Source organism: Spirillospora sp. NPDC049024 (assembly GCF_040649235.1).
In the GTDB taxonomy this organism is placed as follows: domain Bacteria; phylum Actinomycetota; class Actinomycetes; order Streptosporangiales; family Streptosporangiaceae; genus Spirillospora.
In genome coordinates this window covers 403,696-457,375 of sequence record NZ_JBEZFD010000004.1, presented here as the reverse complement: position 1 = coordinate 457,375, position 53,680 = coordinate 403,696, and the positions used below count along the sequence as shown (strand labels likewise).

At 72.1% G+C, this 53,680-nt stretch carries 62 protein-coding genes, 2 tRNA genes, 1 other RNA gene and 1 pseudogene (1 of these 66 cut by a window edge); 35 read left to right on the top strand and 31 right to left on the bottom strand.

Annotated features, from left to right (window positions below; genetic code table 11):
• A protein-coding gene (locus tag AB0C21_RS10380; RefSeq protein ID WP_500203712.1) for an N-acetylmuramoyl-L-alanine amidase crosses the window boundary here: on the top strand, positions 1-419 show its 3' portion. It extends 346 nt beyond the left edge of the window; 419 of the gene's 765 nt are visible here — the last part of the coding sequence; the start codon falls outside the window, past its left edge; its stop codon occupies positions 417-419.
• An 82-nt stretch (positions 420-501) separates the two neighbouring features.
• A complete protein-coding gene (locus AB0C21_RS10375) occupies positions 502-633 on the top strand; it encodes a hypothetical protein (protein ID WP_268843290.1) in 132 nt (43 codons plus the stop codon).
• A gap of 24 nt (positions 634-657) precedes the next feature.
• On the opposite strand, the gene AB0C21_RS10370 is transcribed toward AB0C21_RS10375, so the two are convergent.
• Positions 658-1,521, bottom strand: a complete 864-nt coding sequence (locus AB0C21_RS10370; protein WP_500203711.1) for an alpha/beta fold hydrolase — start codon at positions 1,519-1,521, stop codon at positions 658-660.
• Positions 1,522-1,578: 57 nt separating this feature from the next.
• Between AB0C21_RS10370 and AB0C21_RS10365 the strand changes: the two genes are divergently transcribed.
• Positions 1,579-3,528: an AfsR/SARP family transcriptional regulator gene (locus tag AB0C21_RS10365; protein WP_500203710.1), complete on the top strand. Its 1,950-nt coding sequence runs from the start codon at positions 1,579-1,581 to the stop codon at positions 3,526-3,528.
• A gap of 100 nt (positions 3,529-3,628) precedes the next feature.
• The gene (locus AB0C21_RS10360; protein WP_500203709.1) at positions 3,629-5,287 is read left to right on the top strand and encodes a catalase; all 1,659 of its coding nucleotides are present in this window, start codon (positions 3,629-3,631) and stop codon (positions 5,285-5,287) included.
• Here AB0C21_RS10360 and AB0C21_RS10355 read toward each other — a convergent pair whose 3' ends face one another.
• Positions 5,288-6,250 carry a quinone oxidoreductase family protein gene (locus AB0C21_RS10355; RefSeq protein WP_500203708.1) on the bottom strand — a complete coding sequence of 321 codons (963 nt, stop codon included), beginning with the start codon at positions 6,248-6,250 and terminating at the stop codon, positions 5,288-5,290. It abuts the gene before it with no gap.
• Positions 6,247-7,194, bottom strand: coding sequence for a Gfo/Idh/MocA family protein (locus AB0C21_RS10350; protein WP_500203707.1), 948 nt, complete (start codon positions 7,192-7,194; stop codon positions 6,247-6,249). Before AB0C21_RS10350 ends, AB0C21_RS10355 begins: the two co-directional genes overlap by 4 nt.
• A 62-nt stretch (positions 7,195-7,256) precedes the next feature.
• Here AB0C21_RS10350 and AB0C21_RS10345 point away from each other — a divergent pair, with 62 nt between their 5' ends.
• On the top strand, positions 7,257-8,186 hold the full coding sequence (locus AB0C21_RS10345; protein ID WP_500203706.1) for a LysR family transcriptional regulator: 930 nt from the start codon (positions 7,257-7,259) through the stop codon (positions 8,184-8,186).
• Between the two features lie 81 nt (positions 8,187-8,267).
• On the opposite strand, the gene AB0C21_RS10340 is transcribed toward AB0C21_RS10345, so the two are convergent.
• Complete coding sequence (locus AB0C21_RS10340; protein WP_500203705.1) at positions 8,268-8,720, bottom strand: RsbRD N-terminal domain-containing protein; 453 nt, start codon at positions 8,718-8,720, stop codon at positions 8,268-8,270.
• Positions 8,721-8,856: 136 nt separating this feature from the next.
• Entirely contained in the window at positions 8,857-9,975 is a 1,119-nt protein-coding gene (locus AB0C21_RS10335) for a pyridoxal-phosphate dependent enzyme (protein ID WP_500203704.1), read from the bottom strand.
• An 88-nt stretch (positions 9,976-10,063) separates the two neighbouring features.
• On the opposite strand from AB0C21_RS10335, the gene AB0C21_RS10330 reads away from it, so the two are divergent.
• The 3 genes from AB0C21_RS10330 to AB0C21_RS10320 all read left to right on the top strand — a co-directional run bounded on the left by AB0C21_RS10330 (position 10,064) and on the right by AB0C21_RS10320 (position 11,541).
• The gene (locus AB0C21_RS10330; protein ID WP_500203703.1) at positions 10,064-10,954 is read left to right on the top strand and encodes a LysR family transcriptional regulator; all 891 of its coding nucleotides are present in this window, start codon (positions 10,064-10,066) and stop codon (positions 10,952-10,954) included.
• 159 nt (positions 10,955-11,113) lie between these two features.
• Positions 11,114-11,386 (top strand): hypothetical protein, encoded by a 273-nt coding sequence (locus AB0C21_RS10325; RefSeq protein ID WP_500203702.1) that lies wholly within the window; start codon positions 11,114-11,116, stop codon positions 11,384-11,386.
• A 14-nt stretch (positions 11,387-11,400) separates the two neighbouring features.
• Positions 11,401-11,541 (top strand): hypothetical protein, encoded by a 141-nt coding sequence (locus tag AB0C21_RS10320; protein WP_500203701.1) that lies wholly within the window; start codon positions 11,401-11,403, stop codon positions 11,539-11,541.
• Between the two features lie 15 nt (positions 11,542-11,556).
• On the opposite strand, the gene AB0C21_RS10315 is transcribed toward AB0C21_RS10320, so the two are convergent.
• Entirely contained in the window at positions 11,557-11,799 is a 243-nt protein-coding gene (locus AB0C21_RS10315) for a hypothetical protein (RefSeq protein WP_500203700.1), read from the bottom strand.
• A gap of 125 nt (positions 11,800-11,924) precedes the next feature.
• On the opposite strand from AB0C21_RS10315, the gene AB0C21_RS10310 reads away from it, so the two are divergent.
• Both AB0C21_RS10310 and AB0C21_RS10305 read left to right on the top strand, forming a co-directional pair.
• Positions 11,925-12,698 carry a MerR family transcriptional regulator gene (locus AB0C21_RS10310; protein ID WP_500203699.1) on the top strand — a complete coding sequence of 258 codons (774 nt, stop codon included), beginning with the start codon at positions 11,925-11,927 and terminating at the stop codon, positions 12,696-12,698.
• A gap of 68 nt (positions 12,699-12,766) precedes the next feature.
• Positions 12,767-13,648, top strand: a complete 882-nt coding sequence (locus tag AB0C21_RS10305) for a serine hydrolase (protein WP_500203698.1) — start codon at positions 12,767-12,769, stop codon at positions 13,646-13,648.
• A 7-nt stretch (positions 13,649-13,655) separates the two neighbouring features.
• On the opposite strand, the gene AB0C21_RS10300 is transcribed toward AB0C21_RS10305, so the two are convergent.
• The gene (locus AB0C21_RS10300) at positions 13,656-14,132 is read right to left on the bottom strand and encodes a MarR family winged helix-turn-helix transcriptional regulator (RefSeq protein WP_500203697.1); all 477 of its coding nucleotides are present in this window, start codon (positions 14,130-14,132) and stop codon (positions 13,656-13,658) included.
• Between the two features lie 63 nt (positions 14,133-14,195).
• Between AB0C21_RS10300 and AB0C21_RS10295 the strand changes: the two genes are divergently transcribed.
• The 3 genes from AB0C21_RS10295 to AB0C21_RS10285 all read left to right on the top strand — a co-directional run bounded on the left by AB0C21_RS10295 (position 14,196) and on the right by AB0C21_RS10285 (position 17,279).
• Positions 14,196-14,576 (top strand): hypothetical protein, encoded by a 381-nt coding sequence (locus AB0C21_RS10295; RefSeq protein ID WP_500203696.1) that lies wholly within the window; start codon positions 14,196-14,198, stop codon positions 14,574-14,576.
• A gap of 72 nt (positions 14,577-14,648) precedes the next feature.
• Positions 14,649-16,412 carry a S9 family peptidase gene (locus AB0C21_RS10290; protein WP_500203695.1) on the top strand — a complete coding sequence of 588 codons (1,764 nt, stop codon included), beginning with the start codon at positions 14,649-14,651 and terminating at the stop codon, positions 16,410-16,412.
• Between the two features lie 156 nt (positions 16,413-16,568).
• The gene (locus tag AB0C21_RS10285; protein WP_500203694.1) at positions 16,569-17,279 is read left to right on the top strand and encodes a hypothetical protein; all 711 of its coding nucleotides are present in this window, start codon (positions 16,569-16,571) and stop codon (positions 17,277-17,279) included.
• Here AB0C21_RS10285 and AB0C21_RS10280 read toward each other — a convergent pair.
• Entirely contained in the window at positions 17,257-17,925 is a 669-nt protein-coding gene (locus AB0C21_RS10280) for a TetR/AcrR family transcriptional regulator (RefSeq protein ID WP_500203693.1), read from the bottom strand. The genes AB0C21_RS10285 and AB0C21_RS10280 overlap by 23 nt on opposite strands.
• 93 nt (positions 17,926-18,018) lie before the next feature.
• Here AB0C21_RS10280 and AB0C21_RS10275 point away from each other — a divergent pair, with 93 nt between their 5' ends.
• Entirely contained in the window at positions 18,019-18,438 is a 420-nt protein-coding gene (locus tag AB0C21_RS10275; protein WP_500203691.1) for a nuclear transport factor 2 family protein, read from the top strand.
• On the opposite strand, the gene AB0C21_RS10270 is transcribed toward AB0C21_RS10275, so the two are convergent.
• Positions 18,428-19,516 (bottom strand): aspartate-semialdehyde dehydrogenase, encoded by a 1,089-nt coding sequence (locus tag AB0C21_RS10270; RefSeq protein WP_500203690.1) that lies wholly within the window; start codon positions 19,514-19,516, stop codon positions 18,428-18,430. The two genes, AB0C21_RS10275 and AB0C21_RS10270, sit on opposite strands and share 11 nt — an antisense overlap.
• A gap of 185 nt (positions 19,517-19,701) precedes the next feature.
• Positions 19,702-20,976 carry an aspartate kinase gene (locus AB0C21_RS10265; RefSeq protein WP_149262887.1) on the bottom strand — a complete coding sequence of 425 codons (1,275 nt, stop codon included), beginning with the start codon at positions 20,974-20,976 and terminating at the stop codon, positions 19,702-19,704.
• 159 nt (positions 20,977-21,135) lie between these two features.
• Here AB0C21_RS10265 and AB0C21_RS10260 point away from each other — a divergent pair, with 159 nt between their 5' ends.
• From AB0C21_RS10260 to AB0C21_RS10245, 4 genes are all read left to right on the top strand, one after another.
• Positions 21,136-21,975: a hypothetical protein gene (locus AB0C21_RS10260; RefSeq protein WP_500203689.1), complete on the top strand. Its 840-nt coding sequence runs from the start codon at positions 21,136-21,138 to the stop codon at positions 21,973-21,975.
• A 317-nt stretch (positions 21,976-22,292) separates the two neighbouring features.
• Positions 22,293-23,420: a hypothetical protein gene (locus AB0C21_RS10255; RefSeq protein ID WP_500203688.1), complete on the top strand. Its 1,128-nt coding sequence runs from the start codon at positions 22,293-22,295 to the stop codon at positions 23,418-23,420.
• A gap of 85 nt (positions 23,421-23,505) precedes the next feature.
• A complete protein-coding gene (locus tag AB0C21_RS10250) occupies positions 23,506-23,766 on the top strand; it encodes a peptidoglycan-binding domain-containing protein (protein WP_500203687.1) in 261 nt (86 codons plus the stop codon).
• 331 nt (positions 23,767-24,097) lie between these two features.
• Entirely contained in the window at positions 24,098-24,592 is a 495-nt protein-coding gene (locus AB0C21_RS10245) for a winged helix-turn-helix transcriptional regulator (protein ID WP_500203686.1), read from the top strand.
• 26 nt (positions 24,593-24,618) lie between these two features.
• Here AB0C21_RS10245 and AB0C21_RS10240 read toward each other — a convergent pair whose 3' ends face one another.
• A complete protein-coding gene (locus tag AB0C21_RS10240; protein ID WP_500203685.1) occupies positions 24,619-25,467 on the bottom strand; it encodes an LLM class flavin-dependent oxidoreductase in 849 nt (282 codons plus the stop codon).
• A 104-nt stretch (positions 25,468-25,571) separates the two neighbouring features.
• Entirely contained in the window at positions 25,572-26,741 is a 1,170-nt protein-coding gene (locus AB0C21_RS10235) for an FAD-dependent oxidoreductase (RefSeq protein WP_500203684.1), read from the bottom strand.
• A gap of 111 nt (positions 26,742-26,852) precedes the next feature.
• Here AB0C21_RS10235 and AB0C21_RS10230 point away from each other — a divergent pair, with 111 nt between their 5' ends.
• The 4 genes from AB0C21_RS10230 to AB0C21_RS10215 all read left to right on the top strand — a co-directional run bounded on the left by AB0C21_RS10230 (position 26,853) and on the right by AB0C21_RS10215 (position 29,683).
• Positions 26,853-27,419: a TetR/AcrR family transcriptional regulator gene (locus AB0C21_RS10230; RefSeq protein WP_500203683.1), complete on the top strand. Its 567-nt coding sequence runs from the start codon at positions 26,853-26,855 to the stop codon at positions 27,417-27,419.
• 173 nt (positions 27,420-27,592) lie between these two features.
• A complete protein-coding gene (locus AB0C21_RS10225; protein ID WP_500203682.1) occupies positions 27,593-28,144 on the top strand; it encodes an RNA polymerase sigma factor in 552 nt (183 codons plus the stop codon).
• Positions 28,141-29,100 (top strand): CU044_5270 family protein, encoded by a 960-nt coding sequence (locus AB0C21_RS10220; RefSeq protein WP_500203681.1) that lies wholly within the window; start codon positions 28,141-28,143, stop codon positions 29,098-29,100. Before AB0C21_RS10225 ends, AB0C21_RS10220 begins: the two co-directional genes overlap by 4 nt.
• A gap of 271 nt (positions 29,101-29,371) precedes the next feature.
• Positions 29,372-29,683, top strand: a complete 312-nt coding sequence (locus AB0C21_RS10215; RefSeq protein ID WP_500203680.1) for a hypothetical protein — start codon at positions 29,372-29,374, stop codon at positions 29,681-29,683.
• An 82-nt stretch (positions 29,684-29,765) separates the two neighbouring features.
• Here AB0C21_RS10215 and AB0C21_RS10210 read toward each other — a convergent pair whose 3' ends face one another.
• The 5 genes from AB0C21_RS10210 to ffs form a co-directional block, all read right to left on the bottom strand.
• Positions 29,766-30,323: a DUF5063 domain-containing protein gene (locus tag AB0C21_RS10210; RefSeq protein WP_500203679.1), complete on the bottom strand. Its 558-nt coding sequence runs from the start codon at positions 30,321-30,323 to the stop codon at positions 29,766-29,768.
• A complete protein-coding gene (gene recR, locus AB0C21_RS10205; RefSeq protein ID WP_141579784.1) occupies positions 30,316-30,915 on the bottom strand; it encodes a recombination mediator RecR in 600 nt (199 codons plus the stop codon). Before recR ends, AB0C21_RS10210 begins: the two co-directional genes overlap by 8 nt.
• Before the next feature lie 41 nt (positions 30,916-30,956).
• Positions 30,957-31,325 (bottom strand): YbaB/EbfC family nucleoid-associated protein, encoded by a 369-nt coding sequence (locus AB0C21_RS10200; protein WP_149262876.1) that lies wholly within the window; start codon positions 31,323-31,325, stop codon positions 30,957-30,959.
• A 162-nt stretch (positions 31,326-31,487) separates the two neighbouring features.
• Positions 31,488-33,731, bottom strand: a complete 2,244-nt coding sequence (locus tag AB0C21_RS10195) for a DNA polymerase III subunit gamma and tau (RefSeq protein WP_500203678.1) — start codon at positions 33,729-33,731, stop codon at positions 31,488-31,490.
• Between the two features lie 86 nt (positions 33,732-33,817).
• Positions 33,818-33,913, bottom strand: an RNA gene (ffs, locus tag AB0C21_RS10190) — signal recognition particle sRNA small type.
• Between the two features lie 60 nt (positions 33,914-33,973).
• On the opposite strand from ffs, the gene AB0C21_RS10185 reads away from it, so the two are divergent.
• Complete coding sequence (locus AB0C21_RS10185) at positions 33,974-34,318, top strand: DUF952 domain-containing protein (RefSeq protein ID WP_500203677.1); 345 nt, start codon at positions 33,974-33,976, stop codon at positions 34,316-34,318.
• 10 nt (positions 34,319-34,328) lie between these two features.
• Positions 34,329-34,416: transfer RNA gene (locus tag AB0C21_RS10180), tRNA-Ser, on the top strand.
• A 53-nt stretch (positions 34,417-34,469) separates the two neighbouring features.
• Here AB0C21_RS10180 and AB0C21_RS10175 read toward each other — a convergent pair.
• Positions 34,470-34,922, bottom strand: a complete 453-nt coding sequence (locus AB0C21_RS10175) for an Lrp/AsnC family transcriptional regulator (protein ID WP_500203676.1) — start codon at positions 34,920-34,922, stop codon at positions 34,470-34,472.
• Positions 34,923-34,998: 76 nt separating this feature from the next.
• On the opposite strand from AB0C21_RS10175, the gene AB0C21_RS10170 reads away from it, so the two are divergent.
• The 3 genes from AB0C21_RS10170 to AB0C21_RS10160 all read left to right on the top strand — a co-directional run bounded on the left by AB0C21_RS10170 (position 34,999) and on the right by AB0C21_RS10160 (position 36,870).
• Complete coding sequence (locus tag AB0C21_RS10170; protein WP_500203675.1) at positions 34,999-35,937, top strand: SMP-30/gluconolactonase/LRE family protein; 939 nt, start codon at positions 34,999-35,001, stop codon at positions 35,935-35,937.
• A gap of 93 nt (positions 35,938-36,030) precedes the next feature.
• Complete coding sequence (locus tag AB0C21_RS10165; protein WP_500203674.1) at positions 36,031-36,420, top strand: cytidine deaminase family protein; 390 nt, start codon at positions 36,031-36,033, stop codon at positions 36,418-36,420.
• 141 nt (positions 36,421-36,561) lie between these two features.
• Positions 36,562-36,870: a type II toxin-antitoxin system VapB family antitoxin gene (locus AB0C21_RS10160; RefSeq protein WP_149262870.1), complete on the top strand. Its 309-nt coding sequence runs from the start codon at positions 36,562-36,564 to the stop codon at positions 36,868-36,870.
• Here AB0C21_RS10160 and AB0C21_RS10155 read toward each other — a convergent pair whose 3' ends face one another.
• The 7 genes and pseudogenes from AB0C21_RS10155 to upp all read right to left on the bottom strand — a co-directional run bounded on the left by AB0C21_RS10155 (position 36,871) and on the right by upp (position 43,004).
• Entirely contained in the window at positions 36,871-38,124 is a 1,254-nt protein-coding gene (locus AB0C21_RS10155) for a CynX/NimT family MFS transporter (protein WP_500203673.1), read from the bottom strand.
• Positions 38,125-38,275: 151 nt separating this feature from the next.
• Positions 38,276-38,974 carry a FadR/GntR family transcriptional regulator gene (locus AB0C21_RS10150; protein ID WP_149262868.1) on the bottom strand — a complete coding sequence of 233 codons (699 nt, stop codon included), beginning with the start codon at positions 38,972-38,974 and terminating at the stop codon, positions 38,276-38,278.
• Positions 38,975-39,102: 128 nt separating this feature from the next.
• Complete coding sequence (locus AB0C21_RS10145; RefSeq protein WP_500203672.1) at positions 39,103-40,545, bottom strand: helix-turn-helix domain-containing protein; 1,443 nt, start codon at positions 40,543-40,545, stop codon at positions 39,103-39,105.
• Positions 40,546-41,154: 609 nt separating this feature from the next.
• Positions 41,155-41,664: pseudogene (locus AB0C21_RS10140) on the bottom strand (PH domain-containing protein); the annotation flags it as partial.
• 7 nt (positions 41,665-41,671) lie between these two features.
• Entirely contained in the window at positions 41,672-41,830 is a 159-nt protein-coding gene (locus tag AB0C21_RS10135; RefSeq protein ID WP_500203671.1) for a hypothetical protein, read from the bottom strand.
• 98 nt (positions 41,831-41,928) lie between these two features.
• On the bottom strand, positions 41,929-42,189 hold the full coding sequence (locus AB0C21_RS10130; protein ID WP_149262865.1) for a hypothetical protein: 261 nt from the start codon (positions 42,187-42,189) through the stop codon (positions 41,929-41,931).
• Positions 42,190-42,365: 176 nt separating this feature from the next.
• A complete protein-coding gene (upp, locus tag AB0C21_RS10125; protein WP_149262864.1) occupies positions 42,366-43,004 on the bottom strand; it encodes a uracil phosphoribosyltransferase in 639 nt (212 codons plus the stop codon).
• 77 nt (positions 43,005-43,081) lie between these two features.
• On the opposite strand from upp, the gene AB0C21_RS10120 reads away from it, so the two are divergent.
• Positions 43,082-43,411, top strand: coding sequence for a hypothetical protein (locus AB0C21_RS10120; RefSeq protein WP_500203670.1), 330 nt, complete (start codon positions 43,082-43,084; stop codon positions 43,409-43,411).
• A 155-nt stretch (positions 43,412-43,566) separates the two neighbouring features.
• A complete protein-coding gene (locus AB0C21_RS10115; RefSeq protein ID WP_149262862.1) occupies positions 43,567-44,052 on the top strand; it encodes a tRNA adenosine deaminase-associated protein in 486 nt (161 codons plus the stop codon).
• A 134-nt stretch (positions 44,053-44,186) separates the two neighbouring features.
• Here AB0C21_RS10115 and AB0C21_RS10110 read toward each other — a convergent pair whose 3' ends face one another.
• Complete coding sequence (locus AB0C21_RS10110) at positions 44,187-45,506, bottom strand: alkaline phosphatase family protein (RefSeq protein WP_500203669.1); 1,320 nt, start codon at positions 45,504-45,506, stop codon at positions 44,187-44,189.
• Between the two features lie 186 nt (positions 45,507-45,692).
• Here AB0C21_RS10110 and AB0C21_RS10105 point away from each other — a divergent pair, with 186 nt between their 5' ends.
• The 3 genes from AB0C21_RS10105 to AB0C21_RS10095 all read left to right on the top strand — a co-directional run bounded on the left by AB0C21_RS10105 (position 45,693) and on the right by AB0C21_RS10095 (position 46,703).
• The gene (locus tag AB0C21_RS10105; protein WP_500203668.1) at positions 45,693-46,130 is read left to right on the top strand and encodes a tRNA adenosine deaminase-associated protein; all 438 of its coding nucleotides are present in this window, start codon (positions 45,693-45,695) and stop codon (positions 46,128-46,130) included.
• Positions 46,131-46,167: 37 nt separating this feature from the next.
• Positions 46,168-46,605 (top strand): tRNA adenosine(34) deaminase TadA, encoded by a 438-nt coding sequence (gene tadA, locus AB0C21_RS10100; RefSeq protein WP_500203749.1) that lies wholly within the window; start codon positions 46,168-46,170, stop codon positions 46,603-46,605.
• A gap of 10 nt (positions 46,606-46,615) precedes the next feature.
• Positions 46,616-46,703: transfer RNA gene (locus AB0C21_RS10095), tRNA-Ser, on the top strand.
• 105 nt (positions 46,704-46,808) lie between these two features.
• Here AB0C21_RS10095 and AB0C21_RS10090 read toward each other — a convergent pair.
• The 4 genes from AB0C21_RS10090 to AB0C21_RS10075 all read right to left on the bottom strand — a co-directional run bounded on the left by AB0C21_RS10090 (position 46,809) and on the right by AB0C21_RS10075 (position 49,391).
• Positions 46,809-47,219, bottom strand: coding sequence for a VOC family protein (locus AB0C21_RS10090; RefSeq protein WP_500203667.1), 411 nt, complete (start codon positions 47,217-47,219; stop codon positions 46,809-46,811).
• A gap of 67 nt (positions 47,220-47,286) precedes the next feature.
• Positions 47,287-48,165, bottom strand: coding sequence for an EamA family transporter (locus tag AB0C21_RS10085; RefSeq protein WP_500203666.1), 879 nt, complete (start codon positions 48,163-48,165; stop codon positions 47,287-47,289).
• Positions 48,165-48,830: a B3/B4 domain-containing protein gene (locus AB0C21_RS10080; RefSeq protein ID WP_500203665.1), complete on the bottom strand. Its 666-nt coding sequence runs from the start codon at positions 48,828-48,830 to the stop codon at positions 48,165-48,167. Before AB0C21_RS10080 ends, AB0C21_RS10085 begins: the two co-directional genes overlap by 1 nt.
• A gap of 123 nt (positions 48,831-48,953) precedes the next feature.
• Positions 48,954-49,391: a MarR family winged helix-turn-helix transcriptional regulator gene (locus tag AB0C21_RS10075; RefSeq protein ID WP_500203664.1), complete on the bottom strand. Its 438-nt coding sequence runs from the start codon at positions 49,389-49,391 to the stop codon at positions 48,954-48,956.
• An 87-nt stretch (positions 49,392-49,478) separates the two neighbouring features.
• Here AB0C21_RS10075 and AB0C21_RS10070 point away from each other — a divergent pair, with 87 nt between their 5' ends.
• Positions 49,479-50,681 (top strand): alpha/beta hydrolase, encoded by a 1,203-nt coding sequence (locus AB0C21_RS10070; RefSeq protein ID WP_500203663.1) that lies wholly within the window; start codon positions 49,479-49,481, stop codon positions 50,679-50,681.
• Positions 50,682-50,826: 145 nt separating this feature from the next.
• Positions 50,827-51,411 carry a helix-turn-helix domain-containing protein gene (locus tag AB0C21_RS10065; RefSeq protein WP_149262853.1) on the top strand — a complete coding sequence of 195 codons (585 nt, stop codon included), beginning with the start codon at positions 50,827-50,829 and terminating at the stop codon, positions 51,409-51,411.
• Positions 51,412-51,692: 281 nt separating this feature from the next.
• Here the strand turns inward: AB0C21_RS10065 and AB0C21_RS10060 are convergent, their stop codons facing one another.
• The gene (locus tag AB0C21_RS10060) at positions 51,693-52,151 is read right to left on the bottom strand and encodes a winged helix-turn-helix transcriptional regulator (protein WP_500203662.1); all 459 of its coding nucleotides are present in this window, start codon (positions 52,149-52,151) and stop codon (positions 51,693-51,695) included.
• Positions 52,152-52,233: 82 nt separating this feature from the next.
• On the opposite strand from AB0C21_RS10060, the gene AB0C21_RS10055 reads away from it, so the two are divergent.
• Positions 52,234-53,511 (top strand): MFS transporter, encoded by a 1,278-nt coding sequence (locus AB0C21_RS10055; RefSeq protein ID WP_500203661.1) that lies wholly within the window; start codon positions 52,234-52,236, stop codon positions 53,509-53,511.
• The last annotated feature ends 169 nt before the right edge of the window (positions 53,512-53,680 follow it).

The following is a 53,680-nucleotide window of genomic DNA, read 5'->3' as shown; positions in this document are numbered from 1 at the left end:
ACACCGGGGTCGGGCCCTGCGTCACCGAGCGGGCGGCGATCGGGAACCGCGCGCACGCCGACGCGGCGCTGTCGATCCACGGCGACGGGGTCCCGGCGGGCAAGCACGGGTTCCACGTCATCCTGCCGCTGCCCGTGGGCGGGAACAAAGGGATCGTGGCCCCGTCCGCCCGGCTGGGGAAGGCGGTCCGCGACGCCTACCGGTCCGGGACGGACGTGCCCTACGCCAACTATGTCGGGAAGAACGGACTCGACCGGCGGGACGACCTCGGCGGGCTGAACATGTCCACCGTCCCGGTCGTGTTCATCGAATGCGGGAACATGCAAGACCCGGGTGACGCCGGGAAGATGTCGAATGCCGCGTTCAGGCAGCGGATGGCCGAGTCGCTGGCGAAGGGCTTCGAGCACTATCTGCGGTGAGTTTGCCTTTTACGGGGATTCACCGGGACGCATCCGGCTAGGTCCGTCTCATAGAGCACACCGGACGAACGGACGGATCGCCATGAGCCGTAGGCGTGGACGGAGCGAGTCGCCGCCCAACTGGGAACTCCTGCTGGGGCTTGTCGCGACCGGCTTCATCATCTACGTGTGGGTGTGGGCGGCGACGCAGGGCGGCCCGCCCTGGTCCTGGTAGGCACACCGCCCCGCATGTCCCGCCCTATCGGGCCAGGAGCGCCCTGAGGTGCTTCGCCACCTCCGCGGGCGCCTCCTCCGCCATGAAGTGGCCGCAGGTGACGGTCTCGTGCCGGAGGTCGGCCGCCCAGGCGCCCCACAGCGCGACGGCGTCGTACCCGAGGGCCGCGCCCCAGTCCTGCTGCAGGACGGTGACCGGCATCCGCAGACGGTTGCCGGCGTCGCGGTCGGCCTGGTCGTGGTCGACGTCGACGCCCGCGGACGCGCGGTAGTCCGCGACGATCGAGGGGATCGCGGCGCGGCAGGCGTCCAGGTACGCGGCGCGGACGTCGGGCGGTATCGCGGCCGGGTCGTTCGTCCACACGTCGAGGAAGTGGCCGAAGAACGCGTCCGAGGCCCCCGCGATCAGCTGCTCGGGCAGGCCGGGCGGCTGCGCCATCAGGTACAGGTGGAAGCCCACGGCGGCCGAGGCGCCGTGCATGACGTCCCACATGTCCAGGGTCGGCAGGACGTCCAGGCAGGCCAGGTGGGTGATCGTGTCGGGATGGTCGAGGCCGGCGCGGAAGGCGACGAGCGCGCCGCGGTCATGGCCGGCGAGGGCGAAGCGGTCGTGGCCGAGGGCGCGGGCGAGGGCGACGATGTCGGCGGCCATGGTCCGCTTGGAGTAGCCGTCGGACGGTTTGTCGCTCTCGCCGTACCCGCGCAGGTCGGGGACGATGACCGTGTGGTCGGCGGCGAGGTCGCGGGCGACGTGCCGCCACATCAGGTGGGTCTGCGGGAAGCCGTGCAGCAGCACGATCGGGGAGCCCGATCCGCCGACCGCCGCGTTGAGGGACACGCCCTCGGCGACGGGGACGCGCTGGTAGTCGAAATCGCTGATCGTTGGCATGCCGTCCAGGCTGCCGGGCGCGGATGAGCATCCGATGAGCGCTATACCGTGGTGGGCGTGGAGGTCCTGTTCGGGGTGCTCGGGCCGGTGACCGCCTGGGACGGGGCCGGGAACGCGATCGCCCTCAAGGGGCCGCGGCACCGCGCCGTCCTGGCCCGGCTGCTCATCGCGCGCGGGCGCGTGGTCCCGGTGTCCCGGATCGTGGACGATCTGTGGATCGACCCGCCGTCGGACGCGGTGGGGGCCGTCCGCACCTTCGTGGCGGCCCTGCGGCGCGTCCTCGAACCCGGCCGCCCGCCGCGCACGCCGCCCCGGCTGCTGGTCACCGAGGGTCCGGGATACGCGCTGCGCGCCGCCCCGGACGCCGTGGACGCCTGGCGGTTCGAGCGGGTCGTGGCCTCCGACCGTCCACCCGCGGAGCTGGCGGAGGCGCTGGACGAGGCGCTGGGCTGGTGGCGCGGCCCCGCCTACGCCGAGTTCGCCGACGAACCGTGGGCCCGGGCGGAGCACTCCCGGCTGGCCGAGCTGCGGCTGCGCGCCGTCGAGCGGAGGGCAGAGGCGCGGCTCGCGCAGGGCCTGGCCGCCGAGGCCGTACCGGACCTGGACGCGCACGTCGCCGAGCACCCCTGGCGCGAGGACGCCTGGCGCCTACTGGCGCTCGCCCTGTACCGCACGGGCCGCCAGGGTGATGCGCTGGCCGTGCTCCATAGGGCCCGCACGCTTCTGGTCGAGCAGCTGGGGCTGGACCCCAGCCCGGCCTTGCGCCGCCTAGAGGAGGACATCCTCCGCCAGGCCGACCACTTGCAACCCTCCCGGGACGCGGCGTCGCGCGTGTGGGCGCAGGCGGCCGAGGCGTACGACCGCACGGTCGCGTCCGGATCGCGCGCCCGGCTGGAGTCGACGGTCGGGCTCCTGCGGAACCTCGCGGTGACCGGCGCCGGGGGCCTGGAGGCGGCCCGCGAGCAGCGCCTCGCGGCGATCACGGCGGCCGAGGAACTGGGCGACGCGGAGCTGACCGCCCGGGTGATCGGCGCCTTCGACGTCCCGGCGATCTGGACGAGGTCGGACGATCCGCGCCAGGCGGCCGGGGTGGTCGCGGCGGCGGAGCGCGCCCTCGCCAGGCTGCCGCGCGGGCACGACGCCGCGCGGGCCCGGCTCCTGGCCACGATCGCGCTGGAGTCGCGCGGCGACCGCGGCGACCGGGGGCGCGAGGCGGCGCGGGAGGCGGAGCGGATCGCCCGCGACCTGGACGATCCGGCCCTCCTGGCGTTCGCGCTGAACGGCGCGTTCATGCAGGCGTTCGACCGGGCGGGGCTGGCGCCGCGCCGGGACGGGATCGGCGCCGAGCTGGTGGACCTGGCGGAGCGGGGCGGCCTGTCGAGTTACGAGGTGCTCGGGCATCTCGTCCGGCTCCAGGCCCGCGGCGCGCTCGGGGACTTCGGCGGGGCGGACCGGCACGCGGCCGCCGCCGACCGCCTGGCCGAGCGGCACGAGCGCCCGCTGGTCGGCGTGTTCACGACCTGGTACCGGGCTCTGCGGCTCGCCGCGTCCGGTGAGGCCTCGTTCGAGGAGGCGGAGGACGCCTACCGGGGCGCCGCCGAGAACATGCGGGGCTGCGGGATGCCCGGGCTTGAGGGCGGTCTGCTGCCGCTCGCCCTCCTCTGCCTGCGCGTCCAGCACCGGCGGCCCGCGCAGACCGAGCCGGCCGACTGGGGACCGTACCTGCCCTGGGCGCGCCCTTTGGTGCTGCTGGCGCGCGGCCGTCCCGGCGAGGCCGCCGCGGCGCTGCGGGACGTCCCCGACCCGCCCCGGGACCTGATGTTCGAAGCCCTGTGGTGCCTCACCGCACAGGCCGCCATCGCCGTCGACGACCGTGTGGCGATGCGGCGTGCACACGACGAACTCGCCCCGGCCGCGGGCGAGCTGGCGGGCGCGCAGAGCGGGCTGCTCACCCTCGGCCCGGTCTCCCGCCACCTGGACGACCTCGCCGCCGCCCTCGGCGAATGACCCGGCGCCCGGCCTCTTCGCAGGGTTTACCTGGCGCAGGCCTTCGCCATTCCCCCGCCGGGTAGGGCGCCAGCGAGAACTGCGAGAGGAGACAGGCGTCGTGACGGACGTTGCGAGCATGGGGCCACAGCCGGGGGACGACCGTCCGGTGCTGACCAACCGGCAGGGCCACCCGGTCTACGACAACCAGAACCAGCGCACGGTCGGCGCCCGGGGCCCGGCCACCCTGGAGAACTACCAGTTCCTTGAGAAGATCAGCCATTTCGACCGCGAGCGCATCCCGGAGCGGGTCGTCCACGCGCGCGGCGTGACGGCGTACGGGTACTTCGAGTCGTACGGGAAGTGGGGCGACGAGCCGGTCTCGGCCTACACCCGCGCCGCCCTGTTCCAGGGGGAGGGCAAGCGCACGCCGATCGCGCTGCGGTTCTCGACCGTCATCGGCGGGCGCGACTCGGCGGAGACGGCCCGCGACCCGCGCGGGTTCGCCATCAAGTTCTACACCGAGGACGGCAACTGGGACCTCGTGGGCAACAACCTGGCGGTCTTCTTCATCCGGGACGCCATCAAGTTCCCCGACGTCATCCACGCGCTCAAGCCCGACCCGGTGACGTTCCGCCAGGAGCCCGGGCGCATCTTCGACTTCATGTCGCAGACGCCTGAGTCGATGCACATGCTCGTCAACCTGTTCAGCCCGCGCGGCATCCCAGCCGACTACCGGCACATGCAGGGGTTCGGCGTGAACACCTACAAGTGGGTGAACCAGGCGGGCGAGACCAAGCTCGTGAAGTACCACTGGATGCCGAAGCAGGGCGTGCGCAGCATGACGGCCGAGGACGCGGCCGCGGTGCAGGCCGACGACCTCGGGCACGCGACGAGGGATCTGAAGGACGCCATCGAACGCGGGGATTTTCCGGAGTGGGAGCTGGTCGTCCAGATGATGGACGACCACGAGCACCCGGAGCTGGACTTCGATCCCCTCGACGACACGAAGGTGTGGCCGGAGAACGACTTCCCGCCGAAGCCGGTCGGGCGGATCGTCCTCGACCGCAACGTGGAGGACACCTTCGCCGAGAACGAGCAGATCTCGTTCGGCACGGGCGTCCTGGTCGACGGGCTCGACTTCTCCGACGACAAGATGCTCGTCGGGCGGACGTTCTCCTACAGCGACACCCAGCGCCACCGGGTCGGCCCGAACTACCTGCAACTGCCCGTCAACCGCGCCAAGGGCGCCCATGTGCGGACGAACCAGCGCGACGGGCAGATGACCTACCACGTGGACGCCGGCGGCTCGAACCCCCACGTGAACTACGAGCCGTCCATGACCGGCGGCCTGCGCGAGGGCGAATACCCGACGCACGACGAGCAGGGCCCGGAGATCACGGGGCGGCTCACCCGCAAGCGCATCGCCCGCGCGAACGACTACAAGCAGGCGGGCCAGCGCTACCTGCTGATGGAGGAGTGGGAGCGCGACGACCTGGTGCGCAACCTCGTGGAGCAGATCTCGCAGTGCGCGCGTCCCGTCCAGGAGCGGATGGTGTGGCACTTCCTTCTCGTCGAGGACGACCTGGGGCTGCGCGTCGGCGAGGGGCTCGGCATCTCTGCCGACGACGTCAGGCACCTCGGCCCGTTGCCGGGTCAGGACCTCACCGACGAGGACCAGCAGCGCTTGAAGAACCTCGGCCAGAACGGCTCGCGGGACGTCAACGGCCTGAAGATGACGCACTGCGTCCCGGACGAGAGAGCCGTCCGGCGGCGCTAGTCAGAGGGCGAGCAGGAGCTTGCCGATGGTGGCGCGGTCGGCGAGGTCGCGGTGGGCCCGGGCGGCCTCGGCCAGCGGGTAGGAGGCGTGGAGGCGCGGGCGGAGACGGCCGGCGGCGACCTGGCGGAGGAGGTGGGCGAACCGGTCCTCCAGTTCCGCCCGGCTGACGACGAAGTCGGCGAGCGTGGGACGGGCCAGCAGGACCGAACCCGCCCGGGCCAGCCGCTGCGGGTCCACCGGCGGCACCTGGCCGCTGGAGGCACCGAAGAGCACCAGCGTCCCGCGCCGCCGCAGCGCCTCCAGTGAATCGTCGAAAGTGCTCGCGCCGACTCCGTCGTAGACCGCGTGGGCTCCGGCACCGTCCGTGAGCCGCCGTACTTCTGCGGCGAATCCGTCGTAGCCGAGCACGTGGTCGGCGCCCGCGTCGCGGGAGGCCGCCGCCTTGGCGGCGGAGGAGACGGTGGTCAGGACGGTGGCCCCGAGGGCTTTGGCGAGCTGGGTGAGCAGCAGCCCCACCCCGCCGGCGCCGGCGTGGACCAGCACGGTGTCCCCGGGGGCGATGCGGTAGGAGGCGGTCGCCAGGTATTGCGCGGTCATTCCCTGCAAGGGGAGGGCGGAGGCCACCTCGTCGGTGACGGTGTCCGGTATCGGGAGCGCCTTGGCCGCGGGTACGGCGACGTACTCGGCGTATGACCCGGGGACGCCCTCCCAGGCCACCCGGTCCCCGGGCCGTATTCCCGCCACGTCGGCGCCCACGGCCACCACCTGCCCCGCTCCCTCACCTCCGGGCACGAAGGGCACCGGACGGGGATACACGCCCGAGCGCTGGTAGACGTCGATGTAGTTGACCCCGGCATAGGCGACTCGGACCAGCACCTGGTCGCGGGTCAGCCCGGGTTCCTCCACTTCGCTGAACCTCAGGGCCGATGGACCGCCCGGCGAAGAGACGACGATCGCCTTCACCGGTGGAAGCCCTCGATGAGCCGCTGTACCCGCAGGCCGGCGGAGAAGTCGGCCAACGTGGTCGGCTCGCCCCGGACCGTTCTGGCGAACTCGGTCAACCGGGTCCGTTCATCACCCCGTGGACCGTCCAGCGTGACCTCCCGCCAGCCGGACCCGTCGCCCTTGAGAAGCCGCGACCATTCGGTGATCCGGTAGGAGGCCTTGGATCCGTACAGCGTCCACTCGTAAGTCTCCGGCCCGGCGGCCACCTGCCCGGACACCCGCACCGGCACCCCGTCGGCCGCGGCCAGGAGCCCGCTCGCCGTGGTTTCGGCGGCGGGTCCGTAGTCGATCCGGGTGTGCGACCGGGTCAGCGGGCCCAGCAGGCGGTCGGTAAGGAACAGGTAGTGCGAGGCGACCTCGCGCAAGAAGCCGCCCTGCTCCCGACCGGCCACCCAGGCGGCTTCGCGCTGGAAGGCGCGCGGCCACTCCGGGAACAGCAACCGAACGTCCACGCCCAGCACCGTGCCGACTTCGCCGGCGCGCAGCGCCCGACCGACCTCGACCGAGGCGGCGCGGTCGGAGAGCACGAAGTTGAGCGCGTTCACCGCCTCGAGTTCTGCGGCGACCGAGACCATCTCGGCGCCCTCGTCGAGGTCGACGGCGAGCGGCTTCTCGCAGAAGACGGCCTTGCCCGCCTTCATCGCCTGGACGGCGTAGCCGGCATGGGTCGAGGGCGGCGAGGCGATGTAGACCGCGTCGATGTCCGGATGGTCGATCACACGTTGGGCGTCCCGTGTATGCGCGATGCCAGCGGGCGCCGACCGGGCCGGGTCGGCGGCCAGCACCACCTTGTACTCGGGATGGTCGACCGCGATACCGAGCATCTCAGAGCCCATGGCGCCCAAGCCGATGACGCCCAGGCCGATTACCTGCCGATTCATGCGCATCAGGCTGCCGCCCAAAGAAGCATCAGCACAAGCGATGATTTGTTAACCACGATGAAGTATCACTGTATTGTCGGCTCATGCTCGACGTTCACCGGCTGATGGTGCTCCGCTCCGTCGTGGAGACCGGCTCTGTCCAGGCCGCCGCCGCGCACCTGGGCTACTCGCCCTCGGCGATCAGCCAGCACCTGGCCGCTCTCCAGCGCGAGACCGGCACGGTGCTGATGGAGCGGATCGGCCGGGGCGTCCGGCCGACCGCGGCGGGACGGCTGCTGGCCACTCACGCCGAGCGGATCCAGAACCAGATCTCCGAGGCCGAGACCGCCCTCGCCGACCTTCGCGCAGGCAAGACCCGGCGCCTGGTGATCCGCTACTTCGCCACGGCGGGAGCGGCGCTCGTACCACCGGTCATGGTCGACTTCAGCCGCCGCTTCCCGGACGTGCGGGTGGATCTGCGGCTCGGCAAGGGCCTCGGCAACGAGGGCGCCGACGCCGAGATCCTGGTGCTGCCCGGCACGGCCGGGGTGCCGGCCGGGTTCCGCGCGATCCACCTGCTCGACGACCCCTACGTAGTGGTGCTCCCGCCCGGCCATCCGCTCGCCGGGGAGGAGAAGGTGGAGTTGGCCCGGCTCAGCTGTGAGCCGTGGATCGACAACGAGACGCCCAGCACGCTCTGCCGGGAGATCGTCCTCGACGCCTGCGGTGCGGCCGGGTTCAGCCCGCATTTCGCCGTGGAAGCCCACGACTACTCCTCGGCCGTCGCCTTCGTCGCCGCCGGGCTGGGCGTGACCGTCCTCCCCCGACTCGCCCTGAGCGCCACCGCCACCAGCGATCTGACCTGGCGCCCGGTCGTCCGTCCGATCCCGCAGCGCGAGATCTACGTCGTGGTCAAGGAACACGCCGCAGGCCATCCGGCCCTGGCCGCCTTCGTCGCCCTGCTCCAAGCCGAGGCCGCACAAAGGAGCGCCTCGATCATCGCCGCGGCGGGAAGCCCTGTCGAAGGACGATGAACGCTGACCATCGGTCCCGACCGAGAGAGCCGTCCGGCGACGCTGGTCCGCTGACGCACGCCGTTCGCCGGGCGTGCGGCGTCAGTTCTCGGAGACGAGGGTGTAGATGCGGCACACGCCGTCGCGGCGGCCGGCGCGGTGGTGGCCCTCGACGGCGGCCTGGACGATCCGGCCCTCGGCGCTGAACGCCTGCTCCATGACGTCGACGTACTCGGCCGTGGGCGGGTAGAGGCGGGCGGCGGCGCCGGCCGTGCGGCGGATGAGGACGCGGGCGCCGGTGCGCAGCGCGGACTCGAAATGGCGGACGTCGTGCCCGGCGCGGGCCTCGCTGGCGCCGAGGGCGCGGAAGGCGTCGAGCACGGCGCCGGTCTCGCGGGCGCCGGTGTAGGCGGCGAGGGCGTCCCGGACGAGGAAGAGGATCTCGCGCGGCCGCAGGTGCGTGTAGGCGGGGACGCGCTCGGCGATCTCCCCGGCGACCTCGGCGGTGATCTCGTCGAGGTGGTCGGTGAGGAACTGGTCCAGAGTGGGCTGCATGGCGCGTCCCCTCTCGTTGCTCGTCCCCGGTCGCGACCGGGAGCGTTGGCCGAGAGCACACCGATCCGGGCGGATGCGGTGAGGTTATGTTACCGACGCGTAGGTCGAATTCGCTGCCCTATTTGGCGAAATATCGCTAAGCGGGATTGGCGGCTCGTCCTTCGGTGACCAAGAGGACGATCGTCTCCCCGTGGCCGGACGCTAGAAGCGGGCGACGGTCCGGTGTCAGAGCAGCGCGGACGCCGGCGAGGGAGGCAGCGCCGCAGGGCCCTGCCGGAACCCCGAGAGCGGCCAGGTCGCGCGCCGCGCGGGCTGTGGACGCGTCGGTGACCGCTACCGCTGCGTCCAGGCCGGAGCGGAGAACTGGCCAGGCGAGGGTCGACGGAGTTGCGCAGTTCAGGCCCGCCATTGTGGTCGATCCCGTCTCGACGGTCAGCGGCCTGTCCTGGTGGAGGCTCGCCAATACGCAGGGCGCCGCATCGGGTTCGACGGAGAGCAACGTAGGGGCAGACCGTCCGGAGCGGTAGTGAGTCACAGCCGCCTGGGCCAGCGACCCCACTCCGACTGGAATGGCCACAAGACCTGCTGGGGCGGCGCCAGCGTCAGCGAGTTGTTCGTCTATCTCGGTGAAAAGCGTGGAGTAGCCCTCGACGATCCACTGCGGCACGCGTTCGTAGCCGGGCCAGGCCGTGTCCTGGACGAGCAGCGCCGACGGATCGGACGCCGCGGTGTCGGCGGCCGTCCGCACTGCCTCGTCGTAGGGGACCGGTACCTCGGTGACGGCCGCGCCCTCCGCCTTGATCGCGGCCACGGCTTCGGGGTGGACGCCGTACGGGACGAAGACGTCCGCCGGAAGCCCCAGCAGCCGGGCCATCGCCGCGACCGCGCGCCCGTGGTTGCCGTCCGTCGCCGTGACGAGCCGGACGTCCGGCCGCAGGGACCGTAGCCCCGCGAGGGAAGTATCCGCGGGCGCAAGGCCCAGGCGGTCGCAGAGCGCGCGGTGGACACCCCACGAGGCACCGAGGATCTTGAAGGCGGGCAGCCCGAGGCGCGCCGACTCGTCCTTGACGAAAAGCCGTCGCGTGCCGAGTCCGGCCGCCAGGGACGGCAGTTCCACGAGCGGCGTCGGGGCGTGGCCGGGGAGCGTCCGGTGGAAGGCGGCGACGTCGCGCGGCGCGGGCGGGCACGTCCAGTCGCGCGCCGCCGGGCGGGCGTACCAGGACGAACGGGCAAGCGAGGCGGGGGCCGTGGCCATGGCGACCACGGTGCCGTACGGGCATCCGATCGGTCCAGCGAATGTTTCCGAGCGATAATCGTCAGTCATACCGATGAATGGAGCTTCCATGCTGGACCTGCACCGGCTCCGGCTCCTGCGCGAGCTGAAGCACCGGGGGACGCTCGCCGCCGTCGCCGAGGCCCTGTCCTACAGCCCGTCCTCGATCTCGCAGCAGTTGTCCGTGCTGGAGAAGGAGGCGGGGGTGCCGCTGCTGGAGCCGGTGGGGCGCCGCGTCCGGCTGACCGCGCAGGCCGAGATCCTCGTCGCGCACACCGAGGCGGTGCTGGAGCGCCTCGAACGGGCGGAAGCGGACCTCGCCGCGTCCCTGCACGGCATCACCGGGGTGCTGCGGGTCGCCGCGTTCCAGACGGCCGCGCTGGCGCTCGTCCCGGACGCGCTCAGCGTGCTCCGCGACGCCCACCCGCGGCTCCGGATCGAGGTCACCCAGCGGGAGCCCGAAAGCGCCCTGCCCGCCCTGCTGGCCCGCGACTTCGATCTGGTGATCACCGAGGAGTACCCGGGCGACCCGAGCCCCCGCCCCGCCGGCGTCGACCACGAGGAGCTCGGCACGGACGAGATCCGCCTCGCCCTCCCGCCGCGGACGCCGGACGCCGCCCTGCGCGACCTGACGGAAAGCCCGTGGGTGATGGAGCCGGAGGGCACGGCGTCGCGGCGGTGGGCGACGCGGCTGTGCCGGGAGGCCGGGTTCGAGCCGGATGTGCGGTTCGAGTCGACGGACCTGCTGCTGCACCTGCGGCTGGTCGAGCGCGGCCACGCCGCCGCGCTGCTGCCGGGCCTGGTGTGGCAGGGCCGCCCGCCCGCGGTGCCGGTCGTCCGGCTGCCGGAGGAGCACCGGACGCGGCGCCTGTTCACCGCGTCCCGGCGCGGAGGCGGATCGCACCCGGCCGTGCGCGCCTTCCGCGAAGCGCTCGCGGCCGGATTCTCGACCCGACCCTGAGATCGGCCCAGGTCAGAGACGTCCCCCTAGGACCTCCTAAGGATCGGCCGGGGGAGAGAATCGGGGTTTTCCCCTATGGCGGTGAATCCGCGCGGCAGGCAGAGTCGTACTCAGAGAGAAGGGTGACGAGGAAGTCTCCTGCAGCAGGAAGGCAGTTCGATGTCGACCACGCCGAGCCCCACGCCGATGACCGCGTCCGACCTCGCCGAGATCCTGTTCACCTCCCCGCTGCAGGAGTCCGACCACCCGTCCGCCGAGCAGGTCCGCACGGCGATCGAAGACCGGTTCGGGGCCTGCGGCGGGGACAGCTCCGCGTGGGTCGCCGCCGTCGCTCAGGAGGCGGGCGACCACCCAGAGACCTTCACGGCCCGGATGCGCTGGGCGCTCACCACCGTGTGCGAGGCCTATCCCGACCTGACCACCGCCGCCTGACCCCGGGAGGGACCATGCGCTCACCGTTCGCCGACCGCCGCGAGGACATCCTCCCGCGCTCGCTCGCCGACCTGCTCGCCGCCGACGCGCCCCGCGCCGACGAGACGCCCCGGCGCCGGGAGCGCCGCACCAGGACCGTGCGGCGCGTCACATAGCCGGCGCGCGCGGGGTCAGTGGCGCGACTTGGTCTTCTTGCTCGTCTTGCTCGTCTTGTGTTTCGTCGAGTGCTTCTTCTTGTGGCCGCCGCCGTCCGACTCCCACTCGTAGCCGGGGGTGTTGTTCTTGCAGAAGCGGTCGCTGACCTTCGTGTCGGTCGCGTCGTGCTCGCACCAGCGGTCCTGACCGCAGGCCGTCAGCCCGAACGCGGCGACCAGGCCGACGAGCGCGAGGGCCGCGGAACGGGTTTTCAACATCTCTCGCCTCTCTGTAAGGGGTCGTCGGTGACGACGGGGGATCTGACGTGCGCGAACGTGCACGCGTTCCCTCGCCGTGCGAGACGGGACGTGGCCGGGTCCGGCCGCGAACTATGCTGGCCGCCGTGACCGAAGAGCCGACGGAGGAACAGGGCGGCCATGCCGGCGCCGGCGCCCGCGAGTACCGCATCGGCGAACTCGCCAAGGCCGCGGGGGTCCCGGTCCGGACCCTGCGGTACTACCAGGAGCGCAAGCTGCTGCCCCCGCCCCGGCGCGAGGGCCGCATCGGCCTGTACTCCGAGGACCACCTGGCCCGCCTCCGCATGATCGGGAACCTGCTGGACCGCGGGCACACCCTGGAGGGCATCCGCGAGCTGCTCGCGGCGTGGGAGCAGGGCCGCGACATCGGCACCGTCCTCGGCGTCGAGAAGGCGGTCACGACCCCGTGGTCGAACGAGGTCCCGGTGACGATGACGCTGGACGAGCTGGCCGCGCTCTTCCCCGGCGAGGTCGGCCCGGAGTCGGTCGCGCGGGCCGTCGAGCTCGGCCACATCGAGGTGGACGGCGACCGCGTCACCCACTGGAGCCGCCGCCAGCTCGACGCGACGGTGACGCTCGTCCGCGCCGGGGTTCCGCTGGACGCCGTGCTGTCGGCGGGCCAGGAGCTCCAGCGCAGCATGGACGACCTGGCCGCGATGTTCGTCCGCCTGATCACGACGCATGTCGTCGGGCGCCTGGACGAGGCCGTCGACGACCGGCACCTCGGGGCCCTCACCGACACCATCGCCCGGCTGCGCCCGGGGGCCCAGGTCACGGTCGAGGCCGGGTTCGCGCGGGCCATGGACCGGCAGGTCCGCGCCGCGATCGACGAGCTGCTCGGCCGGCTGACCACTCCCTGATCCGATCTTTACCGGACCCCGGCCGGTGGACGCCGCGGCCCCGCGCCCCCGATCCTTAGCGTGGCCGTGTGTCACGTTCCATCGCCGCGCTCGCGCTCGCGGCCGCCCTGATGCCGGTCGCCGCACCCGCTCGGGCCGCGGCCCCGGACGGGCCCTGCTCGTCGTCCCGGTCCCCGAAGGCCGCCGACCGGCTCGGCACCCGGATCAGGCAGGCGCTGCGCGGCCGCGCCGGCATCGAGTCGGTCGCCGTGTACGACCGGGTGCGCGGCATCCGCTGCGCGGTCGCGGCCGGACGGCACTACGACTCGGCGAGCGTCGTCAAGGTCACGATCCTGGGCGCGCTGCTGCGCCAGGCCGTCGACGAGGAACGGCCGCTGACGGCGGACGAGAAGTCGCAGGCCCGCAGGATGATCACCCGCTCGGACAACGGCGCGGCGTCCGCCCTGTGGCGCTCGGTGGGACACGCCCGCATGGCCCGCTTCCTCGACCGCGCCGAAATGACGCGGACCGAACCGGACCCCGGAGGCCGCTGGGGCCTCACCCAGATCACCGCGCACGACGAGATCAAGCTGCTGGAGCGGCTCACCGCACCGAACGCGCTCCTCCCGGCCAAGGCCCGCGCGTACGCGCTGAGGCTGATGCACGAGGTCGTCCCGGCGCAGCGGTGGGGCACCCCCGCCGGGCATCCCGCCGACGTGACCTGGCATGTGAAGAACGGCTGGCTGCCACGCCCGGGGGGACACTGGCGCGTCCACAGCATCGGCGGCTTCGACGGGGACGGCGAGGACTACATGATCGCGGTCCTCACCCAGGACACCCCGTCCATGGCCTACGGGATCAGCACGATCGAGCGCGTCGCCCGCGCCGTCCACTGGACCCTGAACTCGTCGAAGCGCCCGGCCTCCCCCAGGCACCACCCGTCCCGGCCACGGAAGAACAAAGCCCGCTGACCAGCCCCTACGACGACTCCCGATCAAGGCTCTGGTCCAAGGCGGCCTCGTAGGCGCGCAGGGCGTTGAGGACCGTGGCCCGTTCGGCGGGGGCCAAGCCGCGCATGACGCGCTCCCAGGCGGAGGCGCTGCCGGAGAGCCATTCGCCGATCGGCGCGGCGAAGTCGGGGGCGATGGCGACAATGCGGCGGCGCCGGTCGGCGGGATCGGCGGTGCGCTCCAGGACGCCCGGCCGCGACAGCTCGCTCACCATGAGGCTCACGGTCGTCGGGGCGACCTCCAACCGGGCCGCGAGCTCGTTGACGCCGGCCGGGCCGTCGTACTCCAGGTGGGCGAGCAGCGCGAGATGGCGGGGCGCCAGGTCGAGGCCCTGGAGCGCCGGGGGAATGGGCAGGCGCTTGGCGCGTCCGACGATGCGCGGCATGAGCAGCAGCAGGGCGCGGACGGCCTCGTCGACGGCCGGACCGCCCGGTTCGGTGGACATCGGCACCCTCCACAAGTACCTTTGCAATCAAAGCTTTTGGGTTCAAAGAGAACGGGGACCACTGTGCCGCACCTGACCGCCCACCTGCCAGAAGACAAGCTGGCGGGCAGGGAATCCGAGCTCGTCACCGCCCTGACCGAGGCGATCGTCGGCGTCTACGGCGAATGGGCCCGCGACCTGGCGACCGTCCACCTGTCCGGCGTCCCGGCGGGCCGCCTCGCCCAGGGCGGCAAGGCCGTGGACACGAACGCCTCCCTGGTCATGGGCGTCCGCGCCGCCGCCTTCGACCGCCCCGACGCCCCCGAGATCATGGCCTCCCTCGCCGCCGGCCTCACCGACGCGATCACCACCGTCCTCGGCGAGGACTTCCGCCCCGGCACCACGGTGGAGTTGGTGGCCTCCCCCCAAGAACGCACCTTCGTGGCCGGCACCCCCGCCCCCTGATCTCGTCGACGGCCTGGGGGCTTGGGGATTTATCCCCGTGATCCTGCCGGGGGGCTCCGGGATACTGGGGGGATGGTCGACGACGAGCGCTGGAAGGCGCGTTTCCGGGCCGCCCGGATGAGCCTGCCCCTATGGGCGCGTGACGCCCCGAGCCGCAGCATCTACCGCTCGAACCTGAGCGGGACCTGGGAGGTCTACTCCTGGGACCGCGAGACGGGCGAGCAGCGCCAGGTGACCGACCGGCCCAACGGGACGTGGTACGGCACCATCGACCCGACCGGCGAATGGGTGTGGTGGTTCGCCGACACGGACGGGGACGAGTTCGGCGTGTGGAAGCGCGTCCCGTTCGGGGAGACCGAGAGCGCTCCGGCCGTCCCCGAGCTGGAGCCGGCGTATCCGTCCGGGCTGGCGCTCGGACGCAGCGGCCTCGCCGTGGTCGGCCGGACGACCGAGGAGGGCAACACCGTCTACCTCTGCCGGCCGGGGGCGGCGCCGGAGGTCCTCTACCACCACGCCGAGGACGCCCACGTCGCGGGCCTTTCGCGGGACGAGTCGCTGGTCGCGATCGGGCACAGCGAGCACGGCGACAGCCGCCACATGGCCCTGCGCGTCATGCGGCAGGACGGCTCCCCGGTCGCCGACCTCTGGGACGGGCCGGGCAAGGGCGTCTACGGCGCCGGGTTCGCTCCGGTCGACGGTGATTCGCGGCTCCTGGTGAACCACGAGCGGCGCGGCCGGGACGAGATGCTCATCTGGGACCCGGTCGCCGGCACCGAGCAGGAGATCGTCCTCGACCTGCCCGGCGAGGTCGGCGCGACCTGGTACCCGGACGGGGCGGCGCTGCTGGTCTCCCACTCGTACGAGGCGCGCGACGAGCTCTACCGCTACGACCTGGCCGACGAGTCGCTGACCAGGATCGACACGCCGCGCGGCGTGCTCGGCGGGGCGGACGTCCGGCCGGACGGGGCGGTCGAGTTCTCCTGGTCGTCCGCCGCCGAGCCGCCGGTGATCCGCTCGACGTCCGGCGCGGTTGTCCTCACCCCGCCCGGGCCCACCGCGCCGCCGTCCGTCCCCGTCGAGGACGTGTGGGTCGACGGCCCGGCCGGGCGCATCCACGCGCTGGTCAGCAAGCCGGACGGCGACCGCCCCTACCCGACCGTGTTCGACGTCCACGGTGGGCCGACCGCGCAGGACGACGACTCGTTCGTCCCCACCGTGGCCGCGTGGGTCGACCACGGGTTCGCGGTCGTCCGGGTCAACTACCGGGGCTCGACCGGTTACGGCTCCGAGTGGCGCGACGCGATCGAAGGGCGCGTCGGCCTCACCGAACTGGAGGACATCAAGGCCGTCCGCGACTGGGCGGTGGAGTCGGGCCTCGCCGACCCGGAGCGGCTCGTCCTCACCGGCGGGTCGTGGGGCGGGTTCCTCACCCTCCTCGGCATCGGCACGCAGCCGGACGGCTGGAGCGTCGCGGTCGCGGCCGTCCCCGTCGCCGACTACGTCGCCGCGTACGAGGACGAGATGGAGAGCCTGCAGGCGTTCGACCGGTCCCTGTTCGGGGGTTCGCCGGAGGAGGTCCCGGAGCGGTACCGCGAGTCGTCCCCCATCACCTACGCCGCGCAGGTCAGGGCGCCGGTGCTGGTGCTGGCGGGGGAGAACGACCCGCGCTGCCCCATCCGGCAGATCGACAACTACCTGGGGCGGCTCGCCGAGCTGGGGAGGCCGCACGAGGTGTACCGGTACGACGCGGGCCACGGCTCGCTCGTCGTGGAGGAGCGCATCACCCAGATGGCCGCCGAGATCGGCTTCGCTCGGAAACATCTCGGCATGTCGTGATCTATCCCCGGGGCGGGCGGGCCGTTCCGCCCGTCCCGGGTTTACAAGATCGAGACCTCGGGCATCCCTCGATCGGCCGCACCTGACATCGGCACCCCCCGACATCACCTATCGGGGGGACCGCACATGCCACGGCCATGCAGCATCCAGTGCGCCATGCCGGCCGAGTGCCGGCGGGCGTCCGACATAACCCGCCACCCGGCGTTCCGTCTGGCCGCCATGGCGACCGCGCTAGCCATCACCGCCACCATGCTCGCGCTCGCCTCACCCGGCGCGCACGCCGCACCCCATGCCCGTTCCGGCTCGCCGCCCGCGGCGGCCGCCGGACCAGCGTCCCCGGCCGAGCGGCTGCTCGCTCCGGCGGCCTCGGCTCCGCGCAGGCGCCCGGCCCGGGCCGCCTTGCGGGCATCGCGAAAACGGAGCGTCCCGCCACGGGACGCCCTGCCGGACGCGCCGAACTCGCTGCGCATGGACCAGCAGATGGCCGAGTACGCGCTGCGCGCGAGCGGCATCGGCTGGCGCTCCACCGGAGACTGCTCCGACCGGACGGTCCGGACCTGCACGTCCTTCGAGGGAATGCGGTGGGGGACGATCAGGGCGCTGATCGCGTTCGCGGCGGCGAGCGGCTGCGAGGTCACCGTCACGGGCGGCACCGAGCACGGCCACGCGGGCGGAACGTACAGCCACGCGAACGGCTACAAGGCCGACATCGCGACCGGGGACTGCGTCGACCGCGCGGTGCGCCGCTACCCGTTCACCGGTGTGCGGGGCGACGGCGCGCGGCTCTACCGGTCCCCCGAGGGCGTCGTCTTCGCCCGCGAGAAGGACCACTGGGACATCCTGGTCAGGCACGGACCTCGCGGATGATGCCCACCAGCTCGCGGGTCACCGACTTGAAGCCGGGGATGCGCGACATCGCGACCATGCGGTTGACCAGCGGGACCGTCCGCTCGACGAGCAGGTACGTCTTGCGGCAGCCGGGCGAGCTGTCGTGCACCCAGTACAGCACGATGCCCATCGAGTAGATCCACAGCAGCTCGGGCAGCTCCGCCCGGAACTCCTTGTCGATCTTCAGATCGGAGCCCTCGACGACCTCGCGGTAGATCGCCACCGCCGACTCGCGGGCCGGCCCGGACTCGGCGCTGAACGGGTTGAGCGGGCTGGTCGGCTCGGCGGCGAACTTGAAGAACTTCCCGGCGAACTCGTGGTACGGGACCATCGTGTCGACCCGGGCCTTCAGGACGCCCAGCAGCCGCGCCGCGAACTCGGTCTCGGCCTCCAGGACGGCCCGGCAGGCGGCGACGTGCTCGTCCTGCAACTCGTCGTAGTAGGCCTGGATCAGCTCTTCCTTGGAGCCGAAGTAGTAGTAGGCGTTGCCGACCGAGACACCCGCCTCCTTGGCGATCGCCCGCATCGTCGTCTGCTCGTATCCCCGCTCCCGGAACAGGCGCAGCGCCGTCTCGACGATCAGGGCGCGCGTCTGCTCGGACTTCACGGCCTTCGTCTCGGTCACGACTGCCACCCTAAAGCCCGAGTGCGGCCGCCCGCTCATGCCACGATCCGGCGCGCGCCGCAACCCGAAGCCCCGTACCGGTGTTCACGAGGCGTGATCAACACTTTGGAAACCCTCGAATGCTTCTACGCCGCGGAGGCGGACTACCTGGCCGCAGGCGGCCCCGGCAAGGGGGACTTCTCCGTGATGGCCGCCCATCTCGCCCCGGACGTCGCGATGTACCAGGCGCCCAGCCTCCCCTACGGCGGGACCTGGCGCGGCCACGACGGCATGGAGCGGTTCATGGCCGTGATGAGCGAGGCGTGGTCGGAGCTGACGTTCCGCGAGCAGCACTGCGCGGTGGACGGCGACACGGTCGCGGTCCGCAACGACTGCGTCTTCCGGGCCCGCGCGACCGGACGGGAGGTGGAGACCTCCGTCCTGCAGTGGATCACGGTCCGGGACGGGCTGGTCAGCGAGTTCCGCCCGTTCTACCTGGACACCGCCGCCGTCCTCGCGGCGCTCAAGGGGTGAGCTCGGCGGCGACCAGCTCGGCGACCTGGGCGGTGTTGAGCGCGGCGCCGTTGCGGAGGTTGTCGCCGCAGAGGAAGAGGTCGAGCGCCTTCGGGTCGTCCAGCGAGCGCCGCACCCGCCCCACCCAGGCGGGATCGGTGCCGACCACGTCCGCCGGCGTCGGGAACTCCTGCGTCTCCGGGTTGTCGCAGAGGACGACGCCGGGCGACCCGGCGAGGACGGCCTGCGCCTCCCGCTGGTCGACCCGCTCCTCGAACACCGCGTGGACCGACAGCGAGTGCCCCGTCACCACCGGGACGCGGACGCACGTCGCCGTCACCCGCAGGTCGCGCAGGCCGAGCACCTTGCGCGACTCGTCCCGGATCTGGAGCTCCTCCGAACTCCAGCCGCCGTCGCGCAGCTCGCCCGCCCACGGGACCACGTTCATCGCGAGCGGCGCCGGGAACGGTCCGAACTCGCCCACCGCGCAGCGCAGGTCGCCCGCGCGGTTGCCGAGCGTCCGGTCGCCGCCGACCTTCTCCATCTGCTCGTACAGCGTGCCGACGCCCGCCAGCCCGGCGCCCGACGCCGCCTGGTAGGACGAGACGACCAGCTCGCGCAGCCCGTACCGGCGGTGCAGCGCCCCGACCACCATGATCATCGACAGCGTCGTGCAGCTCGGGCTCGCGACGATCCCGCGCGGCCGCCGGCGCACCCGCTCCGGATTCACCTCCGGGACGACGAGCGGCACGTCCGGCGCCATCCGGAACGCGCCGGAGTTGTCGACCGCCACGGCGCCGCGCTTCGTCGCGATCGGCACCCACCGCGCGGCCACGTCGTCCGGCACGCCGAACATGGCGATGTCGACGCCGTCGAACACCTCCGGTGCCAGCGGCGCGACCTCGACGTCCGCCCCGCGCAGCTGCAGCGTCCGTCCCGCCGACCGGGGCGAGGCGACCAGCCGGATCTCCCCGTACACGTCGCGGCGGGTGGACAGCAGGTCGAGCATGACGGACCCGACGGCCCCCGTGGCGCCGACGACGGCGAGCGTCGGCCCGCCCGTTCCCCTGGTCATCGCGCCGCGGGCAGTCAGGGCCATGGTCGCACCCACCCTCTCGCCGTCGAGTCGTGTCCGCACGTCCAACCCACTGAACTCCCTGGGGGTGCGGGCGGTTCCCTAAGAGACCCTGCCACCGTCGGGGCGCGGCGTCAGCGTCACGCGCCACAGGACGAACACGGCAAAGCGGGCCGCACGGAGTCCGTGCGGCCCGCCGGGGCGTGCGGTCAGCGGCCGGTGCCGCCGTAGACGACGGCCTCGACCTGCTCGGCGTCCAGGTCGAACGCGCGGTGCGCGGCGGCGACGGCCGTGTCGATGTCGTCCTGGGCGACGACGACCGAGATCCGGATCTCCGAGGTGGAGATCATCTCGATGTTCACGCCGGCCTCGGCGATCGCGCTGAACAGCGACGCGGTGACGCCCGGGTGCGAGCGCATCCCGGCGCCGATCAGCGACACCTTGCCGATGCGGTCGTCGTAGCGCAGCGACTCGAAGCCGATCTTCTCCTTCAGCTTGTTCAGCGCGGTGAGCGCGCTCTGCCCGTCCGTGGACGGCAGCGTGAAGGAGATGTCGGTCCGCCCGGTGGACGCCGCCGACACGTTCTGCACGATCATGTCGATGTTGATCTCGGCCTCGGACAGCACCGTGAAGATCGTGGCGGCCTCACCGACCTTGTCCGGCACCCCCACCACGGTGATCTTGGCCTCGCTCCGGTCGTGCGCGACGCCGGAGATGATCGCCTGCTCCATGTCCTGTCCTTCGATCTCGCTGCTGTCGACGACCCACGTGCCCACCTTCTGACTGAACGAGGACCGCACATGGATCGGGATGTTGTAGCGGCGCGCGTACTCCACGCAGCGCAGATGCAGGATCTTCGCCCCGCTGGCCGCCATCTCCAGCATCTCCTCGTAGGAGATCTTCGGGATCTTGCGGGCGGCGGCCACGATGCGCGGGTCGGCGGTGAAGACGCCGTCGACGTCGGAGTAGATCTCGCAGACGTCGGCGTCCAGCGCCGCCGCGAGCGCGACGGCCGTGGTGTCGGACCCGCCGCGGCCGAGCGTCGTGATGTCCTTGGTCCCCTGCGAGACGCCCTGGAACCCGGCCACGATGCAGATCGAGCCCTCGTCCAGCGCGGTCCGGATCCGGCCCGGCGTCACATCGATGATCTTGGCTTTGCCGTGCGAGCCGTCGGTGATCACACCGGCCTGGGAGCCGGTGAACGAGCGGGCCTCGTGGCCCAGGTTCGCGATGGCCATGGCCAGCAGCGCCATCGAGATCCGCTCGCCGGCGGTGAGCAGCATGTCCAGCTCACGGGCGGGCGGCAGGGGGCTGACCTGCTTGGCCATGTCGATGAGGTCATCCGTCGTGTCGCCCATGGCGGAGACCACGACGACCACGTCGTTGCCCGCCTTCTTAGTCGCGACGATGCGCTGGGCGACCCGCTTGACGCCTTCGGCGTCGGCGACGGAGGAGCCACCGTACTTCTGCACGACAAGAGCCACGGGTGGGCGCTCCTCGGATCGGGGTCAGGCGTTCTGCTCGTCGAGTCTACAGAGCCGGACACACCGGATCACGACCAGGTAACCGTCCGCCCGACCCCCGCGCGCCCACCGCCCCCGTCCTCCTCATTCCGGACCGACCGCTTATTACGAGTCTCTGACGTGCGGCTTCCCGACCTGGCGGTCGGAGTCGTCGCGCTGCGCGACCTGAACGAGTTCGAGGACCCCAACTACGCCAGGTCGACCGGGCGCAAGGTCACCGTGCCGGAGGGGCAGCGGTCCGTCACCTTCCCGATCCGGGTGCAGTCGGAGGACACGACGACCGTCACGTCCCTGGAGGCGTCCGCCAACGGGACCGCGGCGCAGACCGCGATCACCGTCGAGCCGCCGGACTGGCGCGAGCAGACGGTGACGGGCTTCTGGGTGAAGCAGCAGTACGGGCAGGCGATCGCCTTGACCGGCACGACGGTGACCGGCACCGTGCAGATCAAGTCCCCCGCGCCCGTGGGCGGGCTCGCAGTCGACATCCGCAACAACCCGGTCTGGAACGACACCGCCTACTCCGCGCCGTACGTCGTCGTGCCCGCCGGCGCCACCGGCGCCACCTTCCCGATCAGCGTCTCGACCGACCAGAACCCGCGGTACGTCCAGATGACGGCGGACCTCGGCAACGACAAGGCGACCTCCAGCCTGATCGGGACCCCCAAGAAGTTCTCCGTGGGCACTGTGAGGGAGATCCGCAACAAGTCCGGCTACTGGCCGAACTACGGCGTGGTGGGGCTCGGAGACATCTGGCACCCGTTCGGCGCCGTGATCAAGCTGACGAGCGACACCCCGGGCGTCACCGTCCCGCCGGAGCTGCGACTGTCGTCCTCCGACCTCGGCGGAACCTTCCCCATCCAGGTGGACCCGTCGACCCCGATCGGAACGAAGGTCAAGATCACCGCCACCTGGGTCCTCGGCCCCGCCCCGGTGACCACCGAGATCACCATCCAGGACTGAAGCCGACGACCACCGGAAAACCCGGAAGACGGCCGGGCCCTGCGCGAAGCGAGCGGAACAGAGCCCGGCCAGGCGGGGCGAGGTAGGCACGCTCCACGTGCACGTCTGACGCTTCGGGCGATTTGAACGGCCATGGGCCAATATGTAAACGCCATGGAGCCTGACGACCGGCGTTCATCAATAATCTGAAAGCGAGGGCGGTGCGCGGGCGAGTTCCGTACCGAGGGGTGCCGATGCGGCGTCCATCACGAATACCATTTGTATCGCGGATATCCGAATGGAACCGTGAGCGGACTTCCTGGGTCCTCTGCGAGGGAGTGCACGCGAACGTCCTGGCACTGGCAGCCGAGTTGGCCGCCCAGGGCGCGAGGCCGCGTTCCATAGAGCATGCCCAGCTCGTTCAGAACGCCCTTATTGCTCTGGAGAGCGCGTGCCGTGTCATCGACGTCGACGAGCATCCCCGGGGACGGACGGCGTCCCACGTGGCCGCGGCGCAGATGCACGTCAATTCGGCACGCACCATGTGGTGGCGGACACTCTCTCCCGAGGAACTCGCACCGCATCTGCCGGACCTGCTCGCCATCATCAAGCAGCACCTCCCCGCGGACGACACGCGCCGGATCGCCGCTGAGGAGGCCGCGGGGACCCTTCACAAGGTGCATCTGGCAAACCCCGACGGCACTGGCCGGGGGCCGGTGACAGGCGCCGCAGGCCAATCTCCGCTTTCGGCCCTGGGGCTGTCGGTCGCGCTGGACGCGGTCGATGCCGCTCGAGAGGCGTCCTTGAAGGAGAGGCTGCGCGCTGTAAGCTTCGCGCGGCTCGTCTGGCTCGCCGCATTCGGCTTGTTCTGCCTCGCGTGCGGCATCGCCGTGGTCGGGGGCGTCTGGAAGGCGGCCGTGCCACTGTGCTTCACGCCCGAGAACCTCTCCCGGCAGGCGGTCGCCTGTCCCACCAAGTCCGTCAGTCCGCCGCCTCCGGGTTCTCCCGGCTCGGTCGCCTCTCCGGGGGACTACGCCATCGTCGAGATCGCCGGGATGACAGCGGCTTGCATCGCGGCGGCCTCCGCACTGCGAAAGGTCAAGGGAGCCACGACCACCTTCGGGATCCCGGTGGCGCTGGCCCTGTTGAAACTCCCCACCGGGGCGCTTGTGGCAGTGCTGGGCATCCTTCTCCTGCGGGGCGGGTTCATCCCAGGGCTGAGCGCCCTCGACACGTCGGGCCAGATCATCGCCTGGGCGGTGCTGCTGGGCTACTCCCAGGAACTGTTCACCAACTTCGTGGACAGGCAAGGCCGCCAAGTGCTGGAAGGCGTGCGCGGGACCGCCGATCCGAAGACGACGCAGGGGACCGCCGTTCCGGAGTCGACGGCAACGACGTCAGTGCCAGTACCGGTTCCGGGACCGAGCAGCGACGGTGGCCAGCAGTCCGCGAACACCGACAGATGAACGATCCACCGATTCCCGTCCGCTTCAGGGGCCGGCCACGCGGTCCCGAATCAGCCGGAACGAAACACATGAGGAGGTGATCAGCGTGACTGATCAGAGTGTTCAGGAAGCCGTGCAGGCTCCGCCCTGGCCGGGTCGGTTCCTCGCCCTGATGAAGGGTGACGACGTCCGCACCTGGCAGGACAAGATGCGCCAGCGCGGCTGGACGAGCCTTGTGGTCGACGGCATCTACGGCACCCACTCGGAGGAGGTCTGCATAGCCTTCCAGAAGGAGAAGGGGCTGAACGCCGACGGCATCGTCGGACCCCAGACCTGGGAGGCGACCTGGAAGGCGCCGATCACATAGCGTCCTTCCGCTCACGCACAACGGGCGTGCCGGCCACGGCACGCCCTCGACACGGGGAATGATCACAGGCCCGGGCGGACCCTGCTCGACGTGACACGGCGCAGGTGGTGGCGCTCTTCGGCGGCGCTGGGTCAGGGTCGGCGCGGGCACGATGCCGAGGCCGATGTCGAGCATGGTGAGGCCGGTCTGCCAAGCCGTCCGCGCCGGTGATGGTCCAATGCGGGACGCGGCTGTGGTGTGACTCGGCTCCTCTCAGCCGAGGCGGCGGTTCTCCTGGTGGGTGTCGGTTATCTCTTGTTACCGGCTGGTGCGTCCGACACCATGAGTGAGCATGGAAGACGGAACTTTCGCGTCCCCGGGTTGCTGCGGGGTCACCGCCGCCGACGAGGACGTTCTGCAGTGGGACACCCGCAACGACTGCGAGGTCCGGCAGATCCTCGACCGCATCGCCGACAAGTGGTCCCTGCTCGTCATCGCGCTGCTGGACCAGCGGTCGCTGCGCTTCACCGAGCTGCGCCGCCGGATCGACGGCATCAGCCAGCGGATGCTCGCGCGGACGCTCCGGCACCTCGAACGGGACGGGCTCGTCAGCCGCACCGTCCACCCGACCGTCCCGCCGCGCGTCGACTATGCGCTCACGCCGATGGGCGCGACCCTGCACGACACGATCCGGTCGCTCGTGGTGTGGACGGAGCAGCACCAAAGCGCTATCGCCGCCGCCCGGACCGCCTATGACGCCCGGATCGAGGCCGAACGGCGGGCGGCGGAGCAGGAGGCGGCCGAACGGGACGCCGTCGCCCACGACGTCCTCGCCTACCGGCGCTGACCTCACTTCTTCGTGGAGCGGGGACGCTAGAGCTTCGGCGGGCCCTGTTCGATGCGGCGGAGGACGGGGGCGAGGCGTTCGTTGTCCTCGGTGCCGATGAGCCGGCGCTCGTCCCACCAGGTGGCGCCGGCGTCGTGCAGGGGGCCGACCACGTCGCGGGCGTCGGCGGGGCTGGCGCCGCCGACGACGATCTCGAAGGGGCCGTCGCCCTCCCGCTGCCGCCGGACGTAGTCGACCAGGTCGCGGACGTCCTCGACGGCGGGTGCGCGGCCGTGCGAGCCGGGGCCGAACAGCGGGACGGCGCCGTCCCAGCGGGCGGCCCGCCGCATCGGCCGCCGGTTCGGCCAGAAGCCGGCGATCCAGACCGGCGGCCGCGGCCGCTGGGCCGTGGCGGGGAGAAGCGCCACGTCCTCCGCCTGGTAGTGCCGCCCGTGGTGGGTGACGGGTTCGCCGGACCAGTAGCGTTCGAGCAGGCCGAGCCCCTCGTCCAGACGCTCGGCCAGCACGGCGGGGTCGGTGGGTTCGCCGAACGCGCCGTACTCGTCGGCGACCGGCCCGCCGAGCCCCGCCGCGAAGACCACCCGTCCGCCGCTGAGGACGTCCAGCGTGGCGACCTGGCGGGCCAGCTGCTGCGGACGCCGCCGCGGGACGGGCGTGACCAGCGTGCCGAGCCTGATCCGGCTGGTCGCCAGCGCCGCCGCCGTCAGCAGCATCCACGGGTCGCCGAAGGACTTGCGCGCGCTCCTCACGTGGACGACGTGGTCCCACACGAAGAGCCCGTCCCACCCGGCCTGCTCCGCCGCCTCCGCGACCCGCGCGACGGTCCGCGGATCGGCGAAGTCGCCGAAGTTCGGAATGTTGATCGAGTACCGCATCCCCGCATGCTGCGCCGCCCCGGACGGCCCCGGCAAACGATTTAGCCGGGGCTTCATCCTTGGTCGCGTCGAGGCGGCGCTTCCGTCCCAGCGCTTCGCCTGGGTCAGCGGCGAGCGGGGTCCGTGGACAGCTCGGAGAGGTTCATCGCCATCGCGCGGTGGACGGCGGGGATCCAGTCGAGGGTGCGCAGCAGGGTGTTGCGCATCCCGCGCAGCACCGGGCTGCCCACGGTCGCGACGTGGGTCATCCTGTCGGTGAACGCGACGACCTGCTCGGCGACGGGACGGCGCTCCGCCTCGTACTCGTCCAGCACGGAGTCGGGGGCGCCGTCGCCCAGGACGGCGGCGAGCTTGCCGGCGAGGTTGAGGGCGTCCTGGATGCCGGTGTTCATGCCCTGCCCGCCCGCCGGGCTGTGGACGTGGGCGGAGTCGCCGGCCAGGAAGACGCGGCCCGCGCGGTAGTGCGCCGCCAGCCTGTGGTGGACGCGGAAGCGGGAACTCCACACGACGTCCTTGACCCGCGCCGGGTGCTGCTTGGGGCCGCGCGCGTCCAGGAGCGTCTGGACGTCGGCGGCGGTCGGGGCCGGGGGCGCCTCGTCGACGGTCGCGACGATGCGGTGCCGCCCGCCGGGGAGCGGCGCGACGACCGTGACGCCCTCCGCCGAGAAGAACAGCATGACCTCCTCGCTGCCGCCGGCCCAGTCCAGGTGCACGTCGGCGAGGACGAACGACTGCGGGTAGGCGTCGCCCTCGAAGGCGATCCCGGCGTGCTCGCGGACGATGCTGTGCATGCCGTCCGTCCCGACCGCGTAGGCGGCGCGGATCTGCTCGCCGCCGGCCAGGGTCGCGGTCACCCCTTCGCCGTCCTGCTCCAGACCCGTCACCTCGAACGGCCGGTGCACGAGGCCGCCCTCCTGCCGCAGCCGTGCGAGCAGGATCTCCTCGGTGACGTTCTGGGGGACGAGCAGCGTGTAGGGGAACTCGGTCGGCAGGTCGCCGAACTCGACGGTGAGCAGCACGCGGTCCCGCTCCCGGACGGTGAAGCGCGGCACGATGATCCCGCACTCGACCAGCTCGTCGGTCACCTTGAGCTCGCGCAGCGCCTCCAGCGTGCGGGCATGGACCACGGCCGCCCGGGAGGTGTTCGCGCCCTCCGCCGCCTTGTCCAGCAGGACGGCGTCCACTCCCTTCTGCCGCAGGGAGGCGGCGAGGGACAGCCCCACGGGCCCCGCGCCGATCACGAGCACGTCGGTGGACTTCGGAACAGCGTTCATGGTCACTCCAGGTGCCAATGGCCGTTTGCCAACAGTTGATGGCCAACTGATGTTGGACTCTAGACCGAGACCGCCGTGTTTGCCAACGCTTGATGGCATATGTTGGCGGGCATGGCTTTCACCGAGCGTTCAGCGGCGACCCGGACGGCCATCCTCGGCGCGGCCCGGCGCCGGTTCGCCGAGGACGGCTACGAGCGCACGACGATCCGGGCGATCGCGGCGGACGCGGACATCGACCCGTCCATGGTCATCCGGTACTTCGGCAGCAAGGCCGAGCTCTACGCCGCCGCCTCGGCCATCGATCTCGCCGTACCCGACCTCAGCGGCGCCGACGACGTGGCGGCCGCCTACATCCAGGCCTTCCTGGCCAGGTGGGAGGCCGGCGAGAACACCGCCGAGGCCGTCCTGCTGCGCACCGCCCCCACTCACCCCGACGCCGCGGCCCGCGTCCAGGCGATCTTCGACAAGGAGATCGTCCCCGCCCTGGAGAAGGTCCTGCCGGACGACCCCGCCGTCCGCGAGCGCGCCGCCCTGCTGCTGAGCCAGACCCTCGGCATGGCCTACGGCCGCTACCTGCTGGGCATCGAACCCCTGGCGTCCATGGACGTCCGCGAGATCGCCGCGATGGCCGCGCAGGCCGCCAAGGTCCCTCTCCACGCTCCGCGCAACCCGTCTTAAGGCACCCCGGCGCCGCCGTTCAGAACTCGCTGCCCTGATGGTGCTCGTCCTCAGCGTCTGGACGGGCGGCCTCTCGGGCGGGCGTCGTCTTCCGGCGGTCTCGGTCAAGGTGTAGGCGGAGCGGCCCTGCCGGACATCTCTGGGCGACACCGACCCGAGAGATGGGAGCCGGCGTGCCGGATCCAGACGGGGAGTTCACCCGGTTGTGGGACGCGCACTACGACGACGTGCTCAGGTACGCGGCGCGTCGGATCGACCCCGACACGGCCCGGGACGTCGCCGCGGAGACGTTCCTGGTCGCCTGGCGGCGGCGCGGCGACATCCCGCCCGACCGCCCGTTCCCATGGCTGCTGAACGTCGCCCGCAACGTCCTCGCCAACGAGATGCGCGGCCACCGCAGGCGCACGCGGCTGTGGAGCCGGCTGCGGGGCGACCGCCCGCACGCCCCCGCCCCGGCCGCCGACGTGGCGTCCGGTCTGGCCGAAGGCGGGCGCATAGCCGCCGCGCTCGGGCGCCTGTCCGCCCGCGACCGCGAGGTCCTCCAGCTCGTCGGCTGGGACGGCCTCGACGCGCGGGCCGCGGCGACCGCGGCTGGCTGCTCGGTCAAGACGTTCTCCGTGCGCCTGCACCGCGCCCGGCGCCGCCTGACCGCCGCCCTCGCCGAGATCGACGCCGCCGACCGTCCCGCACCCGCCGCCCCGCTGCAGAGGAGCCACCAGGTATGAACGACCTCGACGAAGTCCGCCGCATCATGGCCCCGGCCGACCCGTGCCCGCCGGGCGCCTTCGACGGCGCCGCCCACGACCGGGCCGGACGCGCGGCCTACGAGCGGATCACGGCGTCGGAGGCCCGCCGCTCCGGCCCGTCCCGCCGGACGACGTTCCGCCTCGTCGCCGCGGGCGGCGTCGCCGGGGCGCTCATCGCCGGCGCCGCCTTCGCCACGGGCGGCAGCGGCGAGCAGCCGGCGCCCGTGGCGGCGACGGAGACGCAGCAGGTGCTGAACGTCGCCGCGACGTTCGCGCTGAAGCAGCCGTTCACCGCGCCGCGTCCCGGCCAGTGGGTCTACACCGAGACCCGCTACCGGCGCAGCGGCGTCCCCGGCCGCGGCCAGGTCGTCAAGCCGGGGTCGCCGCTGAAGACGCAGGTCGACCGGAACTGGGTCCGGGCGGACGGCAGGCGTATGGCGTTGTACGACCACGGCAAGCTCGTCACCTCCGCCACGGGCGGGGGGATGCCGCCGATCGACTACGCCGCCGTCGCCAAGCTGCCCACCGACCCGGACGGCATGCTGGCCTGGGCTCGCGCTCAGGAGATCCCGACCGAACCGAACGGGGGCGCGTTCCAGCTGCTCGGGTCACTGCTGCTGAACAACGGCGCGCTGCCGCCCGCGCAGACCGCCGCCGCCTACCGCGCGATGGCGAAGATCCCCGGCGTCACCGTGGACCGGGCCGCCAAGGACGGGGCGGGACACAAGGCGATCTCGGTCTCGTTCCTCATCGAGGGCTGGGCGAAGGACGAGGTCCTCCTGGACCCGTCCACCTACGCCTACCAGGGCCACCGCACCACCGTCGCCAAGGATCACACCATGCCGGACGGGGGGCGCTTCCTGACGGGCGCCGTTGAGAGCTACTCCGTCCGTCTGGCGGCGGGCGTCGTGGACCGTCCAGGCCAGCGTCCCTGACGTTCCATCGTTGCGCCGAGGGTCGTCCGGTCAACCCGACCGGGCGGCCCTCGCCGCGTCCCGGCTCGCTGAGGCGCTGGTGACGCAAGGGTTGCTCCGCCGTAAGCGGTATGAGGCGCTCCCGGCCACCGTCAAGATCTTCTCGGCGGACCACCCTTGGGTGGGGTCAAGCGTCTATGTGAATGCAGGCGTCTGCGGGGTGCCGTGGTTCATCCCGGCCATCGGGGATCCGCTGCGTCCGTGCCATGACCCGGCGGGGGCGGGTGCGGCGATGATCGAGCTGATGGGAGAGCTGATGAGCGGATTCGACGAGTTGCCGAGGGTTCGCCGGGGACCGGTGCCGTCCCTGTACGCGGCGCTGCGGCGGAGGGCGCCGCAGGTCGCGGCGGCGCGGCCGGACGGTGAGGCGTTACTGCACGTCTCCTACCGCGGGCAGGAGGCGCAGGTCGCCTGGGACGACGACCTCGAGCAGTACGCGTGGCGCCGCGGGGGGAGCGGGCAGATCGGCTCGGATGCCGAGAAGGCGGCCGAGCTGATCGCGTGGGCGCTGGGCGCGCGGACCGGCCCCGCCACGTCCGGCTAGGTCGGCGCACGGCCGGTCGGGCCAGGCGGATGCGCGATCGGGCCAGGCGGAGGCGCGGTCGGGTAGGCGGCGGGCGGTCGGGTCAGGCGGGGGCGGCTTCCGTGGCCGCTTCCGTGGCGACGCTCAGGCGGGCGTTGGCGACGAAGGCGTGCAGAGCGCGGAGCGCGGCGCCGGCGTGGTTGCCCCAGTGGTTGAAGTAGGAGTACTGCCACCACCAGAGGGCTTCCAGCGGACGGTCCTGGTTGTAGTGGCGGAGGCCGTGGACGAGGTCGCTGGCCACGTCGACCAGGTCGTCCGACAGGCGGTAGGGGGTCGGCTCGGTGTCCTTGTAGGGATCGAAGACCTCGATGTAGTCGTCCATGGACTGGAGGCGCTCGGCCAGGCCCTGCCGGATCGAGTCGAGGTCGGGGTCGTCGCCCACCTCGGGCTCCCAGTTGTCCGGGAGGATCACGTCGGCGCTGGCGCCGAGCTGCGCGCCGGCCAGGATGACCTGCGACACCTCCAGCAGGAGCAGCGGGATGGTGTGCACCCCTCCGTCACCGCGGGCGACCGCCTCCAGGCCGTTCAGGTAGTTGTCGACGTGGCACGCCACGCGCTCGGCGAGGGCGTTCCAGTCCTGCGGGCTGTTGGTGTCAGACATCGAGCAGCCTCCGTCCTTCGAATGCGCGGCCCAGCGTGACCTCGTCGGCGTACTCGAGGTCGCCACCCACCGGCAGGCCGCTGGCCAGGCGGGTGACCGTGATGCCCATGGGCTTGACCAGCCGGGCGAGATACGTCGCCGTCGCCTCGCCTTCCAGGTTGGGGTCGGTGGCGAGGATGAGCTCGGTCACCGTCCCGTCCGCGAGCCGCTGCATCAGCTCGCGGATGCGCAGGTCGTCCGGCCCGACGCCCTCGATCGGGCTGATCGCGCCGCCGAGCACGTGGTAGCGGCCCCGGAACTCGCGGGTCTTCTCGATCGCGACGACGTCCTTCGACTCCTCCACCACGCAGATGATGTGGGGGTCGCGGCGCGCGTCACGGCAGATCCGGCACTCCTCTTCCTCCGCGACGTTCCCGCACGTCTTGCAGAAGCGGACCTTGTCCTTGACCTCCTTGAGCGCCTTGCCGAGGCGCTCGACGTCGGCCGGATCGGCGGCGAGGAGGTGGAAGGCGATCCGCTGCGCGCTCTTGGGGCCGACGCCGGGCAGCCTGCCCAGCTCGTCGATGAGGTTCTGAACCACCCCTTCGTACAACGGACCCCTCCTTTACTGGTCGTGTGCCGCTCGCGCCCGGTTCAGGCGCCGCCGAGGCCGGGGAAGCCGCCGGGGATGCCCCCGCCGCCGCCGAGGCCCTGGGCGAGCGGGCCCATCTTCTCCTGCTGGAGCTCCTGCGCCTCGCGGGCGGCGTCGCGGATCGCGGCCAGCACCAGGTCGGCCACCGTCTCCGCCGTGTCGGCCGGGTCGTCGGTGTCGATCGCCTTCGGGTCGATCGACAGGCCCGTGACCTCGCCCTGCCCGTTGACCTTCGCGGTGACGAGCCCGCCGCCGGCGGTCCCCGTCACCTCGGTCTCCGCGAGCTCGCGCTGGGCGTTGAAGAGCTGCTCCTGCATGGCCTGTGCCTGCTGGAGGAGTTCCTGCATGTTCAGCTGACCACCGGGTTCCACGGTGCACTCCCCAATCCGGCCCCCGAGGGCCTGCTCTCTGGCGCTCCGCCAGCCACCGGACGTCCGTCCCACGAGACTACGGGTTCCCAGGCCGTTTCGGTAAGCGAGGACCTCGGCACGCCATTTCGGAAGCACGTCCGGGATGCGGCCCCCTCCGGCGCGCTACGGGGCGGAGTTGTCGATCTCGCGGATGATCTGGCCGCCGAGCTCCCGCTGGATGAGCGCCATCCCGCTCATCTCGGCCTCGGTGCCGTCGGCGTCGGCGTCGCCTTCCGGGTCGACCTCGTCGCTCTCGTCCACGGGAGAGGGCTCGGGCGGCGGCGGAGGCTCGTCCGGCGGCGGGGGCGGGGGCTCCGGCGCCCGGTCGGCCCTCGGCGCGGACGGCTGAGCAGACGGCTGGAAGGGCGGCCGCGGCTGTGGTGCCGGGTTCGGTGTGGCCGCCCCACCGAACCCTGCGCTAGGGCCCGGCCGTCCCCCTGGCGGAGACCCGCCGGGTGCCCCGCCGACGACGGTCTCTATCCGCCAGTCGACGCCCATCCGCTCCTTGAAGACCTCGCGCAGGACGGCGTCGCGGCCGCCGTTGACGAAGCCGAGGCGCCGCCCCTCCGCGTCGAAGCCGAGCGTCAGGACCTTGCCGTCCAGGGACACCGGCTGGACCCCGGACATGATGACCATCCAGGTGGCGCGGCTCTTCTGCTTGACGGCCTCGACGACGTCCGGCCAGAGGCGCTGGATGGTGGAGAAGTCCGTTCCTCCGGCCCCTCCGCCGGGCGCGGGTGGTGGGCTGGAGGGCGCGGACGGTGCGCTGGGCGCGGGTCGCGCGGCGGGCGCAGGCCGCGCGGTGGCCGGTGAACCTGTGGTCGGTGCACCCGTGGCTGGTCCGCCTGGGGCCGGTCCGCCCGTGGTTGGGGCGGCCGCGGCGGGGGCGGATCCGCGGTTATCCACAGAACCGGGTTCTGCGGGTGCCATACCGGGGCTGGGGTTGACACTGGAAGTGGGGTCGGCCCCCCGGGAGGGAGGGGACTGGGTTCCGTGCGTTGCGGAACCGCCATTCTGGGACGGCGCCGCACCGGCCGAGCCGGACGTCCCTTCGGCCGCCCCACCGTGCCCGGACGCTCCCTGCCCCCCGCCGGCGTGCCCCGGAGCCGCCCCGGGAGCCGGTGCCGCGGACGCGAAGGCCTGCGCCAGAGGGTCACCGCCCTGGCCGCCGAACCCGCCCTGGCCACCACCGCCACTGAAACCGCCCTGGGACGCCTGGCGCTCCAGACGGTCGAGCCGGGCGAACATGGACGCCTCGTCCTCGTACGCGGCCGGCAGCAGGATCCGCGCGCAGATCAGTTCGAGCAGCAGCCGCGGGGACGTGGCACCGCGCATCTCGGTGAGGCCGGTGTGCAGCAGGTCGGCCGCGCGGGTCAGTTCGCCCGGCCCCATCGAGGAGGCCTGGCGCCGCATCTGCTCCAGCTCGTCGGGCGGGACGTTCAGCAGCCCCGTCCCCCCGGCCTCCGGCACGTTCGACAGGATCACCAGGTCGCGGACGCGTTCCAGCAGGTCGGCCGTGAAGCGGCGCGGGTCCTGGCCGCTCTCGATCACGCGGTCGATCGCGGCGAACACGGCGGCGCCGTCCCGGGCCGCGAAGGCCGCGATGACCTCGTCCAGCAGCGCGGAGTCGGTGTAGCCGAGCAGCGACACGGCCCGCGCGTACGTGATGCCCTTCTCGTCCGATCCGGCGAGGAGCTGGTCCAGGATCGACAGCGTGTCGCGGGCGGAACCCGCCCCGGCCCGCACGGCCAGCGGCAGCGCGGACGCCTCGTACGGGACGTCCTCGCTCTGCAGGATCTCCTCGACGAGGTCTTGCAGGACGCCGGGCGGGATCAGCCGGAACGGGTAGTGGTGGGTCCGGGACCGGATCGTCCCGATGACCTTCTCGGGCTCGGTCGTCGCGAACACGAACTTCAGGTGCGGCGGCGGCTCCTCGACGAGCTTCAGCAGCGCGTTGAAGCCCTCGCGGGTGACCATGTGCGCCTCGTCGATGATGTACACCTTGAAGCGCGCCGACACCGGGGCGAAGAAGGCCCGTTCCCGCAGGTCGCGGGCGTCGTCCACACCACCGTGGGACGCGGCGTCGATCTCGATCACATCGATGTGCCCGTTGCCGGACGGCCCGAGCGCGACGCACGAGTCGCACTTGCCGCACGGGTCGGGGGTCGGCCCCTCCTCGCAGTTCAGCGAGCGGGCGAGGATCCGGGCGCTGGACGTCTTGCCGCAGCCGCGCGGCCCGCTGAACAGGTACGCGTGGTTGATCCGGCCGTTGCGCAGCGCCTGCTGGAGGGGCTCGGCGACGTGTTCCTGCCCCTTCAGCTCGGCGAACGTCGCTGGCCGGTACTTGCGGTACAGAGCCAGACTCATCGGGGGTCCGCCCTCCCTCGAGAAGCAGAGCGTCAGAAAGCGCCGTGTCGCCGTGGACCGGTCATAGCGGACCGGTCGCCGTCAAACCAAGGGACCCCCCGCACACCCGCCAGAGCCTGCTTATCCTTGCTGCCTTCCGGCCCTGGGGAGGTTCACAGGGTGACGCCGTGCGAGGGGTCTGCCCAAAGTCTATGGCATCCCCGGCCCAGGATCGCCACGCTTTCCGGCGTAGTCTCCGCCCCATGCCCGCCTCTCCCCAGGACACGCTCCTGCACATCGCCGAACGAACCCGCTGGGAATCCGCCCGGACCACGGGCGTGGCGTACACCATGTCCACCCTGGGCCGGACACTGGACGAGGAGGGCTTCATCCACTGCTCGTCCGACATCGCCCAAGTGGAGGGCGTCCTCGGCCGCTTCTACGGCGACGTCCCCCGCGAAGACCTGGTCCTACTGGTCATCGACGTGTCCCGCCTGGACGCGCCCGTCCGCTACGAGCCGGCCGGAGACGAGCTGTTCCCCCACGTCTACGGACCGATCCCCGTCGACGCGGTAATTGAGGTCAGGTCACTGCCCGAGAACCGGTAGGCTACCCCGTGGAGGATTCGCCTAGTGGCCTAGGGCGCACGCTTGGAAAGCGTGTTGCGTGCAAGCGCTCGCGAGTTCGAATCTCGCATCCTCCGCCACACCGAGGCCGGTGCCCGAGTCGGGCACCGGCCTTTCGCGTGCCGGGGCGCGTTCACTGGCCCAGCGGGGAGATCGGGCGTTCGAAGAAGGTCTCCAGGACGACGGTCGCCTTCGTCCCGCTGACGCCCTGGATCTCGTACAACCGACGCAGCACGTTCTGGAGCCGCCCGGTCGTCGACGTCCGCACCTTGACCAGGACGGACGCGCTGCCCGCGACGACGTGGGCCTCCTGAACCTCCGGTATGGCGGCGAACTCCGCCGCGCGGTCGCCCATCCACACCGACGAGTCGATCAGGGCGAAGGCCAGCACGCCCTGCCCGAGCGCGGCCGGCTCCACGTCCACGCTCGTCCGCCGGATGACGCCTCGCTCGCGCATCTTCCGTACCCGTTCGTGGACGGCCCCGGCCGACAGGCCGACCGCCGTACCGAGTGCCGCGTAGGACCGGGTGGCGTCCTGCTGGAGGAGCTCCAGCAGGCGACGATCGATGTCATCCACGTTCTTCACGAGATGACTGTATCGCGTACGATCATCCCGGAGTTGTTCTGAACAACATTCAGTCATGGCGGAGCAAGGGAGAACCATGCCCAAGGAAGCGGTCAACGGGATATACGAGGTTCTGGACGAGCGCTTCCGTACTGGACGGTGCTGCCACGGCGACCAGCACCTCGAGAACCTTCACTCCGGCTCCCGCTGGGCCGAGGGCCCGCTGTACCTCCCCGCCTGGCGGCAGCTGGTCTGGAGCGACATCCCCAACGACCGCATGCTGCGCTGGGACGAGGCGACCGGCAGCGTCTCCCTCTTCCGCGCGCCGGCCGGGCACAGCAACGGCAACACCCTCGACGCGCAGGGCCGGCTGATCACTTGCGAGCAGGGGAACCGGCGGGTGACCAGGACCGAGCCGGACGGCACCGTCACCGTCATCGCCGACCGCTACCGTGGCAGGCGCCTCAACAGTCCGAACGACGCGGTCGTCCGCACGGACGGGTCGGTCTGGTTCTCCGACCCCGACTTCGGCATCACCAGCGACTACGAGGGCCACCGCGCCGAGAGCGAGATCGGGTCCTGCGACGTCTACCGCGCCGATCCGGTGACCGGCGAGGTCCGCCGCGTCGCGGACGGCTTCGGCGGGCCGAACGGCCTCGTGTTCTCCCCGGACGAGCGCCGCCTCTTCGTGTCCGACACCCGCGCCGCGCACATCCGCGTCTTCGACGTCCGCGACGACGGCACGCTGTCGGACGGCGAGGTCTTCACCGCGGCCCGCGACGGCGTCGCCCGCTTCGACAACATCCGGTTCGACCGGGACGGACGGCTGTGGGCGGCGGCCCTGGAGGGCGGCGTGCACTGCTACGCCCCCGACGCCACCCTCATCGGGCGCATCCGCGTCCCCGAGCCCGTCTCCAACATCACCTTCGGCGGCCCCAAGAACAACCGCCTGTTCATCACCGCGACGACGGGCCTGTACTCAACGGTGACCTCGGTGACCGGCCTGCCCCGAGTCCCCCAAGCGCTCAAGAACTGACCGCACAGCGCATTCCCGGCACCGCCTCGCGCCAGAAATACCGTCGCCCGCGACACTTCGCCGGGGATACCGTCTCCACCGGGAGTGAAGGACATGACGGTCGATCTTGAGCTCATTCGGGCCGCTGAGCGGGTCGCGGCCGGGTGCAGTCGGGGGGACGAGCACACGGTGGCCGCGGCCGCCCGTGCCCCGGACGGGCGGATCGTCACGGCGATGAACGTCCACCACTTCACCGGCGGTCCGTGCGCGGAGTTGGCCGTGATCGGGGCCGCGGCCGCCCAGGGGGCCCACCGGCTCGACATGATCGTGGCGGTCGGGGACGGCGGCCGCGGGGTGATGTCGCCTTGCGGGCGGTGTCGGCAGGTCCTTCTGGACTACTTCCCGTCGATCATCGTCATCGTCGACATGGGCGGTGTTCTGCGCGCCGTGCCCGTGGCCGAACTGCTGCCCGCCGCCTACATATGGTCCGACCATCAGGCCTGATCCGCGGCGCCGCAGCGGACCGGCATTTAGTCACGGGCCGGTTGACCTGCACCGTAACTGGTTTACCGAATCCGGCAAGTGGAGTGACGGATGTTGTTGCGCTGCCTTCTCCGCGCCCTTGCCAGCCCTTAGACTCGAAGGGTGATCTTCAAGTCGGTGGGTGAAGGAAGGCCCTATCCCGAGCACGGTCTGTCGTCCCGGGACTGGGCCAAGATCCCTCCTCGCCAGGTCCGCCTCGACCAGCTCGTCAGCACCAAGCGGGAGATGGACCTCCAGTCGCTGCTCTCGAAGGACTCCACCTTCTACGGCGACCTGTTCCCCCACGTCGTCCAGTGGCAGGGCGAGCTCTACCTGGAGGACGGCCTGCACCGGGCGCTCCGGGCGGCCCTGCACCAGCGCCAGGTCCTGCACGCCCGGGTCCTCGACCTGGACGCCGTCGACATGGGCTGATCAGCGGGTGCGGGCGGGCTCGGTCGCCGGGAGGACCTTCGGCTCGACCAGCCGCGCCGGCTCCGCCGGGTGGACGAACCCGGGGCGCGCGGCCAGCAGGCCGACCACCACCTCGGGCACCACCAGCACGAGCAGCAGGGCCACCGGAACGTTCCAGCCGCCCGTGGCCTCGTGCAGGACGCCGACCGCGAACGGGCCGGCGGCGGCGAGGAGGTAACCGCCCGTCTGCGCCATCCCGGACAGGCCCGCGGCCACCGAGGGGCTCGGCGAGCGGAGGCTGAGCAGCGTGAAGGCCAGCGGGAACGCGCTGCCGGTGCCGATGCCGAGGATCACGACCCACGCCCAGCCGGCGGACGGGGCGAGCAGCAGCCCGACCAGGCCGACGACCATCGTGCCCGCGACGGCGAGGACGAGGGGGCGCTGGTCGCGGAGGCGGGCGGCGAAGACCGGGACGACGAAGCCCAGCGGGATCCCGACGATCAGCATGGTGGAGACCATCATCCCGGCGGTCGCGGCCGGGTGGCCGGCGTCCTGCATGACCTCCGGCAGCCACGACATGAGCACGTAGAACATCAGTGAGGCCAGGCCCATGAACGCGGCGACGGACCAGGCCGTCAGGGAGCGCAGCAGCGATCCCCCCGCGCGCGGGGCGGTGACCGGGGCGGTCGGGGCGCGGCGGCCCCGCAGGGCGAGCGGGCCCCACACGAGCGCGGCGATCAGCGACGGGACGGCCCAGACCGCGAGGGCGAGGCGCCAGCCGCCCGCCTCCGCCAGCGGCACCGCGAGGCCGGCGGCGATCGCGCCGCTGGCCGCCATCAGCATCATCGCGAGCCCGGTCAGCGAGCCCAGGCGGGTCGGGAACGCGCGCTTGATCACGGCGGGCATGAGGACGTTGCCCATCGCGATGCCGGCGCCGGCGACGATCGTGCCGAAGAACAGGGAGACCGGGGACTGCACCACCCGCAGCACGATCCCCGCGGTGATCATGACGAGGGAGCCGGCGATCACGGTCTCGGCGCCGAACCGCCGCGCGGCGACCGGCGCGACGGCCGCGAAGACGCCCAGGCACAGCACCGGCAGCGTGGTGAGGACGCCGGTCTGCGCACCGGACAGCCCGAACGCGTCCCGCAGGTCGCCGAGCACGGGCGAGATCCCCGTGATCGCGGCGCGCAGGTTGATCGTCAGCAGCACCAGGCCGATGAGCGACCACACGGCCGCGGCCCGGGTCACCGGAGTCGTCGTTGAGCTGTTCATGTCACCTTCGTCGTTCGGCCGCCACGAGCGCGGGATCGCCGCGCCGAGCGGTGGTTCTGCTGCGTCCGGTGCCATGCCTTGACGGCCGCCGGGCACCACGACGACCGCCCGTGAGGTGGGCGAGACCCGATACGGGCTTGCGCTTACCGCGTCAGGACTCCTGCGGAGCTTTCGCAGGAGCGGTGAGGGCGGAGGCGAGGATCTGGTCGAGACACGCGTGGGTCGCATGGGTCGCGGCGTCCGCGTCCCCCGCCTCGATGGCCGCGGCGATGGGGCCGTGCGGGACGTCGGCGTGTTCGAGCAGGCTCCCGGCCGCGCCGATGCTGGCCCTGAGCGCTGCGCTGAAGTCGCGGTACAGGTCGGTCAGGACGCGGTTGTGGGTGGCCTCGACGACGGCGGTGTGGAATTCGAGGTCGGCCTCGACGAACGCCGAGTGCTCGCCCGCCGCCCATGCCGCGTCCCTGCGCGCGAGGGCGACCGCGATGGCGGCGATGTCGGCCTCCGTGCGGCGAGTCGCGGCGAGCCTGGCCGCCTCGACCTCGAACCCCCGCCGGACCTCCAGGATCTCGACGAGCTCGGCCCGCTCCAGCCGCCGCCGGACGGCCCCGGACAGTTCGCTCGTCGCGCGCACGTACGTCCCGTCGCCCTGGCGGCTCTCCAGAAGCCCCGCGTGGGTCAGCGCCCGCACGGCCTCCCGGACGGTGTTGCGCCCGACTCCGAGCGTCTCCGACAGGACCGGCTCCGGTGGGATCTTGGCGCCCACCGGCCAGCCGCCCCCGGTGATCTCGCCCCTGAGCTGCTCGATCACCTGGTCGACCAACGAGGACCGCCGTGCCGTTCGCAGAGTCACCCGAACCTCCAGTCAACCAGTCATCCCATGTCTGGATGATACGACATCCGCGCTCCGCGCTTTATTCCGCCCCGACACAGGACGAGGCGGCACGCGCTGTCGCGGCCGCCTCTCCTACCCCTCGGGTCTTAGCGCTGGGCGCTCACCGGGACGAGGTTGAAGACCGACAGGCCCGCCGCTTCCAATGCCTGGCGGTAGGCGGTGGCGGCGTTGTCGGAAGACCCGGTCAGTTCGTAGAGCTCGCCGAGTTCCCGGTAGAGGTGCGCCGCCGGACGGCCCTTGGGAAGGGTCGCCAGTTGTTCCGAGGCGGCGCGGAGAACGACCTCCGCCGCCGTGGTGTTCCCCTGGGCGACCCGTGCACGGGCCAGGACAAGGCGGGCCAGAACGGTCTTCTGGGTACGGATGCCCATCTCGTCCGCGGGCTGAGGCGCCAGCGAGGAGTCGCTCGCGGGAGCGGCGAGGGCCATGCCGGTGTCGAGGAACTGTTCGAGCGCGGCGATGGCCTCGTCCAGCTCGCCGATGAGGACGAGCGCGCGGGCCTTGGCGATGGTGCTTTCGGTGGACTCGGCGTCGTCGAGGCCGGTCGCGTTCTGGAGGAGGGTGAGCGCCTCCTGGGCCGCCTCGCGGGTGCCTTCCTGGCGCGGACGCTCGAACCCGTACTCACCGGGCGGCGCGGCGTCGGGCGGCACGGCGACGGAGAACGGCTCGACCCCTCTGAGCAGCGCCTTGGCTCCGGCGAGGGCGAGGCGCGCCTCCGCCTGCCTGGGGGGCGTGTCCGTGCGCGCGGCGAGGGCCTGGTCGGCGAAGTACAGCGAGTCGCCGACCGCCGCCTCGTCCAGGGCGCGCATGCTGGCCCGCTGGTAGTGGACGCTCAGCGGCTCGGCGTCCTCGGCCCCCTGGGGATGGAGGAGGCGGCGTCCCAGCTCGTGGGCGCGGGCGGGATCGGAGCGATCCACATAGGCGAGCAGCAGGATGCGTCCGGCCTCGGTGTACTCGTGGCCGGCGTGGAGGCCGAGCCGCTCCAGCCGTTCGAGGGCGCGCTCGCCGAGCGCGATGGCCTGCCCCAGGTCGCCGACGGCGTGGTACGTCCGGGCCAGCGCGATCACCGGCGGCAGCCAGCTGGCCCGGCCCGGGTCGCGCTCGGCCTGCTCGCGCAGCTCCTCGAACAGCGCGATCGCGCGGTCGGTGCGGCCCAGTTCCTCGAGGGCGCGGGCGCGGCCCCAGCGGGCGCGGGCCGTGAGGTCCGGGTCGTCGCTGCGGGCGATCACCTCGTCGAACCCGGCCTCGGCCGTGGCGGCGTCTCCGCGCAGCAGGGCCAGGTGGGCGTGGCGCTCCCGCACCTCCAGGTGGGCGCGCTGCTCGGGCTCGACGCCCTCGGCGAGGTACTCGGGGGTGCAGCCGAGACGCTCGGCCAGCATGCGCAGGACGGTCGGCGTCGGCGTGCGCTTGCCCGACTCGATCAAGGAGATGTAGCTGTCGGAAAGGTCGTGACCGGCGAGTTGTGCCTGCGACAAGCGTCTGGTCAGCCGCAGGTTGCGGACACGTTCGCCGACGTTGCCTGGACCCGGCATGTGGACTCACTTAGCGGAAGTAAACAGGCGGCTGGGGTGCCGACATGATTGCACATTGCGGGTTATCGCACATCGAGAGCAAGGAAGCGGCAGAAGCCGAGACCGGCCGCGGGGCCCGCGCGCACGGGCCGCGAGGTTCGCCGGTTCGCGCCGGCGGCCCCTCCCGTCGATCGCGACGTCTGTCACCGGGCCGACGGTATCCGACCATCCGCCCAAGATCGCATAGACCGCCGATATTGATCAGTCCGCCGCGTTTTCCGGCCAGTTCCGGCCGCTCGGTTGCGCCGTCCCGCGAGGTGGGACCGCTCCCGCGAAAGCGCCCCCGGCCTCGGGCCGGTCAAGGGGGGCGGCGTGCACGGGACGAGACGGGCATGATCCGGATCGTCCCGCATGGTCTCGGCCTCACTCCGGAGACCTTCACCTCACCGGCGCCCGGCCCGGGCGGGCACAGCGCTCCCGCGGCTCGCGGGCGGCGTCACCGGGAGCGGCGCGGAGCTAGACCTCCCCGTCGGCGCCGTCGTCCTTGGGCACCGGCGTGGTGGGGGCGTCCTCCCGCGGGCGAGGTCGCGGCGGCGGGGGCGGGGGCAGCTTCTCCTCGGGCGCCGGGTTCTTGTTCGGGAAGATCATTTCGCAGACTTCGAGGTAGAGCTGCTCGGGGTAGGGCAGGAAGGGCACGTTCGTGAGCGCCTGGTCCTGACCGGCGGACTCCAGGACGAACTCCCCGTAGCCGAGCATGCGGCCCGTGATCGTCCGCTTGAAGCTCATGTCGGTGACCTTGGCCAGCGGCATCATCGCGACCTTGCGGGTGATGAGGCCGGTGGTGAGCAGCATCCGCTGGTTGGTGATGACGAAGTAGTCGACGGACCACTCCGCGACCCGCCACACGAACCAGGCGAGCAGGATCAGCCAGCCCCACCAGACCCAGCTGAAGACCGCGCCGCCGCTCTCGGCGAGCGTCTGGCTCAGCATGCCGGCGAGGATGAGGCCGCCGAGCAGGAGCCCGACCGGGACCATCAGCACGGCGGGGTGCCGCCGCACCGTGATCACCTGGTTCTCGTGGGGGAGCAGGTACTTGTTGACGGATGCCGGCGCGGAGTCGCCGGGGGTCACGAGCCTCATGCCGGCCTCAGGCGAGCGAGTTGACGAAGGTGGCGAGGGAGTCGGCGGCCGACGAGAGGCCGGATGCCGCGGTCTCCACCGATCGGGCCGCGCCGTCCGGCTGCGTGATGACGTAGAACGCCACGAAGGCCGCGGCGGCCCACGTGATGTACTTCTTGGCCGGCACGGCTGCCTCCCGGAGCGTTGACCCACGGACCCCGGGTTCAGTTTCGCACAGCCCGCACCGGCGGCAAAGCAGCGCGTCGCCGCTGCACGGGCCCTCGGCTAGGGCGCGTTGTCGAGCGACGAGCGGCGCGCCTTGCGCCGCTTCTCGGCCGCGACCGTCGCCAGCACCTCCAGGTGCCGGCGCGCGATCCGCTCGACGAGGGCGGGCGGCGCCGATCCGGTGACCTCCTCGGCGCCGTACCGCGCGGCGGAGACGCACCGCTCCACCGTGTCGGCGCCGTGGACCTCGCGGAACTCCTCGGTGAGCCTTTCCCCGATCTCGGTGTAGCGCGGCAGGTCGCCATCCCCTGGGTGAGCCATCATGTGTCCCCGAAGCTCGCTCGCGCCGCCCGGTCCGTAACGGTCCCCTGTGCCGGGACGGCGGAGGGGAACGCGCGCTCGCGTTCCGTAAGGGTGGTGGTACCCCCGTGCCGTCCGGAACGAACATCGCAGGTCACGTCGGGTCTCGGCGGGGCGGTGGGGCTCCGGCGGACGGGTCAGACGACGCCGTAGAGCCGGTCCCCCGCGTCGCCCAGGCCCGGCATGATGAAGCCCTGCTCGTTGAGGTGGGAGTCGATCGCGGCCGTGACCACCTTGATGGGCGCCGAGATGTCGGAGAACGCCTGCTCCAGGTACTTCAGCCCCTCGGGGGCGGCGAGGAGGCAGAGCGCCGTGACGTCGTCGGCGCCGCGCTCGATCAGCAGCCGGATGGCGGCGGCGAGCGTCCCGCCGGTCGCGAGCATCGGGTCGAGGACGTAGCACTGCCGCCCGGACAGGTCGTCCGGCAGCCGCGTCGCGTAGGTCTCGGCCTGCAGGGTGCCCTCGTCGCGGACCATGCCGAGGAAGCCGACCTCGGCGGTGGGCAGCAGCCGCGTCATGCCGTCCAGCATCCCGAGCCCCGCGCGCAGGATCGGCACCACGAGCGGCTTGGGGCTTGCGAGCTGGACGCCCTGCGCCTGGACGAGCGGCGTCTGCACGGTGACCTCGGCGACCCTGACGTCGCGGGTCGCCTCGTAGGCGAGCAGCGTGACCAGTTCGTCGGCCAGTCGGCGGAACGTGGGGGAGTCGGTGCGGGCGTCCCGCAGCGTGGTGAGCTTGTGCGCGACGAGCGGGTGGTCGACGGCGAGGGTCTGCATGCGCTCACCGTAGCCCACCGGCCGGGGCGGTCCGGGGCCGCAGGATAGGACGCCGCTGAGCTGGGCAGGATGGCCATATGAACAGCGAGAGCGATCAGCAGCCGAGCGGCCGCTCTTGGGTCCGGGGCTCCGCCCCCGATCCGCCCGCGCCCACCTCGGCTCCCGGCTCAGAGCCCCCGTCCGCCGACCCCGCGGTGACCGAAGTCACAGGTGAGGACTCCCCGACGCGCCCCGGACCCCAGGGCGACATCTCCCCCGAGCAGGTGCGCGAGCACCTCCGCCGCAGGGCGGTCTTCCTGCGCGAACTGGCCGAGGCGCGCGAGCTGCGCCGCCGGGTGACCCCGCACCGCTCCCGGCGCGCGCGGATCCACGCGGCACTTCGCCGCCGCACGTTCCGCATCAATTGATCCAGATCGGTTAGGTTCATGCCGCCGGGCACCGGAATCCGGCGCTGACTCCCGGCATCACGGCCGGGTGCGGCGGCGAGTTTGGTGGTGGGGCACGCGAGTGCGCGCCGCATCTGCGACCATGCCCTGGCAGGAGACGTGCCGGTGGGGTGGAAATGACGGATGTGGACGCGACGGACTTCGCCGTCGTGGTGTACCGGGAAGACGAGGGCTGGGAGGCCGAGATCCTTCCGGTGGCGCTGACCGAGGACCTCGCGGGGCTGATCCATGCCCTGCGCCAGCAGCCGAGCCTCGGCGGCACGGTCGGCCTGGTCTCGGTCGGCGACGACTTCTTCGTCGCGATCCGCCTGCTCGGCGACGAGGTCATGGTGTTCCTGTCGGACGTCACCGCCTCGGTCGACTGGCCGCTCGCCGGCCAGGTGCTCGACTACCTGGACATCCCGATCCCCGACGAGGAGGAGCTCGACCAGGTCCTCCCGGTCGGCGACATGTCGATCTTCGCCGACCTCGGGCTGGACGAGATGGAGCTCGGCGCGATCTCCGGCGACCTGGAGCTCTACCCGGACGAGATGCTGCTCAGCATCGCCGGCCGCATCGGATTCGCCCCCGCCTTCGAACGCGCCCTCGACACCATCTCCTAGCCGACCCGACTCCGGTCGAGGCGGATCAGAGGTCCGCTCCGGCCAGGTGGTCGTCGCCGTTGCCGGTGGGCTCGACGCCGTCCATGGCCCGTTGACCGCCGCCCTCGGCCGGTTCGGCGTCGACCGCTGAGCGTTCAGCGGGGGAAGCCGTTGCGGCGGGCGTAGTCGTACAGGCCCGCCCAGTCGTCCCCGGTGTGGCTGTGCTGCGGGTCGAGGCAGCCGAGGCTGATCGGCCGCCTGGCGTCGTAGCGGGGCGCGTGCAGATCGGGCGGGTCGGTGAAGTTCAGGACCTCGGCGATGTTGCGGGCCTCGGCGTCCCGCACGGTCAGCGGCTCCAGGCCCCAGCGCCACTCGATCGCCTTCAGGACGGACGTGTGGTCGTACAGCTCGTGCGCGACGGCCCCGCGCCGCGCCCGCGGGGAGATCAGCAGGCAGGGGACGCGGAAGCCGCGCAGCGCGGTGCCGAGGTCGGGCCGCGGGTCGGGGCCCTCCGGCGGCGGGACGTGGTCGAAGAACCCGCCCCACTCGTCGTAGTTGATCACGAAGAGGGTGCGGGGCCAGTTCGGCGAGGTGACGAGCGCCGTGTAGACCTCGTTGAGGAAGGCCTGCCCGAAGCGGATGTCGGCGAGCGGGTGCTCGTCCTCGGACATGCCGGGCAGGAAGAGCTCGCCGAGGAAGGCGGGCTCGACGAAGCTGACCGCGGGCAGCCGCCCGTTGCGGGCGTCGTTCCGGAACTCCGCGATGTTCCGGCTGATGTCGAGGTGCCGCAGGCCCCACAGCGCGGTGAACGGGACGTCGCTGAAGTAGTACCGGCAGGAGACGCCCTTGGCTTTGAGACGGTCCCAGATGGTGGTGGTCTCGGAGATCGTCAGCGCGTTGGAGATCCGGTCGGTCTGCCCGGCGTGCTGGAAGATCCGGTTGGGGAACGTGGACGACATGATCGCCGGGAAGTAGCGGTCGCAGACCGTCCAGTCGAGGGCGGCGTGCCCGTGGAAGCCGAGGTCGGGGCCCTCGTAGTAGCCGATGGAGAACACGTCGTTGTCGCCGGCGCGCAGCCATCCGTCGCACTTGCCGCCGTTGTACTCGGTCCTGCCGCCCTGGTAGGAGTGGTCGGGATCGTTGAAGCCGCAGCCCCACGGCACCTTCAGGTGGTGGGTGTCGTGCGCGTTGCCGTCGGCGTCGGTGAAGGTGAGCCCGGCCTGGCGGCCGTCCGCGCCGGGCAGCCAGCCCATGTAGTGGTCGAAGGACCGGTTCTCCATCATCACGACGACGATGTGGTCGATGCCGGACTCCTCCGGATCGGGAAGCTCGGCGATCGGGGCGCGCTTGGCGGCGGCCGGCTCCGCCGCGTGGGCCTGGGTGGACGAGCCCCCGGCGGCGCCCGCCGCGATGATCGCCGCGGCGCCCGCCGTCCCCGCCAGAAAACCGCGCCTGGTCAGTTCGTCCGCACCCATGGCACTCCTCCCGGGATGGCGATCGCTGAGCAGTATGCGGATTCGGGTGACGCGGGGGAAGAACGCCGGACGTCCGCCACCGGACGAGAACGCGAAGTTTATTCACAACCGTTTCCGGGCACCCGGCCGCCGATTCCCGTGCGCGAGGGGTGTGACCGGGTCGGCCGCCTGGGCCACAATGAGCACGTGTCCTACTTCGCCGCCGTGTTCGCGCAGACCCCCCAGGGCTGGGTCGGGACGGAGGCCGTGCTCGCAGAGGCGGAGAACGTCGACGACGTCGCCGACCTGATGCGGGAGGCCGCCTTCGAGTCCTCCGGAGATCCGGTCCTGCTGCTGGTCGAGCAGGACGACGACTGGTTCGCGATCGTCCGGCTCGACCGCGACGACGAGCCGCGCGCCTACATCTCCGCCGTCCGCGAGGACGGGCTCGGCTCCCTGTTCCAGCAGCTCGTCGGCGAGGTGCCGGAAGGCGACGCCGCCGGCGACGCCGACCTGCTGGAGGACCTCGACATCGACGCCAAGCGGCTCGGCGAACTCGGCGAGCGCGCCCTCCCCGGCGACGCGCTCCTCACCGTCGCCGAGCACGCCGGGTTCGGCGAGGAGTTCGACCGCCTCCGTGACTGACGCGCGCGATCCGGTCGTCGAGCGGTTCCGTCCGGCGATGCTCCGGGCCCTGGAAGCGGCCCGGGAGGCCGCCGAGGACGGGGAGATCCCGGTCGGCGCCGTCGTCCTGGACGCGTCCGGCGAGATCATCGGAACGGGCCGCAACGAGCGCGAGCGGACCGCCGACCCCACCGGCCACGCGGAGATCGTCGCGATGCGGCGCGCGGCGGCGGCCCTCGGCGGGTGGCGGCTGTCCGGCTGCACGCTCGTCGTGACGCTGGAGCCGTGCACGATGTGCGCCGGGGCGTCCGTCCAGGCGCGGCTGGACCGCGTCGTCTACGGCGCGGTCGACCCGAAGGCGGGCGCGGTCGGGTCGCTGTGGGACGTCGTCCGCGACCGCCGGCTCAACCACCGCCCCGAGGTGATCGCCGAAGTCATGGCCGAGGAGTGCGCCGCCCCGCTAATCGAGTTCTTCGCGTGCCGCAGAGTCGGGTAGGCTCTCCCGCGGTGGTGTCGCCTAGTGGACGAGGGCGCACGCCTCGAAAGCGTGTGAAGTGCAAGCTTCCGTGGGTTCGAATCCCACCACCACCGCCATCCGGTTGGCCGTTCACCTGGCCGAACGCCCAGAGGGCGGGACCGACGGTCCCGCCCTCAGCGCTTTCCAGTCTCAGTTTCAGTCTCGTTCGTCCTTTGCCGCTGCTAGTTGCGCTTGGGCCAGATGGGGCCCTGATCGGTCCAGATGACACCCTTGTTGTGGCAGAGGCAGAACGGGTGGCCGATGATGTCGGTGTAGACGCGCCAGCCGTAGCCGTCGGGGCCGATGAAGTCCTCCTGCAGAGTCGCGCCGAGAGCCAGGACCCGGCTCTGTTCGGCCTCGACGTCGTCGACTTCAAAGTCGAGGTGGAACTGCTTGGGGTGTTCGCTGTCGGGCCACTGCGGGGCGCGGTAGTCCTCCACACGGATGAAGGCCAGCTCGATCTCGCCGAACTGGATACCGGCCCAGTCCTCGTGGCTGCCCGCCTTGACCGGGCGACCCGTCACCTCGGAGTAGAAGGCCGCCAGCTTCATCGTGTCCGGGCAGTCGATGATGAAATCGGTGAGTCGCAGCATCCCGCGATCGTGTCACAGGGATCGAACAGGCCCGGGGCTGGGCGGCGCGGAAACGCCGCGTGATCCGTCAGCCGACCGTGACGAGGGCGACGCCTGCGACGGCGACGGCCATGCCGACGCGTTGGACGGCGCGCAGGCGTTCGCTGTAGGCGACTCTCGCCAGCAGGACGGTGATCGCCGGGTAGAGGGACGTGAGGACGGCCGCGAGGCTGAGCATGCCGCTGTGGACCGCGAGGAAGTACAGGACGTTGGCCCCCGCGTCCAGGCTGCCGGACAGCAGCGCCAGCAGGATCAGCGTCCGCCCGGTCAGCCTCGGGCCCGCGTTGGTGCCACGGGCCGCCAGGAACAGCAGCGCCACCGCCACGATGGCGAGGTTGCCGAGGCGGGCGCCGACGATCGGCCATAGCCCGGTGCCGTCCCCGGCCTCCTTCAGCAGGACGAAGAACACGCCGAAGCAGGTACCGGACAGGCCGGCCATGACGGGCCCGGAGTCCAGCAGGCGGCGCCGCCCGCCCGTGCCCGCCGCGGTCGCTTCCTCGCCGTTCGCCTCCATGCTGACCAGGCCGATCGCGACGAGGCAGAGCAGGACGCCGAGCAGGACGGACGCGTCGAGCCGCTCGCCCTGGGCCACGCCCACCGCGACCGGGAGCACTGCCGCGGCCAGCGCCGACACCGGCGCCACCACGCTCATCGGGCCGCGCGCGAGGGCGCGGTAGAAGGCGATCAGCCCGCCGCCGCCGCTGAGCCCGGCCACGAAGCCCCAGGCCATCGGGCCCGGGCTCGGGTGCCCGCCGGTGAGCAGCGCCGATACCAGCACGACGCCGAGCCCGATCGGGACGCACCAGGTCAGCGCTCTGATCGCGGTCGAGCCGCGGGTCACGGTGCCGCCGAGGAAGTCGGCGACCCCGTAGGCGAGGGCGGCGGCCAGCGCGAGAACCGTGACCATCACCGTCCGCCGATCAGCCTGGTCTGGATCCGCACGCCGGGCGAGATCGCGCGCAGCCGCTCCGCGAGCCGGTCGCCGGCCTCGGCCAGCCTGTCCAGCGGGTACGGCTCAAGGCGTTCGAGCAGGAAGAGGCCGCTCTTGGTGTCCTCGGTCAGGCGCGTCCGGACGCACTGGCGCCAGTTCCAGCGCCGGCAGGTGACGCCCTGGTCGTCCCGCCAGACGACCTCGCCGGGGGTCGGGTGCTCGACCGCGGGCTCGCCCCCGGCGATCACGTCGAACGGCTCGTCGCCGGTGGCCCTGACCAGGCGCGCCGGGCCCTGGTAGGCGTCCAGGTCCTCGCCACCGATGGGCAGCGCGTACTCGACGCTCACCGCGTTGTAGGCGTCCACGACCCGGTTGATGGACGGGAGGGCGTCGGCGCGGCGCAGCAGCGCGTCCACCGAGGGCCGGGTCCGCTGAGGTTTGGCGCCGAACGCCCGGTACGCCTCGCGCCACGCCTCGACGTGCGGGTCCCCCGCGTCCGCCGCTTGCGCGGCCTCGGCGAGCCACCCCTCGCCGACCTCGTCGCTGGGACCGTTTCCGAGCCCCTCGGCGGTCATGACGAGCACGGCGAAGTCGGGACGCAGCTCCCGCACGGCCTCGTCCACCACGATCCGCTCCAGCATCCCGTTACTCCCCTCCGGACGGTCATTTGAGTGAACTCAGAAGTTCATCATACCGACCGAGGGAGCGCCCCGGGGGACCCTCCTCCCCAACACGCGGACGCCGCCGGTTGTTCTCCTGGGCGCTCACTCGGGTTCGGGAAGCGCACGGACCAGGTCGAGCAGGCGCCGGACGTCCGGCAGGACGTCGTCGAGGCCGGCCTCGACGAGCGCGGCGGCCGCCCGGTCGAAGTAGGGCTGCCGGGCGGCGATGACGCGCTGGACGAGGTCCTCGCCATCCGGCGTGAGGGTGAGGTCGGTCCGGCGCCTGTCATGGGGTGAGGGGCGGCGCTCGATCCACCCGGCGGCGGCGAGCCGGTCGGTGAGCCGGCTGGGATGGCCGGGGTCGGCGGCCATCCGGGCGCCGAGGTCGGCGATGGAGACCGGCTGCCCGTCGGCGATGATCAGCAGCGCCTCGGCCTGGACGGCGGTGACGCCGAGGGGGCGCAGCAGGTGGTTGAACCGCCGCTCGACCTCCCGCTGCGCGGTCTTCAGGGCCATGAGCAGTTCGAGTACGGGCTCCACGAGGGGAAGTCTATTGCCTTATGTGTCATGACATGCATAGGCTGGGCATCCAGCAAAAATGTGTCATGACACAGGAATGAGCCTCGGATGCGCAGGATCAGGTTCTCCCGGACGCCGGCGTTCGACTTCGAGGCGCTGCGCGGGCTGTGGACCGCGGCCTACGACGGCGGCGAGGTCGGCGAGGTCGCCGCCGTCATGGCGCGGGTCCGCCGAGGCGACTTCGAGTCGTGGTACCGCGAGTGGTCGGCGATGGCGGACCGCGTCGCGGCGCGAGGACGGGCGTACGGCGAGCCCGTGTCCCGGGGCACCGCGATGCTCCGGGCCGCCAACTACATGCGGCAGGCCGAGTTCTTCCTGGACGCGACGGACCCGCGCCGCGCCTCGGCCGCCGCAGCCGGCCGCGACCTGTTCGACGCCGGGCTGGAGGCCCTCGGCACTGACGTCACCCGCGCCCGCATCCCCTACGACGGCGCCGACCTGGAGGCGCTGTTCATGGCCCCCGCCGACCCGGACGCCCGCACGGTGCTGGTCGTGCAGGGCGGTTTCGACTCCACGCTCGAGGAGCTGTACTTCATGATCGGCGCCGCGGCGGTGCGGCGCGGCCACTGCGTGCTGATGTTCACCGGCCCGGGACAGGGGTCGGCGCTGCGCGAGCACGGCATGCCGTTCACCGCCGAGTGGGAGCACCCCACCCGGGCCGTGCTCGACTGGCTGGGCGGGCTCGTAGAAGCCCGGCTCCTGGTCGGCGTCGGCATCAGCTTCGGCGGCCACCTCCTCGCCCGGGCCGCCGCGTTCGAACCGCGCTATGACGGTGTCGTCCTGTACGACTACTTCCCCGGCATGCTCACCGCGTTCCTGCACAACGTGCCCCGGCCGGTGCGCGGCGCGTTCCAGCGCATGCCGTGGTGGATGCGGCGCGCCGTCCCCCTGTACGGCAGGTTCGACGCCCAGGCCCGCTGGGGGATCGGCAACGTGCTCTGGACGTTCGGAGCCGCGACGCTGCCCGGCCTGATCGACGCGATGCGCCCCTTCGACGACCGCGACTGGGCCGGCGAGATCACCGCGGACGCCCTCGTCCTGCTGGCCGAGCGCGAGCACTTCTACGACCCCGTGCTCGGCCACGACTTCGCGGCCCGGCTCACCGGCGCCCGCTCGGTACGGGTGCACACCTTCGCCGAGGCCGACGGCGGGCACCTGCACTGCCAGAACGGCGCCCTCCAGCAGGCCCACGAGGTGATCTTCGACTGGGTCCACGGCCTGGCCACCGGCGCGTTCCCCCGTCGCGCATGACCACGCGAACCGGTACCGGTCCCTCTCCGCGGGTGCACATTCAGTGGTGAGCACCGAGACGGCGCATGTCCCCACCGGGGATGGTGGGATCGTTGGAGACGTCGGATCACGGGCCGTGCGCGGCCGTGCGGGCGGGAGGCCGGGGTTGAGTGGGCAGGAGACCGGGTCGGTCGGGCAGGAGGCGATCGGCGAAGCCGTCGCGCGGACGGTGCGCGCGCTGCGGGCCGGGCACGGATGGAGCCTGGACGAGCTCGCCGGGCGCGCCGGGGTGAGCAAGGGCGTGCTGGTCGGCCTGGAGCAGGGCCGCGGCAACCCGAACCTGGGCACGCTCATCCGGATCTCCGACGCGCTCGGGGTGGCGCTGACCCGGCTCGTGCAGGTGGAGGAGGAGCCGCCGGTGCGGCTGTTCCGGCCGGAGCGGCACGTCGTCCTGTGGGAGGGCGAGCACGGCGGGACGGGGACGCTGCTGGCCGGCAGCGATCCGCGGCCGTCGCTGGAGCTGTGGAACTGGGCGCTCCAGCCCGGCGAGACGCGCGAGAGCGACGCCCATGTACCGGGCACCAAGGAGATCGCGTACGTCCAGGAGGGCACGCTGACGCTGGGCGTCGACGGCCGCACGGACCTCGTCGAAGCGGGCAGCGCCGCCGTGTTCGCAGGCGACCGCCCCCACTCCTACGGCAACGCGGGCGAGAAGGAAGTCCGCTTCGTCCTGGCCGTCCTCGACCTCTGACCCCCACCCCGATGCGGCCGAACGGGAGTCCGCTTCATCCTGACCGCCCTCGACCTCTGACCCCCACCGCGACACGGCCGAACAGGACTCCGCGTCGTCTTGCCCGTCCTCGACCTCTGATCCCCACTGCGACGCGGCCGAGCGAGACTCCGCTTCATCCTGACCGTCCCCGGCCTCCCGCTCCCACCCGACGCAGCCGAGCGGGACTCCGCGTCGTCTTGGCCGGCCTCGACTCCTGCTGCCACCCCGACGGCGGGGAGCGCGGCCCGCCGGGTTGGGGATCAGGTGGGACGTCGGACCGACGTCGTGTCGCTTGTCAGGGGTGAGCCGTCCGCCGCCACGGGGAGGAGTTCGGGGACGCGGGCGCCGCCGCCGTCGACCAGGACCGAGTGCGCTTCGCCCGCCTTGAAGGCGTGGCGCTCGCCCCACTGCCGCAGCGTGACGATCACGGGGAAGAGGTCCTTGCCCGCGTCGGTGAGCGCGTAGAGCCTGCGCCTGCCCGAAGGGGCGTCGACCTGGGCCAGCAGGCCGTGCGCGGTGAGCTTGCGGAGCCGGTCGGTGAGGATGTTGCGCGCGATGCCGGTGCGCTGCTGGAAGTCGGTGAACGAGCGGGCGCCGTCCATCGCGTCGCGGATGATCAGCAGGCTCCAGCGGTCGCCGACCAGGTCGACCGTGCGGGCGACGGGGCAGTTCGGGTCCGTCCACGCGGGGTCCTGCCCGTCGGCGGTGTCGCGCGCCATCACCCCTCCAATGAGTTGCGTATTAAAACCATACTGACCTACGCTCCGATCAGTTTCAAAATGAAACCAATCGGAGGTGTCCATGCCCTGGAGGACGAGGCTGCTGCTGGCGTCGGTGTGCGGTGTCGCCGTCGCGAGCGTCTACGCCGGACAGCCCGTGCTCGGGCCGATGGGGCGCGACCTGGGCGTTCCGGTCGGCTCGGTCGGCCGGCTCGTGGCCACCGGCCAGCTCGGCTACCTGGTGGGGCTGGTGCTGCTGGTGCCGTTGGGCGACGTGTTCGACCGCAGACGCCTGATCGCCGCTCACCTCGCGTTGGTGGCCGCAGGGACGGCGATCACCGCGGCCGCCCCTTCCGCCTGGGCGGCGTACTCCGGTCTGGCCGCGGCGGGCGTGTTCGCGGTCGTGGTGCAGACCGCCGTCGCGTACACGGCGTCGGTCTCGCCGCCCGCAGAGCGCGGGCGCAACCTCGGCATCGTGACGTCGGGCGTGGTGATCGGCATCCTGGGCGCGCGCGTCGTCGCGGGCGTCCTCGCAGACCTGTGGGGATGGCGGAGCATCTACCTGGCACTGGCGCTCCTCGCCGCCGTCCTCGCACTGCTCGCCCTCGCGCTGCTGCCTGCGGACGCCCGCCCGGACGCGGCCCGTTACGGGCAGGTCCTCCGGTCCTTCGGGGGCCTCTTCGGACAGCCGGTGTTCCTCAGCCGCGGGCTGATCGCGTTCTTCCTCTTCGCCTCGTTCGGCACCCTATGGAGCGGGTTGGCCCTGCCGCTGGCCGGTGCGCCGTGGCACCTCGGCGAAGCGCAGATCGGACTCTTCGGCGTCGCCGGGCTCGCCGGGGCGCTCGGTGCCGCCCGGTCGGGACGCTGGGGCGACGCCGGACACGCGCACCGGGTCACCGGCAGCGCGCTCACCCTCCTGCTCGCCTCCTGGGCGGCGATCGGACAGCTCCCATGGTCGCTGCCGCTGCTGGTCCTCGGCGTGATCCTTCTCGACTTCGCCGTCCAGGCCGTGCACGTGAGCAACCAGCACACGCTCGCCGCCGCCTACCCCGACCGCACCAGCACCACGATCGGGGCCTACATGGTCTTCTACTCGCTCGGCTCCGCCCTGGGAGCGGCCGCGACCACCGCCCTGTACGGCGCCACCGGCTGGACCGGCCCCACCGCCCTGGGCGCGACCCTCGCCCTCTGCGCCCTCGCCACCTGGGCCACGTCGAGCACCCTCACGCTCCGCCACAAGCGCCGCCGTCGTGGCGCAGCGGAGCGGGGCGAACCGGACGGCCATCTGCTCGATCTCGCCGCGTCAGGAGGTAGGCGGTCGGGCCGCGGCGTGACAGGAGCCCGCAGGTACTGGGGCTAGGACCTGGCTCGAAGTGGCCTCGGCCACGCGCGCGAACGCGTGACCTGGCCGGTGGAGCGAAGCCGGAGGCGAGCGGAACCGGGCAGATCGCGAAGCGATGCCGCGTTCGCCCAGGCCCGGTCACGTAGCGAGCCGCCAGGCGAGCGAAGTGGGCCGGGACTGTGTGAAC

Coding starts and splice junctions, on each gene's coding strand:
- AB0C21_RS10245 (WP_500203686.1), top strand. CDS start 24,098: ATGGAAGACGGAACTTTCGCGTCCCCGGGTTGCTGCGGGGTCACCGCC.
- AB0C21_RS10060 (WP_500203662.1), bottom strand. CDS start 52,151: ATGGCGCGCGACACCGCCGACGGGCAGGACCCCGCGTGGACGGACCCG.
- AB0C21_RS10110 (WP_500203669.1), bottom strand. CDS start 45,506: ATGGGTGCGGACGAACTGACCAGGCGCGGTTTTCTGGCGGGGACGGCG.
- AB0C21_RS10315 (WP_500203700.1), bottom strand. CDS start 11,799: ATGTTGAAAACCCGTTCCGCGGCCCTCGCGCTCGTCGGCCTGGTCGCC.
- AB0C21_RS10070 (WP_500203663.1), top strand. CDS start 49,479: ATGCGCAGGATCAGGTTCTCCCGGACGCCGGCGTTCGACTTCGAGGCG.
- AB0C21_RS10185 (WP_500203677.1), top strand. CDS start 33,974: ATGCCCGCCTCTCCCCAGGACACGCTCCTGCACATCGCCGAACGAACC.
- AB0C21_RS10300 (WP_500203697.1), bottom strand. CDS start 14,132: ATGTCCACCGAACCGGGCGGTCCGGCCGTCGACGAGGCCGTCCGCGCC.
- AB0C21_RS10270 (WP_500203690.1), bottom strand. CDS start 19,516: ATGGCCCTGACTGCCCGCGGCGCGATGACCAGGGGAACGGGCGGGCCG.
- tadA (WP_500203749.1), top strand. CDS start 46,168: ATGCTCCGGGCCCTGGAAGCGGCCCGGGAGGCCGCCGAGGACGGGGAG.
- AB0C21_RS10330 (WP_500203703.1), top strand. CDS start 10,064: ATGCTGGACCTGCACCGGCTCCGGCTCCTGCGCGAGCTGAAGCACCGG.
- AB0C21_RS10130 (WP_149262865.1), bottom strand. CDS start 42,189: ATGGCTCACCCAGGGGATGGCGACCTGCCGCGCTACACCGAGATCGGG.
- AB0C21_RS10220 (WP_500203681.1), top strand. CDS start 28,141: ATGAACGACCTCGACGAAGTCCGCCGCATCATGGCCCCGGCCGACCCG.
- AB0C21_RS10090 (WP_500203667.1), bottom strand. CDS start 47,219: ATGCTGCGACTCACCGATTTCATCATCGACTGCCCGGACACGATGAAG.
- AB0C21_RS10345 (WP_500203706.1), top strand. CDS start 7,257: ATGCTCGACGTTCACCGGCTGATGGTGCTCCGCTCCGTCGTGGAGACC.
- AB0C21_RS10155 (WP_500203673.1), bottom strand. CDS start 38,124: ATGAACAGCTCAACGACGACTCCGGTGACCCGGGCCGCGGCCGTGTGG.
- AB0C21_RS10290 (WP_500203695.1), top strand. CDS start 14,649: ATGGTCGACGACGAGCGCTGGAAGGCGCGTTTCCGGGCCGCCCGGATG.
- AB0C21_RS10055 (WP_500203661.1), top strand. CDS start 52,234: ATGCCCTGGAGGACGAGGCTGCTGCTGGCGTCGGTGTGCGGTGTCGCC.
- AB0C21_RS10195 (WP_500203678.1), bottom strand. CDS start 33,731: ATGAGTCTGGCTCTGTACCGCAAGTACCGGCCAGCGACGTTCGCCGAG.
- AB0C21_RS10370 (WP_500203711.1), bottom strand. CDS start 1,521: ATGCCAACGATCAGCGATTTCGACTACCAGCGCGTCCCCGTCGCCGAG.
- AB0C21_RS10115 (WP_149262862.1), top strand. CDS start 43,567: ATGACGGATGTGGACGCGACGGACTTCGCCGTCGTGGTGTACCGGGAA.
- AB0C21_RS10165 (WP_500203674.1), top strand. CDS start 36,031: ATGACGGTCGATCTTGAGCTCATTCGGGCCGCTGAGCGGGTCGCGGCC.
- AB0C21_RS10240 (WP_500203685.1), bottom strand. CDS start 25,467: ATGCGGTACTCGATCAACATTCCGAACTTCGGCGACTTCGCCGATCCG.
- AB0C21_RS10235 (WP_500203684.1), bottom strand. CDS start 26,741: ATGAACGCTGTTCCGAAGTCCACCGACGTGCTCGTGATCGGCGCGGGG.
- AB0C21_RS10320 (WP_500203701.1), top strand. CDS start 11,401: ATGCGCTCACCGTTCGCCGACCGCCGCGAGGACATCCTCCCGCGCTCG.
- upp (WP_149262864.1), bottom strand. CDS start 43,004: ATGCAGACCCTCGCCGTCGACCACCCGCTCGTCGCGCACAAGCTCACC.
- AB0C21_RS10375 (WP_268843290.1), top strand. CDS start 502: ATGAGCCGTAGGCGTGGACGGAGCGAGTCGCCGCCCAACTGGGAACTC.
- AB0C21_RS10145 (WP_500203672.1), bottom strand. CDS start 40,545: ATGCCGGGTCCAGGCAACGTCGGCGAACGTGTCCGCAACCTGCGGCTG.
- AB0C21_RS10215 (WP_500203680.1), top strand. CDS start 29,372: ATGATCGAGCTGATGGGAGAGCTGATGAGCGGATTCGACGAGTTGCCG.
- AB0C21_RS10335 (WP_500203704.1), bottom strand. CDS start 9,975: ATGGCCACGGCCCCCGCCTCGCTTGCCCGTTCGTCCTGGTACGCCCGC.
- AB0C21_RS10120 (WP_500203670.1), top strand. CDS start 43,082: ATGAACAGCGAGAGCGATCAGCAGCCGAGCGGCCGCTCTTGGGTCCGG.
- AB0C21_RS10170 (WP_500203675.1), top strand. CDS start 34,999: ATGCCCAAGGAAGCGGTCAACGGGATATACGAGGTTCTGGACGAGCGC.
- AB0C21_RS10325 (WP_500203702.1), top strand. CDS start 11,114: ATGTCGACCACGCCGAGCCCCACGCCGATGACCGCGTCCGACCTCGCC.
- AB0C21_RS10340 (WP_500203705.1), bottom strand. CDS start 8,720: ATGCAGCCCACTCTGGACCAGTTCCTCACCGACCACCTCGACGAGATC.
- AB0C21_RS10085 (WP_500203666.1), bottom strand. CDS start 48,165: ATGGTCACGGTTCTCGCGCTGGCCGCCGCCCTCGCCTACGGGGTCGCC.
- AB0C21_RS10080 (WP_500203665.1), bottom strand. CDS start 48,830: ATGCTGGAGCGGATCGTGGTGGACGAGGCCGTGCGGGAGCTGCGTCCC.
- AB0C21_RS10285 (WP_500203694.1), top strand. CDS start 16,569: ATGCCGGCCGAGTGCCGGCGGGCGTCCGACATAACCCGCCACCCGGCG.
- AB0C21_RS10230 (WP_500203683.1), top strand. CDS start 26,853: ATGGCTTTCACCGAGCGTTCAGCGGCGACCCGGACGGCCATCCTCGGC.
- AB0C21_RS10210 (WP_500203679.1), bottom strand. CDS start 30,323: ATGTCTGACACCAACAGCCCGCAGGACTGGAACGCCCTCGCCGAGCGC.